The sequence below is a fragment of the Peribacillus faecalis genome (assembly GCF_014712675.1).
Classification (GTDB): domain Bacteria; phylum Bacillota; class Bacilli; order Bacillales; family DSM-1321; genus Bacillus_AD; species Bacillus_AD faecalis.
The window spans coordinates 1-57,671 of sequence record NZ_JACXSI010000014.1; the positions used below are offsets into that span (position 1 = coordinate 1).

At 39.8% G+C, this 57,671-nt stretch carries 52 protein-coding genes and 1 riboswitch; of the genes, 21 read left to right on the plus strand and 31 right to left on the minus strand.

From position 1 onward, the window contains the following. Positions 1–137 precede the first annotated feature (137 nt). Positions 138–716, minus strand: a complete 579-nt coding sequence (gene thiT / locus IEO70_RS07145; RefSeq protein WP_190997687.1) for an energy-coupled thiamine transporter ThiT — start codon at positions 714–716, stop codon at positions 138–140. A gap of 116 nt (positions 717–832) precedes the next feature. After that, a riboswitch (TPP riboswitch) is annotated at positions 833–932 on the minus strand. 214 nt (positions 933–1,146) lie between these two features. Here thiT and IEO70_RS07150 point away from each other — a divergent pair. Together IEO70_RS07150 and IEO70_RS07155 are read left to right on the plus strand one after the other, a co-directional pair. Then, positions 1,147–2,046 (plus strand): cation diffusion facilitator family transporter, encoded by a 900-nt coding sequence (locus tag IEO70_RS07150; protein WP_235973525.1) that lies wholly within the window; start codon positions 1,147–1,149, stop codon positions 2,044–2,046. Between the two features lie 532 nt (positions 2,047–2,578). Next, positions 2,579–3,682, plus strand: a complete 1,104-nt coding sequence (locus tag IEO70_RS07155; RefSeq protein WP_190997688.1) for an ATP-binding protein — start codon at positions 2,579–2,581, stop codon at positions 3,680–3,682. Positions 3,683–3,697: 15 nt separating this feature from the next. Here IEO70_RS07155 and IEO70_RS07160 read toward each other — a convergent pair whose 3' ends face one another. Beyond that, complete coding sequence (locus IEO70_RS07160; protein WP_407948810.1) at positions 3,698–4,567, minus strand: YitT family protein; 870 nt, start codon at positions 4,565–4,567, stop codon at positions 3,698–3,700. A 382-nt stretch (positions 4,568–4,949) separates the two neighbouring features. On the opposite strand from IEO70_RS07160, the gene IEO70_RS07165 reads away from it, so the two are divergent. Further along, on the plus strand, positions 4,950–6,332 hold the full coding sequence (locus IEO70_RS07165) for a hemolysin family protein (protein WP_190997689.1): 1,383 nt from the start codon (positions 4,950–4,952) through the stop codon (positions 6,330–6,332). Positions 6,333–7,066: 734 nt separating this feature from the next. Here IEO70_RS07165 and IEO70_RS07170 read toward each other — a convergent pair. Continuing rightward, positions 7,067–7,849, minus strand: a complete 783-nt coding sequence (locus IEO70_RS07170) for an undecaprenyl-diphosphate phosphatase (protein ID WP_407948783.1) — start codon at positions 7,847–7,849, stop codon at positions 7,067–7,069. Positions 7,850–7,926: 77 nt separating this feature from the next. Next, positions 7,927–9,333, minus strand: coding sequence for an NAD-dependent succinate-semialdehyde dehydrogenase (locus IEO70_RS07175; protein WP_328820889.1), 1,407 nt, complete (start codon positions 9,331–9,333; stop codon positions 7,927–7,929). Between the two features lie 187 nt (positions 9,334–9,520). Here IEO70_RS07175 and IEO70_RS07180 point away from each other — a divergent pair, with 187 nt between their 5' ends. Further along, entirely contained in the window at positions 9,521–10,837 is a 1,317-nt protein-coding gene (locus IEO70_RS07180) for a hemolysin family protein (RefSeq protein WP_235973527.1), read from the plus strand. 187 nt (positions 10,838–11,024) lie between these two features. Here IEO70_RS07180 and feoB read toward each other — a convergent pair whose 3' ends face one another. Continuing rightward, positions 11,025–13,007 (minus strand): ferrous iron transport protein B, encoded by a 1,983-nt coding sequence (gene feoB / locus IEO70_RS07190; protein WP_190997692.1) that lies wholly within the window; start codon positions 13,005–13,007, stop codon positions 11,025–11,027. Continuing rightward, positions 13,004–13,231 (minus strand): FeoA family protein, encoded by a 228-nt coding sequence (locus tag IEO70_RS07195; RefSeq protein WP_190997693.1) that lies wholly within the window; start codon positions 13,229–13,231, stop codon positions 13,004–13,006. The genes feoB and IEO70_RS07195 overlap by 4 nt, the downstream gene beginning before the upstream one ends. Positions 13,232–13,436: 205 nt before the next feature. On the opposite strand from IEO70_RS07195, the gene IEO70_RS07200 reads away from it, so the two are divergent. After that, entirely contained in the window at positions 13,437–13,757 is a 321-nt protein-coding gene (locus IEO70_RS07200; RefSeq protein WP_206711523.1) for an ArsR/SmtB family transcription factor, read from the plus strand. 376 nt (positions 13,758–14,133) lie between these two features. Here the strand turns inward: IEO70_RS07200 and IEO70_RS07205 are convergent, their stop codons facing one another. Next, positions 14,134–15,786: a glycerol-3-phosphate dehydrogenase/oxidase gene (locus IEO70_RS07205; protein WP_190997694.1), complete on the minus strand. Its 1,653-nt coding sequence runs from the start codon at positions 15,784–15,786 to the stop codon at positions 14,134–14,136. Positions 15,787–15,834: 48 nt separating this feature from the next. Further along, positions 15,835–17,328, minus strand: a complete 1,494-nt coding sequence (gene glpK / locus IEO70_RS07210; protein WP_190997695.1) for a glycerol kinase GlpK — start codon at positions 17,326–17,328, stop codon at positions 15,835–15,837. Positions 17,329–17,572: 244 nt separating this feature from the next. Here glpK and IEO70_RS07215 point away from each other — a divergent pair, with 244 nt between their 5' ends. The 3 genes from IEO70_RS07215 to IEO70_RS07225 all read left to right on the plus strand — a co-directional run bounded on the left by IEO70_RS07215 (position 17,573) and on the right by IEO70_RS07225 (position 19,453). After that, positions 17,573–17,944, plus strand: coding sequence for a hypothetical protein (locus IEO70_RS07215; protein ID WP_190997696.1), 372 nt, complete (start codon positions 17,573–17,575; stop codon positions 17,942–17,944). Further along, entirely contained in the window at positions 17,887–18,717 is an 831-nt protein-coding gene (yidC, locus tag IEO70_RS07220) for a membrane protein insertase YidC (protein ID WP_190997697.1), read from the plus strand. The genes IEO70_RS07215 and yidC overlap by 58 nt, the downstream gene beginning before the upstream one ends. Positions 18,718–18,838: 121 nt before the next feature. Further along, on the plus strand, positions 18,839–19,453 hold the full coding sequence (locus IEO70_RS07225; protein ID WP_235973528.1) for a restriction endonuclease: 615 nt from the start codon (positions 18,839–18,841) through the stop codon (positions 19,451–19,453). Positions 19,454–19,666: 213 nt separating this feature from the next. Here the strand turns inward: IEO70_RS07225 and IEO70_RS07230 are convergent, their stop codons facing one another. Next, positions 19,667–21,196 carry a flotillin family protein gene (locus IEO70_RS07230; RefSeq protein WP_190997698.1) on the minus strand — a complete coding sequence of 510 codons (1,530 nt, stop codon included), beginning with the start codon at positions 21,194–21,196 and terminating at the stop codon, positions 19,667–19,669. After that, positions 21,197–21,745, minus strand: a complete 549-nt coding sequence (locus tag IEO70_RS07235) for an NfeD family protein (protein WP_190997699.1) — start codon at positions 21,743–21,745, stop codon at positions 21,197–21,199. It abuts the gene before it with no gap. 175 nt (positions 21,746–21,920) lie between these two features. On the opposite strand from IEO70_RS07235, the gene IEO70_RS07240 reads away from it, so the two are divergent. Next, entirely contained in the window at positions 21,921–22,886 is a 966-nt protein-coding gene (locus IEO70_RS07240) for a DUF4003 family protein (protein ID WP_268938724.1), read from the plus strand. A 67-nt stretch (positions 22,887–22,953) separates the two neighbouring features. Here the strand turns inward: IEO70_RS07240 and IEO70_RS07245 are convergent, their stop codons facing one another. Beyond that, complete coding sequence (locus IEO70_RS07245; RefSeq protein ID WP_190997701.1) at positions 22,954–23,670, minus strand: TVP38/TMEM64 family protein; 717 nt, start codon at positions 23,668–23,670, stop codon at positions 22,954–22,956. A 206-nt stretch (positions 23,671–23,876) separates the two neighbouring features. Here IEO70_RS07245 and IEO70_RS07250 point away from each other — a divergent pair, with 206 nt between their 5' ends. The 3 genes from IEO70_RS07250 to IEO70_RS07260 all read left to right on the plus strand — a co-directional run bounded on the left by IEO70_RS07250 (position 23,877) and on the right by IEO70_RS07260 (position 27,179). Further along, the gene (locus IEO70_RS07250) at positions 23,877–24,821 is read left to right on the plus strand and encodes an L-lactate dehydrogenase (protein ID WP_190997702.1); all 945 of its coding nucleotides are present in this window, start codon (positions 23,877–23,879) and stop codon (positions 24,819–24,821) included. Between the two features lie 118 nt (positions 24,822–24,939). After that, positions 24,940–25,113, plus strand: coding sequence for a hypothetical protein (locus IEO70_RS07255; RefSeq protein WP_190997703.1), 174 nt, complete (start codon positions 24,940–24,942; stop codon positions 25,111–25,113). Positions 25,114–25,283: 170 nt separating this feature from the next. Continuing rightward, positions 25,284–27,179: an FUSC family protein gene (locus tag IEO70_RS07260; RefSeq protein ID WP_190997704.1), complete on the plus strand. Its 1,896-nt coding sequence runs from the start codon at positions 25,284–25,286 to the stop codon at positions 27,177–27,179. Between the two features lie 19 nt (positions 27,180–27,198). On the opposite strand, the gene IEO70_RS07265 is transcribed toward IEO70_RS07260, so the two are convergent. From IEO70_RS07265 to IEO70_RS07330, 14 genes are all read right to left on the minus strand, one after another. Next, positions 27,199–27,987 (minus strand): HAD family hydrolase, encoded by a 789-nt coding sequence (locus IEO70_RS07265; RefSeq protein ID WP_190997705.1) that lies wholly within the window; start codon positions 27,985–27,987, stop codon positions 27,199–27,201. A 106-nt stretch (positions 27,988–28,093) separates the two neighbouring features. Further along, positions 28,094–29,479: an L-cystine transporter gene (locus IEO70_RS07270; protein ID WP_235973530.1), complete on the minus strand. Its 1,386-nt coding sequence runs from the start codon at positions 29,477–29,479 to the stop codon at positions 28,094–28,096. Positions 29,480–29,663: 184 nt separating this feature from the next. Beyond that, positions 29,664–30,083, minus strand: a complete 420-nt coding sequence (locus IEO70_RS19970; RefSeq protein ID WP_235973531.1) for a CotD family spore coat protein — start codon at positions 30,081–30,083, stop codon at positions 29,664–29,666. Between the two features lie 120 nt (positions 30,084–30,203). Beyond that, the gene (locus IEO70_RS07280) at positions 30,204–31,130 is read right to left on the minus strand and encodes an aldo/keto reductase (RefSeq protein WP_190997706.1); all 927 of its coding nucleotides are present in this window, start codon (positions 31,128–31,130) and stop codon (positions 30,204–30,206) included. Between the two features lie 194 nt (positions 31,131–31,324). Then, positions 31,325–31,759: a dUTP diphosphatase gene (locus tag IEO70_RS07285; protein WP_190997707.1), complete on the minus strand. Its 435-nt coding sequence runs from the start codon at positions 31,757–31,759 to the stop codon at positions 31,325–31,327. A gap of 17 nt (positions 31,760–31,776) precedes the next feature. Beyond that, a complete protein-coding gene (nrdF, locus tag IEO70_RS07290; RefSeq protein ID WP_190997708.1) occupies positions 31,777–32,748 on the minus strand; it encodes a class 1b ribonucleoside-diphosphate reductase subunit beta in 972 nt (323 codons plus the stop codon). A gap of 19 nt (positions 32,749–32,767) precedes the next feature. Then, on the minus strand, positions 32,768–34,867 hold the full coding sequence (nrdE, locus tag IEO70_RS07295; RefSeq protein WP_190997709.1) for a class 1b ribonucleoside-diphosphate reductase subunit alpha: 2,100 nt from the start codon (positions 34,865–34,867) through the stop codon (positions 32,768–32,770). After that, on the minus strand, positions 34,833–35,216 hold the full coding sequence (gene nrdI, locus IEO70_RS07300) for a class Ib ribonucleoside-diphosphate reductase assembly flavoprotein NrdI (RefSeq protein ID WP_190997710.1): 384 nt from the start codon (positions 35,214–35,216) through the stop codon (positions 34,833–34,835). Before nrdI ends, nrdE begins: the two co-directional genes overlap by 35 nt. A 559-nt stretch (positions 35,217–35,775) precedes the next feature. Then, entirely contained in the window at positions 35,776–36,396 is a 621-nt protein-coding gene (locus IEO70_RS07305) for a CPBP family intramembrane glutamic endopeptidase (RefSeq protein ID WP_190997711.1), read from the minus strand. Positions 36,397–36,523: 127 nt separating this feature from the next. Beyond that, positions 36,524–38,476, minus strand: coding sequence for an IS1 family transposase (locus IEO70_RS07310; RefSeq protein WP_190997754.1), 1,953 nt, complete (start codon positions 38,474–38,476; stop codon positions 36,524–36,526). Between the two features lies 1 nt (position 38,477). Further along, a complete protein-coding gene (locus IEO70_RS07315; protein WP_190997712.1) occupies positions 38,478–38,717 on the minus strand; it encodes a hypothetical protein in 240 nt (79 codons plus the stop codon). A gap of 292 nt (positions 38,718–39,009) precedes the next feature. After that, entirely contained in the window at positions 39,010–39,447 is a 438-nt protein-coding gene (locus IEO70_RS07320; RefSeq protein WP_190997713.1) for a ferritin-like domain-containing protein, read from the minus strand. 68 nt (positions 39,448–39,515) lie between these two features. Continuing rightward, positions 39,516–39,887, minus strand: coding sequence for a PepSY domain-containing protein (locus IEO70_RS07325; RefSeq protein ID WP_206711528.1), 372 nt, complete (start codon positions 39,885–39,887; stop codon positions 39,516–39,518). Between the two features lie 67 nt (positions 39,888–39,954). After that, positions 39,955–40,440 (minus strand): putative periplasmic lipoprotein, encoded by a 486-nt coding sequence (locus IEO70_RS07330; protein ID WP_190997714.1) that lies wholly within the window; start codon positions 40,438–40,440, stop codon positions 39,955–39,957. Between the two features lie 411 nt (positions 40,441–40,851). On the opposite strand from IEO70_RS07330, the gene IEO70_RS07335 reads away from it, so the two are divergent. From IEO70_RS07335 to IEO70_RS07355, 5 genes are all read left to right on the plus strand, one after another. Beyond that, positions 40,852–41,526, plus strand: coding sequence for a response regulator transcription factor (locus tag IEO70_RS07335; protein WP_190997715.1), 675 nt, complete (start codon positions 40,852–40,854; stop codon positions 41,524–41,526). Continuing rightward, positions 41,523–42,887 (plus strand): sensor histidine kinase, encoded by a 1,365-nt coding sequence (locus tag IEO70_RS07340; RefSeq protein WP_190997716.1) that lies wholly within the window; start codon positions 41,523–41,525, stop codon positions 42,885–42,887. Before IEO70_RS07335 ends, IEO70_RS07340 begins: the two co-directional genes overlap by 4 nt. 114 nt (positions 42,888–43,001) lie before the next feature. Then, positions 43,002–43,316 (plus strand): metal-sulfur cluster assembly factor, encoded by a 315-nt coding sequence (locus IEO70_RS07345; protein WP_190997717.1) that lies wholly within the window; start codon positions 43,002–43,004, stop codon positions 43,314–43,316. A 22-nt stretch (positions 43,317–43,338) separates the two neighbouring features. Beyond that, positions 43,339–44,052: a class I SAM-dependent methyltransferase gene (locus IEO70_RS07350; protein ID WP_206711524.1), complete on the plus strand. Its 714-nt coding sequence runs from the start codon at positions 43,339–43,341 to the stop codon at positions 44,050–44,052. A gap of 129 nt (positions 44,053–44,181) precedes the next feature. Next, positions 44,182–44,421 carry a hypothetical protein gene (locus IEO70_RS07355; protein WP_190997718.1) on the plus strand — a complete coding sequence of 80 codons (240 nt, stop codon included), beginning with the start codon at positions 44,182–44,184 and terminating at the stop codon, positions 44,419–44,421. A 26-nt stretch (positions 44,422–44,447) separates the two neighbouring features. On the opposite strand, the gene IEO70_RS07360 is transcribed toward IEO70_RS07355, so the two are convergent. Further along, positions 44,448–45,125 (minus strand): Crp/Fnr family transcriptional regulator, encoded by a 678-nt coding sequence (locus IEO70_RS07360; protein ID WP_190997719.1) that lies wholly within the window; start codon positions 45,123–45,125, stop codon positions 44,448–44,450. A gap of 118 nt (positions 45,126–45,243) precedes the next feature. On the opposite strand from IEO70_RS07360, the gene IEO70_RS07365 reads away from it, so the two are divergent. Beyond that, complete coding sequence (locus tag IEO70_RS07365; protein ID WP_190997720.1) at positions 45,244–46,422, plus strand: chromate transporter; 1,179 nt, start codon at positions 45,244–45,246, stop codon at positions 46,420–46,422. 366 nt (positions 46,423–46,788) lie between these two features. After that, positions 46,789–47,628: an aldose epimerase family protein gene (locus IEO70_RS07370; protein WP_190997721.1), complete on the plus strand. Its 840-nt coding sequence runs from the start codon at positions 46,789–46,791 to the stop codon at positions 47,626–47,628. 37 nt (positions 47,629–47,665) lie between these two features. Here the strand turns inward: IEO70_RS07370 and IEO70_RS07375 are convergent, their stop codons facing one another. Next, entirely contained in the window at positions 47,666–48,574 is a 909-nt protein-coding gene (locus IEO70_RS07375) for a TetR/AcrR family transcriptional regulator (protein WP_190997722.1), read from the minus strand. A 156-nt stretch (positions 48,575–48,730) separates the two neighbouring features. Here IEO70_RS07375 and IEO70_RS07380 point away from each other — a divergent pair, with 156 nt between their 5' ends. Further along, the gene (locus tag IEO70_RS07380) at positions 48,731–50,242 is read left to right on the plus strand and encodes a DHA2 family efflux MFS transporter permease subunit (protein WP_190997723.1); all 1,512 of its coding nucleotides are present in this window, start codon (positions 48,731–48,733) and stop codon (positions 50,240–50,242) included. Positions 50,243–50,627: 385 nt separating this feature from the next. On the opposite strand, the gene IEO70_RS07385 is transcribed toward IEO70_RS07380, so the two are convergent. From IEO70_RS07385 to IEO70_RS07400, 4 genes are all read right to left on the minus strand, one after another. Continuing rightward, positions 50,628–52,013 (minus strand): sensor histidine kinase, encoded by a 1,386-nt coding sequence (locus tag IEO70_RS07385; RefSeq protein ID WP_190997724.1) that lies wholly within the window; start codon positions 52,011–52,013, stop codon positions 50,628–50,630. Further along, positions 52,010–52,684, minus strand: a complete 675-nt coding sequence (locus IEO70_RS07390) for a response regulator transcription factor (protein ID WP_190997725.1) — start codon at positions 52,682–52,684, stop codon at positions 52,010–52,012. Before IEO70_RS07390 ends, IEO70_RS07385 begins: the two co-directional genes overlap by 4 nt. 68 nt (positions 52,685–52,752) lie before the next feature. Further along, positions 52,753–54,855: an MMPL family transporter gene (locus tag IEO70_RS07395; protein WP_190997726.1), complete on the minus strand. Its 2,103-nt coding sequence runs from the start codon at positions 54,853–54,855 to the stop codon at positions 52,753–52,755. Between the two features lie 270 nt (positions 54,856–55,125). Continuing rightward, positions 55,126–56,577, minus strand: coding sequence for a glycoside hydrolase family 1 protein (locus IEO70_RS07400; protein ID WP_190997727.1), 1,452 nt, complete (start codon positions 56,575–56,577; stop codon positions 55,126–55,128). Positions 56,578–56,787: 210 nt separating this feature from the next. On the opposite strand from IEO70_RS07400, the gene IEO70_RS07405 reads away from it, so the two are divergent. Then, complete coding sequence (locus IEO70_RS07405) at positions 56,788–57,513, plus strand: MurR/RpiR family transcriptional regulator (RefSeq protein ID WP_190997728.1); 726 nt, start codon at positions 56,788–56,790, stop codon at positions 57,511–57,513. Positions 57,514–57,671: the final 158 nt, after the last annotated feature.

The following is a 57,671-nucleotide window of genomic DNA, read 5'->3' on the forward strand; positions in this document are numbered from 1 at the left end:
ATTATCGGGGTCAATGGAACTTGAAAAAGCTGCCGCCTGCAAAATACAGACAGCAGCTTCAAGAAGTTGCCTAGTTTTTTTCAAAATGTCCTTTACAAAGGGTACACTTTACAAGTATCTGCCAGCTTTCATTTTATTTATGCCGCTTTGCGCAGCAGTACTCTCGAAGCCGCTCCATATAAAGCGACAACTACAACACCGCTAATGATTGCGCTTGGAAGCATGTATGATCCGTTATATAAGAAGGAGTACAAAGCAATTGGCTGATCTTCGGGCGCATACATACCGAAGAAAATAATACCTGTTGCAAAGTGACAGAGGAACCGTAGCATACTGCCCAACAATATTCCCGTTACCATATAAGCATTCGCCACCGTTTTCTCGCCTCCCTCAAAACGTTGCTGCACTTTTTTTGCAAATACACCTGCAAAACCTACAACTGTGAAAGCTACAAAATAATCGATAAATGCTTGTACTGGCGTCGCAATCCATGGTTGCGTCACTACAAGCTGTAATGCCCCCAATAGTAAGCCTGTCGTTAAACCACCTTTTAATCCCCAGCGAAAAGCCATTATAAAAATCGGAACCATCGCAATCGAAACAGAACCACCTTGAGGCCAAATACGCAAAGAAATTATGCTGGACACATAATCAAGCAGCACAGCCAATGCAGCAAAAACAGCTACTTCAACTAAAAACAAAGTCTTTCTTTTCACTAGATACTCCTCCTCCTAAGAAGGAAGCTCACACTTAAAGATACGAACGACTCCCCTTCACCGCTTTTTCAACGCAAAAAAGCAATGAAGGGACGGAATTGGATGCCCAAACATTGCTTTATCCAAAACCACATCCCTGCGCTGGCATTAACCAACAGGTTCAGAGGGTCAGAACTCTTTCGTTCACTCTCAGCAAAAGCTCCCCTTGTGGAAATTATTAATTAATATATATATCTACTTTACTATTAGCCGGTCAGACAATCAACTTTTAAGTAAAACTTTCCTATACACAACTTATTTTATGCCCCGCAATAGAAGTGAAACCGTACAATTGTTATGTAGGGATAACACAATTTTTCTCTAGACACACACGATTTTCATCTGATATCTTTATTTATCATTACTTTCATAACCTTCTGGAGGTGTCGTTTTGAGCCACGATAAAACCCTTGAAAACCTTGCCCAAAAAGGAGCCTGGGTTAGTATTTTCGCATACCTTTTTATGTCAACTATTAAACTATCATTCGGCTATTTCGGTCATTCCGAAGCTTTAGTTGCGGATGGATTAAATAATACAACCGATATTATTGCCTCTGTTGCGGTATTAATTGGCTTGAAAATATCCGTCAAACCGCCTGATCAAGATCATCTGTATGGACATACGAGAGCAGAAACAGTCGCATCCTTAATCGCTGCCTTTATTATGATCAGCGTCGGTCTGACCGTAATTCTTCAGGCAATTGAATCTTTAATTACACCAAAGGTTGAAAGCCCTACCACTTTTACGGCAATAGCCGCCATTTTTTCAGCTCTATTCATGTTCGGCATTTATAACTATAATCGTTTGTTAAGCAAAAAAACGAATAATGCCTCGCTTGCTGCTGTCGCAAAGGACAATTTATCGGATGCTCTTGTCAGTATCGGTGCATTCATTGGAATTGTCGGCACTTGGATCGGATTGCCTTGGCTTGACCCATTGGCCGCTTTTGCTGTCGGCTTTGTTATTTGCAAAACAGCTTGGGATATTTTTAAAGAAGCCTCACACAGTTTGACTGACGGTTTCGATGAAGAGCTATTAGAAGATATAAGCGAGACAATCTCATCTACACCCGGCGTTTTAAATATTGAAGACGTGAAGGGGCGTATGCATGGTAATGATGTTTTAGTTGAAGCCACTATACAAGTAGAAGGTTCGCTGAATGTCATCGAAAGCCACCACATATCGGATGAAGTGGAACATAATCTCCATGACCAGCTCGGAATCCGTTACGTGACTATCCATGTGGAGCCTTATCTTCCGCACACCAAAAACGGTGCCAAAAAAGATTAATTGATTCACTTATCTTTTTAGCACTTTTTTTATTTTCACAAAATCATTGATTTTCTTTTTGCACATAAAGGTGTAAAATTATTAATATCCATAATATGTAATTTTTTTAAAAAACCGTTACCGGTCCTTTTACTCCTTGATACCTCATCAATGAAAAAGGAGCCATGCGGGAACCGAAATGCGGAAGAGGCCCGTTCAGCCCCGACCAGCATAAGACGAATCATGCAGGAAATTGTAAAGTTTCCGGAGTGATTGGGCTTATGACCTCGAGGGCTGGCCGCTGCAGCTAGACAAGAACTGAAAAGGAACAGCGACTAAGAGCGCTACGTCCGCATGTCTTCGTCGCTGTGACTCTCATCGTGAGAGCCCCGCACGAGAAACCCGGTTTTGGTTTCTTGAGTGTGGTGGCTTAGGACCTAGCATGGCAGGTATAAGGTTAGACAGCAATCTAAATTTGAAAGTTTACTTTCTTATATTTTTCAAAAACCGTTAATGTTTTTGAAAGTCTATTCCTAACTGGAGGAAATGTTTTATGCAAAATAAGATTGTCGAGCTATTATTGCTGCAAAAAGATGAGATTCTCGACTTCTTGAGAAAGCAAATGAATATATCAGCCAACGATAAATGTAAAGATAAAAAGATTGAGAATATCGCTCTAATCCTTAATATATATATTGATTCGCTAACAAAAAACGAATGTGATTTTAAAACTTCCATGAAAGCAATTTCCTCTAAGATTGCCAAAGAAAAAATTACAACTGATTTGCATCTGAATGAATTCATTAAAAAGATGAACCTGCTGAGAGATGCAATTTTATTTTTGATTGAACATAATTTAGGTTGTTCATCTGAAATTGAACAATCCGTTAAATCTATTTTGAAAGCTCATGATACCTTATTAGACCAAACGGTATCAGAATATATTCAAATTAAAGTGCAATTAGAAATACAAGAAAAAGAGCAGATTTCAGAGGCACATCAAGAACGTCTTATTATGCTCGGGCAAATGACCTCCACTTTTGTACATGAAATCCGCAATCCGCTTACATCCATTAAAGGTTTTGTCCAATTGCTGAAAGCTGAATATCCTAATCTAAAGTATTTAGACATCATTTCAGATGAAATTAAGCAGTTGAATGACCGCCTAACATTATTTCTTGCTTTTTCTAAAAAAGAACAAGAGAACATCGAGCCTACTAAATATGCTTTAAAAGATTTGATCCATGAAATTGAAACATTTCTTTATCCAAGCTTTGTATTTAAAAATATTAAGGTTATTACAGACATCGACGAGACTATTTGCATAACGGTTCATCGCGAAGAATTCAGACAAGTGCTGTTGAATATCCTGTTAAATGCACTAGATGCTTTAGAGCATTCAGCTAATCCTCATATCATGATTGAAAGCAAAATAAGTTATGATGAGGCAATTGAAATTAAGATTGCCAATAACGGTCCCAAAATCAGTGACGAACTGATTTCAGAGATTTTCAGACCGTTCACGACCACTAAAAAAGCCGGCACCGGCATCGGTCTTTTTGTATGCAATCAAATAGTCGAAAAGAACCGTGGCACTCTTTCATGCTCTTCGACGGATGATTGGACTACATTCGTTATTACGCTACCTAAGACTTAACGAAAGTTTTTTCATTCAATGAATAGCTTTCTTTTTAAATCTTCCGCCCCTGACTTCGGCAATTGATCCGACTGCCAGAAAAGCATCCGGATCAATTTCTTCTATGATGGATTTTAGTTTTGCTTCTTCCAGACGGGTAATCACGCAAAAAATGACATTTTTATATTCACCGGTGTAAGCACCCTCGCCTGACAAGTAAGTGACACCGCGTCCAAGTCTTGCTAAAATTGCTTCACCAATTGCTTTATAGTGTTCACTTATGATCCATGCCGATTTCGATTCATCCAAGCCTAATATGACGATATCAATTGTTTTAAAGGCAACAAAGTATGCAAGCAATGAATACATTGCACGATCCCAGCTATAAATAAAACCGGCTGCACCCAATATAAAAACATTGATAAACATAATTATTTCTCCTACCGAGAACGGAAGTCTTTTGTTGAATAATATCGCCAGGATCTCTGTGCCATCTAGCGAGCCACCAAAACGAATCACCAGCCCGACTCCTATTCCTAACACGATGCCGCCAAAGACGCTAGCAAGTAAAACATCATCTGTCACATTCGGCGCATTATGCAAAAGAAAAATAAAAATCGACAGAGAGGTGATTCCAAACAAAGTGGAGATTGAAAATGTCTTCCCCATATGCTTATAACCTAAAAAAAAGAACGGAAGGTTCAAAGCAAATATAAACATCCCTAAATCGATACCTGTTTTATACGAAAGCATAATTGAAACACCTGTAATTCCGCCATCGATCACGTGATTCGGCACAAGAAACATTTCCAGACCGATTGCCATCATAAGAGCGCCCAGCAAAATAAAAAATGCTCTTTTCGCGATTTGTCCTTTACTTAGTTGTTTATGCTTAGCTGTCTGCATCATTTTAACTTGCAAGTCTTTTTCTCCGACTCTTTCGAGCATAACTTCACCCTTCCTTCTATAAAAGCAAATGTTATACTAACCATTTTTTACAAAATGTATGCATTTTCAGCGAATTTGTAGATTTTTCCGCAAATTTTTTATATTAATTCCTTAAACAACAAAATGTCCGTTTGACTAGAAGTTCCGGATTTTCTATAATTATCTTAATCTACACTTTTAACGAGGTGATGCAAGTGGGGCATTCGTAGTTTACAACACTCATCCTTGCCTTATCACTACGTATAAAGCAAAGATGAATCCGCACATATAACAAACGTAGATTCACAAATCTTGGGAGGTGACTCCTTACTCGTCCGATAGACGGGATAAGGAAATTTATTTGGACATATTAAGCTTGGTTATTTTGGCACTGTTAATTGCTTTAACAGCATTTTTCGTAGCCACAGAATTTGCCATAGTAAAAGTACGAAGCACAAGAATCGATCAGCTTGCAGAAGAAGGAAAAGCAGGAGCAATTGCTGCAAAAAAAGTTATAACGCATTTAGATGAATATTTATCAGCCTGCCAATTAGGGATTACCGTAACATCTCTTGGACTGGGCTGGATCGGGGAACCGGCTGTGGCCAGCGTCTTAGAACCTCTTTTAATCAAAATGAGCGTTCCGGAATCAGCCACTCATGTAATTTCATTCATTGTTGCGTTCTCACTTGTAACGTATTTACACGTTGTAATCGGAGAATTGGCGCCAAAAACATTTGCCATTCATAAAGCGGAGACTATTTCAATGCTTGTTGCCCGCCCGATTATCCTATTCTACAAGGTTATGTTTCCGTTCATTTGGGCATTGAATGGATCTGCGCGACTTGTGACAAAAATGTTCGGCCTGAAACCAGCTTCAGAAGGCGAATTGGCTCATACTGAGGAAGAACTGCGAATTATTCTGTCTGATAGCTTTAAAAGCGGTGAAATTAACCAATCCGAATTCAAATATGTGAATAAAATTTTTGAATTCGACGATCGTATTGCAAAAGAGATAATGGTGCCGCGTACAGAAGTGGTCACTTTATCTGTGGATGATTCTTTAGAACATGCTTTTACCGTAGTAAGAGAAGAGCGTTTTACACGTTATCCAATTATTGACGGAGATAAAGACCATATTCTCGGCATGATTAATGTGAAAGAACTTTTCACATATATGCTCACAGCAGATGATTATAAAGATTTAACATTAGAACCACTCGTTCGACCAATCATTCGCATTATCGATACAGTTCCGATTCAGGAGTTGCTGATGAAAATGCAAAAGGAACGTATTCATATGGCCATCTTGATGGATGAATACGGCGGTACATCCGGTTTAGTGACAGTTGAAGATATTTTAGAAGAAATCGTCGGCGAGATTCAGGATGAATTCGATTCTGATGAAATTGAAGAAATCCGTAAAATCTCTGAAGATCATTACATTATTGATGCAAAAGTTCTTGTAAGCCAAGTTAACGATTTGCTCGGTCTTCAAATAGATGATGAGGATGTCGATACAATCGGCGGCTGGATTTTCACAGAAGATTATGAAGTCAAGCAAGGCGATTGCATCACGCACGAAAACTATCACTTTACTATTCTGGAAATGGAAGAACATCATATAAAATATATTGAAGTAACAAAAATTGCGGACGAAGAAGCTCCGGCTGAACCGGCTCAACAAAAAGTTTCTGAAAAAGATGATTCTGTCAAAACAGTTCACGAAACTGCTCATGCTTAAAGAAAAACCGTCACCGATCCTTTTTCATCATGTATATGCTACTGAGATTCACTTCGATGAAAAAGGAGACATGCGGGAGGACTAAGATGAATCGCACGAGAAACCCGGTTTTGGTTTCTTGGGGGAGGCAGCTTAGGCCCGAGCATGGCAGGTGTAAGGTTAGACAGCTATTCAAGTCTCTTAAAAAGGGAACAAAAGCTTAAGCCCCCCGCTAGAGCTGGATGTCGCTACTCTTCTATAAACTTATATGCAATTTAGATTTTCATAATTTCTACAGAACAAAAAACCGCCATTCCGGCGGTTTTTTTATTTATACCTGCATGTTATCGCCAATCGAAGACCATACTACTTTATAACCCTTATATCAGCCAAAGGAGAAAGCCCAGATGAAGTACATTGAAATCTGCCAGCAATGCCGCGGAAAAGGGAAAATTCCTTTTCTCCAATTCTTTTCAAGAAATTGCTCTTCTTGCAAAGGAAAAGGAAGAACCGTCACGATTCTCCCTTCCAAACATCTCCCTTAAAGGTGCCGGACATCTGCACCTTTTTTTATTTGAACCTGATTGGCAGCTTCCGCTTTTTTCTCCGTCCAGCTCCAGCGCCCAGCACCTATTGCCCTTCAGCAACCTCCCTTCGATAAGTCAACATCGAATCACTTTCGTTCTTCGTGTTTCCTATATCTTGGTCGGCGGCCTCCAGTTCATACGGTGCTAACCGGGCGCTTCCGCTTTTGTTTATAGCTTCCCAGTAAATTGCAGAACCAATATAAGACCGCCAAGCAGCCAAACATACACAGCAAAAACCTTTAAAGAATGTTTCTTTAAATATTGAATCATCCACTTCACGGCAATATAACCGAAGATTGCCGATGATAGAATTCCTACAGCAAGAGATGAGAGCGCGATTTGTTCCCCTTGCCCATCAAGTAAATCCCCTAATTGCAGCACTATTGCTCCTACAATTGCCGGAGTTGACAAAAGGAATGAGAAATAAGCTGCCGTCTCACGGTCTAGCTTTCTGATAAGCGCTGCCGCAATCGTAAATCCCGATCTCGATAACGCCGGGAAAATGGCTGCCGCTTGAAAGCTGCCAATAAAGAGAGCATCACCGTAACCAATGTCCTCCATCTTTCTCCTGCCTTGCTGAATCGTTTCCGCATACCAAAGCAAACACCCCGTCAGCAAAAACTCCCAACCGATTGTCGCACCTGTCTTAGATATGCCGTCAAAATAATCTTTAAAAGCAAGCCCTACTATAACCGCCGGAATCGTTCCGATGACAAGTAACCATGTCAGCTTGCCGAAAGGATTCTTTAAGATTTTAATAAATTCATCCTTATAAAACACAAAAACCGCTAACAATGTCCCGATATGAAGCATAGTATCAAGCAACAATCCGGCTTCATTAAGATTAAACAGATTCCTCCCCAAATATAGATGACCTGTGCTGCTAATCGGCAAAAACTCTGTCAATCCTTGAATCAAGCCTAATATAAACGCTTCGATTTTACCCAGCATATGCCCCGTCCTTTGCACGCTATTTTTGGAAACGGGCTAGTTTTTAACTGTAGGGTGCGATGATAGTTGAGCCCTCATTACCGCCATTTTAAAGAAACATATTTCACTTCTAAGTACTCTTCAATGCCATACTTGCCGCCTTCTCTGCCAATACCGCTTTCCTTCATGCCGCCAAATGGCGCTTGAGCGACAGACGGCAGTCCATCATTTAAGCCGACAATTCCATATTGCAGCTCTTCTGCGATTGCCACTGCATCAGTAATATTTTGCGTGTATACATAGGCAGCCAATCCATACGGTGTATTATTGGCTCTTGCTATTGCTTCTTCTTTCGTCTTGAAAGTGGCAATTGGCGCAAGCGGCCCGAATGTTTCCTCTGTCATACAGAGCATCTCATCATGAGCATTTCCGATGATGATTGGCTTTACAAATAAGCCATCTTGCATAATTGCTGAATCTGTCAGCAGCATACCACCGTTCTTAACCGCATCTTCAACATGTTCCCTCACTTTTCGCACAGCTTGTTCATCAATTAAAGGACCGACTGTTACACCGTCCTCCAATCCATTCCCGACCTTCAATTGCGATACTGCTTCAACCATTTTTTCTGAGAATGCCTCATAAACAGTTTCTTGGACAAAAATACGATTCGTGCAAATGCATGTTTGTCCTGCATTTCTAAATTTAGACTGCACGACCGCCTCCACTGCTTCTTCTATATTGGCATCTTCCATTACAATGAACGGAGCATGCCCGCCAAGCTCAAGCGAAATTTTCTTCATTGTATCGGCGCTTTCCTTCATCAGTTGCTTACCAATTTCCGTTGAGCCAGTGAAAGATACTTTACGAACGCGCTCGTCTTTCATCCAAGCCCGTGATATCTCCGCGGCATCGCCTGTAACAATGTTGATGGCACCGCGATCAATTCCCGCTTCATAAGCTAATTCTACTAACTTGATAGCAGTCAGCGGCGTTTGCTTTGCCGGCTTGATTAAAGTTGTACATCCTGCTGCCAATGCAGGAGCAATCTTTCTGGTGATCATTGCTGCCGGGAAATTCCATGGTGTAATAGCAGCAATTACCCCTACCGGCTGTTTCAGCACGATAATTCGCTTGTTCGGATCACTTGCAGGAATGGTATCGCCATAGATCCGCTTGCCTTCTTCTGCGTACCATTCCACAAAGCTGTTGGCATATGCAATTTCGCCCAATGCCTCTTTATACGGCTTTCCTTGTTCCAGCGTCATCGTTTTAGCCAGTTCCTCTTTATGCTCATTGATTAACTCAAACCACTTTCTTAACAAGACTGCTCTTTCTCCGGCTGTCTTTTTGGACCATAACGGCAGTGCTGCAAAGGCCGCATCGGCGGCTGCTTTTGCTTCCTTATCGCCGCCGTTCGGAACAGTCGCTATCGCTTCGTTTGTTGCCGGATTGGTGACAACGATTTGTTCCTCGCAAGTTATTTTCTCTCCGTTGATATATATGTATCCCATCATCATGTTGTACCTCCTGTTTTAACAAAATATTTCACTATTTTGATTATATCAATTTTTATATACTTGTCCTTTTACAATGTATGCAAGAAAACAGCAGACATGACATTTCCATTCTTTAGATGGAATCGTTGTTTGGAAGATGGGCAAAATTTTCATAAGTAAGATGTGAAAGGAGATGAGCGATTCCTTATTCAATATGGTTAATTTATTTATCATTTTCCTTTTGATTGCCTTTACCGCTTTCTTTGTCGCTTCTGAATTCGCCATTGTAAAAGTGCGCGGCACAAGAATCGACCAGCTTATCGCGGAAGGGAATGCACGAGCAATATCTGCTAAAACAGTGACTACAGCCCTTGATGAATACTTATCCGCTTGCCAGCTCGGAATTACCTTAACCTCCCTAGGACTTGGCTGGCTTGGAGAGCCGACCGTCGAACACTTATTGGCGCCTATTATGAAGAGAATCTCCGACAATGAAGCATTGACGTCGATTATCTCATTCGTCATCGCTTTTTTAGTCATTACATTTCTTCATGTAGTTGTCGGTGAACTTGCTCCGAAAACTTTTGCGATACAAAAAGCAGAAGCTGTAACCCTTGCATGTGCTAAGCCGCTCATTTGGTTTTACCGTATTCTTTATCCGTTCATTTGGATTTTAAATCATTCAGCGACTTTTTTTGTCGGCATATTCGGCTTACAATCGGCTTCCGAACATGAAATGGCCCATTCTGAAGAAGAACTGCGCATTATTCTTTCAGAAAGCTTAAAAAGCGGCGAAATCAACCAGTCTGAATATAAATATGTCAATAAAATCTTTGAATTCGATGAACGGATTGCCAAGGAAATCATGGTACCTCGCACAGAAATCATGACTGTAAATAAAGGGGATACAATTACCGACATCATGAAGGTCGTCGAAAAGGAACGTTATACCCGTTATCCGGTAGTTGAAGGCGATAAAGATAATATCGTCGGAATCATTAACATTAAAGAAATATTGACAGATTGCATGAATAATTTTGAACAGGTGCATGAACCAATCGATTCATATATTCATTCTGTCATTACCGTTATTGAAACTTTGCCGATTCATGATTTGCTTGTTAATTTGCAAAAAAATCGTTCCCATATGGCAATTTTATTTGATGAATATGGAGGAACAGCCGGCTTAGTGACAGTCGAGGACATTTTAGAGGAGATTGTCGGCGATATTCGTGATGAATTTGATGAAGATGAATTGCCGGATATTCGCAAAATAGCTGAAGATCATTATATTTTCGATGCTAAAGTTTTAATTGCAGATGTAAATGATTTGCTCGGTATCGACCTTCTTGAGGATGAAGTTGATACAATCGGTGGTTATATACTGACACAAAAATACGATGTGCAGCAAGGTGATGAATTCATTGAGGATGGTTATTCGTTTACTGTAAAAGAAATAGATGGCCAGCACATTGTTTTTGTTGAAGCGAAAAAAATAAGCCAAGACTAGCCGACAAAAGTCATTTAGTCTTGGCGTCTTGTTTTTCTATGCATAATTGTGCGGATGAGCATACCTTTTTCACATCGCAAGAAACACATTTTCCGTTTGCTTGTTTTTTCGGTACTTTCCATAATATATAGACAGCGTACCCAAATATAACAGCACCAATGAGTATACTAATCATTGTCGCTTCACCTCACATAAACATTGAACCAATTTGATAGACGAAAAATGCAAGAACGTAAGCAATCAAGAATGGATAAATAACCGCAAATGATGTCAACTTGGCTGATTGCAGCTCTTTCTTAATTGTCCCGACAGTAGCTAGACATGGTATATACAGAAGGATAAACAGCATAAACGTATAAGCACTTAATGCTGTGAAATGTTCTGACATTGCCACCGGAAGGCTATTCTCATTAACACCGTAAATAATGGCCATTGTTGAAACGACGACTTCTTTTGCCATGAATCCTGATATAAGCGAAGATCCGGCTTGCCAAGTTCCGAAGCCAAGCGGCGCAAACAACGTGCCAAACCATCCTCCAATCATCGCCAAGAAGCTGTGATCCATCTCAACGTTAATTCCTTGCGGTCCAACGTAGGCTAACAGCCAGACAATTACCGAACCAGCAAAAATAATCGTTCCTGCTTTTTGCAAAAAACCTTTTCCTTTTTCCCAGGTAGATCGCCATAGCGATTTCATAAGCGGCAGATGATATTCAGGCAAATCAACAAAGAAAACCGAATTCTCCTTTTTCAAAAGCGTTACCGACAATATTTTCGTGACGATTAAAGCCATCACTAGCCCAATAACATATAGCGAAAGCACAATCAAGGATTGATGTTGTGTAAAAAATGCACCGGCAAATAACGCATATACCGGAAGCCTTGCCGAACAGCTCATAAACGGAGCAACTAATATCGTCAACATTCTTTCTTTCGGCTGTTCAATGGTTCTTGCTGCCATAATTCCCGGCACGTTACACCCGAAGCTAATAATCATCGGAATAAACGCTTTTCCGTTCAATCCGAAAAACTCCATAATCCGGTCCATAATGACAGCTATTCGGGCCATGTAGCCTGAATCCTCCAATAAAGAAATGCAAAAGAATAAAGCGAATATTTGCGGAAAAAAAACCAGAATCCCTCCGACGCCTCCGATAATTCCATCACAAATGAGATCAGAAATAAAGCCAGAAGCGCCAATTGCTGCTAAAAATGAGGCTGTATACTCAATTAATACGCCTCCGATGAAGCCATCCAAAAGGTCAGACAACGGTGCTCCAACCCATGTAAAGGTAATTTCAAATACGATATACATAAGCAGCAAAAAGATTGGAATACCGAGTACAGGATGAGTCAGTATTCGATCAATTTTATCTGTTTTATTTTCCGATTCCCCACTTTTGGATACTACTTGCTTCGATATCTCTTCAATGTAAAACTGACGTTCATTATAAAAGACTTCCTGTGCAGACAGCTTTCGTGCATTTTCTAAATTTGCGCGGACTTGCAACATTTCATTAAAATGACAATCACTCCGTAAAAAATCCTCTACTGCCGAGTTACCGCTTAGTAATTGGATGGCAGCCCATCTTCGTTTCTCATCTTCAATGTGTCCCATTAGCGCTTCCATTTGTTGAATGCTATCTTCAACATCTGCGCTATAGTTAATTCGAAAATATTCATTTTTTTCAGATAAAGATTCATTCAATGCATTACATAAAACTTCTTTATCTTTGCCTACTCTTGCAATTGTCGGAATTACTTTCACACCTAAAATATCGGATAATTTTTTTGTATCAATGGCTAATCCGGCCTTCTTCGCCACATCTATCATATTTAAACAAATAACAGTCGGCTGTTTTAGCTCCAATATTTGCAGTGTGAGTTGCATATTACTTGTAAACTGCGCGGCATCTATTATATTGATAATGCCTTTAGTCTTTTCTTCAAGCAGAAACTTACTCACTACACTTTCATCTTTAGAGATTGGGTTAAAATCATATATACCCGGAAGATCAATCAAATTCAATTGCATCTTCTTAATATGTCCAACCTTCTTTTCAACAGTTACACCACTCCAATTCCCGACATATTCATATGAATCGGTCAACAAGTTGAATAAGGATGTTTTGCCTGTATTTGGCCGACCGATGATGGCTAATCCACTCATAGACTTTCCACCTCGATTTTCATTAAATCTCGTTTTCGCAAACCGATTCTGCGGCCTCCACATTCGAGTATGCACGCCCCATTAAACAAACTTTTTTGTTTAATACAGACAACACTATTTTCTTTGATTCCGAATGAGATTAAACGTTTTCTCAATGTTGGATTGATAGCAGTCACATTTACAATCCTGACTGGATTTCCTATTTGAACGGAAGGAAGCATCATTTCTTTCTCCCCCTTAACCATTGATAATTATTATCATTTACTTAATGTTAACAATTTCACAAATGTGAATCAACGCAGCGTAAGAAACTTTAAGAAAATGGTTTAACACTCCTCACACTCTCTTCATAAACCTATACGAAAACTGCCTGAAAATCTTTTTGTTTTCGGGGAATTAAACTATACTATTGAGGAGGAGTTGATTTGCTTGAATAACGATTATCAGCATATTTTTCAAAATGATTTAGATGAAGAAACCCTTTTTCTTATCACTCAAACATTTAAAGCATTATCCGACCCTACACGCGTGCGGATTTTATACTTATTATTCCAAGGAGAACATTCCGTTAACGAGATAGCGGAAAAACTGTCGCTTGTGCAATCAACAGTTTCCCATCAATTACGTTTTTTAAAAAATTTGCGTTTAGTTAAATTCCGCCGTGAAGGCACTACCCTTTATTACTCATATGATGACGAACATGTGATGAGCATTATCGCACAAACAATCGACCATACACATCACCACTAGAAAAACCGTCACCGGTCTTTTTTATTATGAATACACTACTTAGATGCACCTCGATAAAAAAGAGACATGCGGCAGGACTAAGATGAATCGCCCAAGAAACCCGATCTTGGTTTCTTGGGGGGAGACAGCTTAGGACCGAGCATGGCAGGTGTAAGGTTAGACAGTTATCTAAGTTCAAAAATAAATACTTATATTGTTAGAAAAACCGTCACCGGTCCTTTTTCATTTTTGATTCTCCCCTTGCTGCCACTTCTATGAAAATGGGAACATGCCAGGGATAAGGTTAGACAGTTATCTAAAATATACTCTTAAATAAACAAAAGGCTAAAGATAGGGCTCACAATTAATCCCTGTCTTTAGCCTTTTGTTCATAATTTTAAGCCGGGCTCGATGCAATCGCAATCGCACTTTCCAGTTCATCATGCATCGCTTTCTCCTGCTCCACACTCCATCTGAATGCGGCAGACATATACTTCACAACCCGTTCCTTCCATTCTTGCACCCAACCTATATCGAAAAGCAACGCTCCCGTTCTTCTGAAAAAGAAATCGACAGGGGCGGCAATCATCTCATACTCAATCGCATACTTCAATTTGCCATATACCTCGTTAGAGAAGCCATAACAAGCGATTTCATCGGAGTGATCTTTTATTAGCTTGAAGACTTTCATACAATTTGAGCCGTATAGCCTGCATACTGCTATCGCTTCTTCATGCGATAGCCCTGCCTCTATACCAAAAGCAGAAGCTTCTTTCAAAAATGATCGCCAAAGCTCAGGACCGCCGACATCTCCGCCCGAGATTGGCATCGTTCTCGTACAGCAATTATCAAATAGCTTATAGCGTTCTTTTTTGAACTGAGCAGCAAGCAAATCAACAACTTTCTCCGCCATTTTCCTATATCCCGTCAGTTTGCCGCCCGCAATTGTAATCAAGCCGGATTGCGATAGCCAAATCTCGTCCTTTCGCGATATTTCTGAAGGGTCTTTCCCTTCCTCCAAAATAAGCGGGCGAACGCCAGCCCAACTTGATTCAATATCGCGCTCCCCTATATCGGTTAACGGAAACATGAAATGAATCGCATTCAATAAATAAGCTCTGTCCTCAGCAGTTGCGGTTGGCATAGCAGGGTTACCTTCATAAAACGTATCCGTTGTGCCGACATATGTTTTTCCGTCTCTCGGAATCGCGAAAATCATCCGTCCATCATCGGTGTCAAAATAGACAGCTTGCTGCAACGGAAACCGGCTTTGATCAATGACAATATGTACACCCTTCGTTAATTGCATCGTTTTATTACTTTTGGATTGATCCAATTCTCTCAGTTCATCCACCCAAGGACCGGCCGCATTAATAAACTTCCTTGCGTGTATGATTGATTCCTCCCCGGTTAGCCGGTCTTCAATAACTGCGGCGGCCAATATGCCGCCGTCATATAAAAACTGTGTCACCTTGACATAATTGAGCACATCTGCACCAAACTCTGCAGCTTTCTTGATTACCTCGATTGTTAAACGTGCATCATCCGTTCGGTATTCCACATAATAGCCGCCGCCCTTTAAACCGTCTCTTTTCAATAGCGGCTCCTTTTCCAGCACTTCATGAGCAGACAGCATATGGCGCCGCTCATTTTTCTCAACGGCCGCCAGCATATCATATATCTTTAAACCGAGAGAGGCCGTGCGCGGACCAAACGTTCCATCCTCATAAAAGGGGAGCAGCATCCATTCAGGCGTTGTAACATGGGGACCATTGTTGAACACAATCGCCCTCTCTTTCCCGACATCCGCCACCATTTTCACTTCCAGTTGCTTCAAATAACGCAAGCCGCCGTGAATAAGCTTCGTTGAACGGCTCGATGTCCCTGCTGCAAAATCCTGCATCTCCACCAGCGCCACTTTTATCCCGCGGGTAGCTGCATCAAGGGCAATACCCGCACCAGTAATTCCGCCACCAATGATTACTGCATCATATTCCGTTTCACGAATCCTTTGTAAAGCCTTTGCCCTGTTCAAGTTGGTCAGTTTCATCTTTTCACCTTCCGTCTATTGAATGCAACGTGAAGCTTTTTATTCTTGTTATATCTTAAATGTCATCGCTGCTTGGACAGCTGTTTTCCAGCCTGCATATAATTGCTCGCGTTCTGTCTCCGGCATCTGTGGCGTAAATTCTTGATCAACTTGCCATTTTTTCGTGATATTATCTTGCCCTTCCCAAAGGCCAACAGCCATTCCGGCTAAATATGCCGCTCCAAGCACGGTCGTCTCATTAATGACAGGTCTTTCAACAGGGACGCCTAACATATCACTCTGAAATTGCATTAGAAAATCATTTTTGACTACTCCACCATCGACCCGCAGTTTTTTTAAGAAGATACCGGAATCAGCCTCCATTGCGTTCAGCACATCTCTCGTCTGATATGCCAGCGCTTCCAAAGTAGCTCGGATAAAATGCTCCTTCTTCGTTCCGCGCGTCAACCCGAATACAGCACCGCGCACTTCGCTGTCCCAATACGGCGTACCAAGACCGACGAAGGCCGGCACTACATATACTCCTTCTGTAGAAGTCACGCGACTCGCATATTCTGCACTATCCTTTGCGTCTTTAATCATACGCAAGCCATCACGCAGCCATTGAATAGCTGATCCGGCGACAAATATGCTGCCCTCAAGCGCGTACTCCACCTTTCCGTTTAATCCCCAAGCGATTGTCGTCAACAGTCCATGATTTGATTTCACAGCCTTTTCGCCTGTATTCATCAGCATGAAGCAACCCGTGCCATATGTATTTTTCGCCATTCCACTCTCAAAACACGCCTGACCGAACAGCGCCGCCTGTTGATCGCCAGCCGCTCCAGCAATCGGAATGTGCTGGCCAAAAAAGCTGGAACTGTCCGTGTGAGCGTAAACCTCAGAAGAAGACCGTACTTGTGGCAGCATTGATTTCGGAACTGTGAACAATTCCAACAATTCTTCATCCCACTTCAATTCAAATATATTGTACATAAGTGTCCGAGAAGCATTCGAATAATCGGTAACGTGTGCCGCACCGCCTGATAATTTCCAGATTAGCCATGTATCGATTGTTCCGAAAAGCAACTCGCCTTTTTCAGCGCGCTCCCTTGTTCCGGCCACGTTATCTAAAATCCACTTGACTTTCGTTCCGGAAAAATAAGCATCAATTAACAACCCGGTTTTATCTCGCACAAGTTCCTCATAACCTTGTTCCTTTAATTCCTCGCAAATATTTTGTGTTTGGCGGGATTGCCAAACAATCGCGTTATACACAGGATTCCCTGTCTCTTTATCCCAAACGACCGTCGTTTCCCGCTGATTTGTTATTCCAATCCCGGCTATTTGTGCCGGCTGAATACCCGACTCAGTCAATACACTGGCAATAACCGCTAAAATGCTCCCCCATATTTCATTCGCATCATGCTCTACCCATCCCGGTTGTGGAAAAATTTGTGTAAACTCTCTTTGAGCAACATGAACAATGTCTCCCGCTTTATTAAAAATCATCGCTCTTGAACTCGTTGTGCCTTGATCAAGCGCCAAAATATATTTTTCCATTATGTACATTCAGCTTCCTTTCCATAACATTCATACAACAAGTATACTATTATTCATTCTAAGCCCGAAAGCTAACATTTACCGATTCAACACTAGGTTATTCGCCTTCTCATTAAGTATATTTTACCAGTCGGCAATTTTACTTGTTTCCAAATAAAATAAGAGATACACTTCATTAAGAAACTTTTAAAACATATGTACGTATTACAAGATATAAACTAATTCCATGAAAGGGGGGATACACTTGCTTGAGATGATTTTAGACGCACAGGATTTAATCTTTTACTTATCCTTTGCCAGTTTGCTTGTAAAAATGACAGCTGTGATGGGATTATATTTTTACCTGAAATTGTGTGTGAACAATCCGACACAGCAGCAATCGAGATTCGCAGCCAATTATAATGCACCTTTTAAAAAGGCTCAAAAACAATACAACGAAAATAACTCGTTTGCTCATTGGCTAGCGCGTCGTGTCAGACGAATCGAATCCTCGGATGAGAGTCCAGCTTCCATCCTTCTTGAAACTAAAATTGATATTAAATTTCAAGGAGGACCATTATGTCACAAAAAACAAAAAGAGTTGTATCCCCCGTTTTTATCGGGTTATCTATTATAATTGCTGTTTTCGCAGCTAGTCTGTTTGCAGGAGGAGAGCATGCCTTTGCTGCTGCAACTGAAACTGCAGAAAAAGCAGGATTTTTCCAAACGTATTTTGTTCATCCTATGACCATTATTTTGAACACAGTTGCCGGTTGGTTCGGCGGTGTATTCGGATATTCAGTCATTGTCGTGACGCTTGCGATCCGATTAGTGCTTATGCCATTAATGCTTAAATCGCAAAAAAGCATGATGCAAATGCGTGAAAAAATGACTGTTGCACAGCCTGAAATCAAAAAAATTCAAGACCGTATGAAGACTGCTACAACGACTGAACAAAAAGCAAAGATTCAGCAAGAAACGATGGAAGTATATAAAAAGTATGATATTAACCCAGTAGCATCGTTCGGCGGATGCTTGCCGGTATTAATTCAAATGCCGATCTTAATGGGCTTTTATTATGCAATCCGTAACTCTCCGGAAATCGCGGATCAAAGCTTCCTATGGTTTAACTTAGGAACGCCTGACTATATCCTTGCACTTCTGGCTGCCGGTGTCTACTTCCTGCAGGCTAAACTGTCATTTATCGGTATGACAGAAGAACAGAAGAAACAAATGGCAATGATGGCCTACATCTCGCCAATCATGATGGGGATGATCTCATTCACTGCTCCTGCTGCACTACCGTTATACTGGACAGTCGGCGGAACGTTCCTTATCATTCAAACTTATATCAGCAAGAAACTGTATAGCCCACAACCAGCTGTACTTCAAAAAATTGCTGAGAAATAAAGAAAAACCGTCACCGGTCCTTTTTCAATTAATCTACGCTGTCCGCAAAGTATATTGCGGGCAGCTTTTTTAGTTTACCTTTCATTAATTTTGGTAAAAATAGGTAAAGAGGTGAAACATAATGATTTATATAATTGCATTGCTCATATTTGCAAATGCAGCTCTTTTAATCTATATGAAAAGAAAGAACGATGAAGAAGAAGCTCAACTACTTGAAAAAATTGAAACTGGTACAGAATTGAAGAAAACGATGGCAATGGGCTTGTACTACCGTTTTAATTTCCCGCGAACGAAGGATTCGGATGGCAATCAAATATTTGAAAAGAGTACAGAGTTGTTTATTAAACAACTGCCGCTCGAATTTGAAGACTTTGTTGCGAATGTGCTTCAGAAAAAGTTCGGAGGAGATTCTTTATTAGCGAGTCGCTCTAGCCAATTTGGCATTGATTTTGAGCACCACACTGATGAAGGACTATTTCTCGGACAAGCAAAGGTATTAAGTCATGACCTTCCTTTTGAAACGATTGCCATCCTCCATTCCAATATTGTGAAAAGGAATGCCGAGGGAGGATATTTGGTTACGACCGGCGGTTTCACAAGAGCAGCGAAAGAATATGCAGAAGGCTTAAATATACAATTGATTGATGGCGTCAAATTAGTCGAATATTGGCTTGAATCAATGAATCATCAAATCTATGTGAAAGAGCAGAAAATTGTCTCAGGTGAATATGTCTAAGAAAAACCGTAACCGGTCCTTTTTTATCATGATACGCTACTCAGATTCACTTCGATAAAAAAGGAGACATGCGGGAGGACTAAGATGAATCACACGAGGAACCCGATTTTGGTTCCTTGAGGGAGGCAGCTTAGGACCGAGCATGGCAGGTGTAAGGTTAGACAATGAGAAAAGCAGGAGAATCAGCATTCATCTCCTGCTTTTCTATGTGCATTATTTTGTTGCTTCCGTTTTTTCTTCTAACGAAACCGCAATTTGATTAAGCTCGCCTTTCAAATTGTGCTTGCCGGAATAGTTGTTGATGACATCAACCAAATCCAGTCCGGTCGTTTCTTTTAATGATGCCTGCAATGAAGTCATCGTTCCTAATACGGAGCTGGTCAAGTTTTGCACTCCGCCTCCGCTGCCATTTCCGGTATCAATAATTTTGATGCTTTCCACATTCGCAAGCGGTGCAGCTACCTTCTCTGCATATTGAGGCAAGATACTTAAGATCATTTCCAGCTTAGCTGCTTCTCCGTATTTCTCGAATGCTTTCGCTTTTTCTTCTTGGGCATTCGCTTCGGCTAAACCAATTTCACGGATAATCTGTGCTTCGGCACGACCTTTTGCTTCAACAGCAGATGCTTCTGCAATACCATCAAGCTTCACTTTCTCTGCATGAGCTTTCGCTTGGGTCGTTACTTCATATTGACGCGCTTCCGCTTCAAGCTCAGCTTTACGCTTCAATGCTTCTGCTTGCTTCTCTAATGCATATGCATCTGAATCGGCTTTCAAGTTAATATCCGCTTGATATTGACGTTGACGTCTTTCAGATTCCTTCTCTTGCAGTTCAATTTGCTTCTGACGCTCCACGATTTCAATTTGCATCTCCTGCTCTTTTACTTGTTGAGCAATTCTAGCTTTCTGCAAGTCATAAGCCATATCGGCTTCTGCCTTCGCGCTGTCCTGTTCCTTCTTGAACTCAGACATTTTCAATTGATTGTATTTGCTCGCTTCTGCGACTTGCGTATCTCTTTCTAATTCCGCACGCTTCGCTTCCTGCTCATTTTTCGCTGTTTCGATACGGCTTTCCCTTTGAGCAATTGATTCAGCGATTTCCGCTTCCTTTTGTACCTCGGCAATACGATGGCGCGATTGATACTCTAAGTATTTATCCACATCAATATAATCTTTTACATTAAAAGAGCGAATCTCGAAACCAAGCTTATTTAAATCCGGCTCCGCTACATTTTTTACTTGTCTTGAAAAAGCTTCACGATCGCTGTATGCATCCTCGACCGTCATCGATCCTAAAATCGCGCGCAAATGACCATCCAAAATTGATGTGATTTCTTCTGCAACATCGTCCTGGCTTTTGCCCATAAAGTTCTCAGAAGCAGTCGCAATCATGCTCAAATCGCTGCCGACCTTCACAACCGCATTACTGATGGCACCTAACCGCACCTTTTGCTTCGTATAAACTTCGTTGGCTTTCACCGTTAAAGCATACGTCGTCAAAGTCATGCGCTGCGATTGCTGGATGAACGGAAGTACTAACGTTCCGCCCCCGCTGACAACCTTTATCTTCCGTCCGCCTCCAAGGTCACAAACACTTACTCCTGACCCGAGCATGCTTCCTGTCACAATAAGTGCTTCCTCCGAGCCGACTGTCACATACCTACTAATAATAAATGATACAAGTCCGATTAATAATACAGCCAAACCGATAATCAGCCATAATGTTGTTGATAATCCCTCCATTTAAAAACCTCCCGACTTCTTAATTTTTGTAGAATCAAAGTTTTCATCGTACTTTACTACATAAAAAATATGTTCCTTCACTTCAATAATCAGTGCCTGCTCCCCCAGTTCAATATGCGAACCGTCATAACTTCTTGCCGTTCTCGTAACGGTGCCAAGACCCGTCGGAACCGTCAACTCCCCAACCGAATCCGGAAGTATCGCCAAAGTGACTTCTCCCACCTCTCCTTGAAGATCCTCAAGTCTAAAAGCAGTCGAACTCTCCATTTTCGATAAAGGTATAAAAACAAAAATATTTAATATTACAGTTAAAGCTAATGAAATAAGTGCAGCTAAAGTGAGGATCAAAGCGGTTGAAAAAGATGTGTAGTTCACTAAAATATAGCCAATGAAAGAAGCCACTCCCATAAAACAAAGCGTTGTCGTCAAATTAAATATTTCGCTGTCTAAACCAAGCGCAAGGTCAAAAACACCGCCTAATAAAAGATTGGCAAATAAAATGACGAGCGTGACAATGAAAATTGTAATGAAAATCGAACTAAGTGTCATATTCCCCCCTCCTCCCATTTGTCTTCCATACCTTATTTACGGAAATAAAGTGAAAAAGTTTCAAAATTTTCCGTACATTTATACAAAATACACACTATTCGAAACATTTCAAGTACCATTTCGTATAAACTTATTACAATAGACGATTGAGGAGTTGATTAAGATTAGTAACTTATTGACACTTTTTCTCGAGAATGACCGCGAATTAAAGAATGGATTCATGTGGGAGCAAAGCATTGTGAAGAAAAATGCCGCACTGCAGCTTGCAATCAAAAACCAGCGTGTAAATTTAACCGAAATAAAAGATATGGTCGATTATATGAAAAAGAGCACTTCTGCTTTTTCTTATTTTCGTCACTCCTTGTTTCCAATAGCAGCTCTTTTAACAACCTATAATGATAGCAGACAGCTATTTGATCAGACCGTACACTATTATGACCGCCTAAAAGAGCATTTTAGACGTTCTTCTTATTTGCCTTACGTTGCTTTATTTTTAGCAGCTGAGTCTAAGCCTGAAAAAGCTGATCATACAATTGAAACCGCAGCACATTTTTATAAGCTGATGAAAGAAAGACATTTTTGGCTTACGTCTGACGATGACTATATGTTCGCTGTACTTTTGGCAAACAATAATTTAGAGCCAACCCATGCAGTGGACGAAATGACAGAATGCTACCGCTATTTGAATGAGCGGGGAATCCGAAAAGGAAATGCCTTGCAGGCGATGAGTCATATCCTCGTTTTAAGCGATGAGCCTGTTTATAAAAAGTGCGACCGTCTCCTGGAATATGAGCAACTTCTAAAGGCAGAGAAAATTAAACTCGACATGTACTCCCGCTCCCTGCTTGCTGTTTTGACGATTGTTGAGCAAAATGTACATGCAACAGTGAGTAAAATTGTCGAAACTGACAGTACGCTTGCCTCCCAGAAAGGCTTCGGCAATTGGTCATTCGGACGCTCTGCACGAAACATGTTCAGTATTGCTGTTACGGTATCTGAGGATTTGCAAAATACTCAAGCTGAAACAATCCAAGCTACAATCCAGAATAACATTCAAAGCCTTTTACTTGCTCAGCAAGCCGCCATGACAGCCGGTGTCGCCGCAGCAGCATCAAGTTCGAACTCTTCATCGAATTCATGAATGAGATTCGGAGGTGTTTTTTTCAATACAGACTGAAAATAAATTAACAAAAAGAGACAGCCTCCCATCAGAAGCTGTCTCGTATTTTTTTTATTCTTACCAGTATTTGATTTTTATGACCTAAGTAAATTCGCTTTATGACATAATAAAGACCAAAGATAAATATGACTATGATTGCTAGCGCATATAAATTAATATCAGCGGACAATAACCCAGCCGGAATTAACGCTAAAACAAAAAAATAAACAAAATTGCCAATTGCTGTCGCAAGGACAAACGATTTATACTGAATCGAGCTTAAGCCGGCCAATATGTTAATCAGGCTCGTCGGTACAAATGGAAAAACGCGTGCTTGGAAGACATATTTAAAACCGTTTTGCTCCATTTTTTCTATATGTTCAGGGTTGAAACGCTTAATGACCCGGTTTTTAAAGACCGAACGAACAGAAAGGCAAATAATATAGGCGGCAACGACACTTGTAAACCAGCTCCATAAAAAACCTTGCCAAAAACCGAACAAAGCCAAATTAATTGTAATGACCAATATTAACGGGATGACCGTAAAAGAATTTTGGATAATCATAATCAGCAGCAAAAACAAATAAGCATATAACATATTCCCGTCCAACAATGCTCTCACCTTATGTACATTTCCATCTAATATCGCATGAAAAAGCGGACTATCCCGCAAAAAGCAAAGAACACCAAGAATAACAACGAGAATGCTCGCTACAATGAACGCTTGCCTCAATCTGTTTTTATCCTTTTTATTATTGTCTATCATATTATTCACCTGCCTGAAAATTTGGAGGAAGGCTCATTGAGTTCACAAAAAACACAACCTTATATAACATTATATCCTTAACCTCGCATTTATGACTCCGCAGCCATTTTGAAAAATAATGCCCATCAAAGAATGAAAACTCACTAAACGAAGATACTACCAATGTAAGTACGACCATTTATGTCTCATATTAAGGAGTGGAAACGATGACTGATACTAAAAAAGTGATTATCGTCGGTACCGGATTTGTCGGTACAGCAATCGCTTATTCAATCGTCAATCAAGGGATTGCAGAAGAGCTGGTATTAATTGATTTAGATACTGCCAAAGCAGAGGGTGAGGCAGCCGATCTTCGACATGGTGTCCCATTTGGTCCGTCACGTATTAAAGTGCGTGCAGGAGGCTATGAAGAATGCAGCAATGCAGATGTCATTATTATAACAGCCGGTGTCAATCAGAAACCTGGTGAAACGAGATTAGCGTTAGTTGAAAGAAACGCAGCAATTATGAAAGGTATCATCAAAAATGTTATGGATTCTGGTTTTAATGGTATTTTCATTATAGCATCAAATCCAGTGGATATTATGACTTATATCGCTTGGAAAGAATCAGGATTGCCGCACGAAAGAGTTATCGGCTCCGGTACGACTCTCGATACAGCACGTCTGCGCTCCGGTCTTTCTGAATACTTTAATGTCGACCCACGTAATATCCATACATATATTATGGGTGAACACGGCGATACAGAATTTGCTACTTGGAGCCATGCGACTATTGCTTCTCAGCCAATTACTGAATATATCAAGAAACATGGCAACAAATACAAAATGGAAGATCTGGAACAAATATTTATTGACACCCGAGATGCTGCCTACTACATTATTGAACGTAAAAAAGCGACCTATTTCGGCATCGGTATGTGTGTTGCCCGCATTGCTAAGGCTGTCTTAAATAATGAACGAGCTATCTTGCCGGTAGGTGTCTATCTTGATGGTATATACGGACAGACAGATGTTTTCTCCAGTGCTCCATCAGTTGTTTCACGGAAAGGCATCGAGGAAATTATCGAGCTCGAGCTAACTGAAGAAGAGCTGAAAAAACTGGACCATTCAATCAATGTACTAAAAGAAACAATGAAGCCTGTTTTATAAATATTCCTTTTTCCCCTGCGTTTTCAGGGGATTTTTCTATTTCACACTGTAATGCATGGCAAATGATATTCCCCCTGCGATTATGTTACGATTGATAATAAGAAGGGGGCATACATAAATGGACATTCAACCGCTTATCATCGCCATTCTGGCAGGAATTGTATACGGGGCAGTACGATCTTATTTCCAAGATAAAAAAGAAGATCAACAAAAAAAACGATCTAATCCTTATTTAGAAAGTATTGTAGTCTCGTTAGCAGTCTACTTACTCGTCAGTACTTTATTTTCCTAAAAAATTTAGCTGCGGATAAAAAGGACCTATCGACGATGGGTCCTTAATACATTCACCTCTATAAACGTCTCTCTCCATTATCTCCCACTAACCACATACTTCATATCTTAAATAATACGAGCTATACTTGTACATTATATTAAAATAACACCTTGAAGGAAGGATGTATATTGAAGAAATTAATTATATCCAAAACACTCATGTTTATCGTCATCGTCGCATTTGTTGCGGGATTTGAGAGTATTTTCGGAAAGGTCAATTCTCTTGTTGGAGTTACAATCGTTATTGCAACTCTTATGTATCTGGAAGATGACTTAACAGCTCAACCATGGAAAAATTTCTTCTGGATACTAGCCATAAATTTGTTGCAAGGTCTCTTCTCATACATATCAGCAATTAATATGTGGGCAGGTATTCCTTTAAACTTTATCTCCATGTTTATTGTCGGTTTTTTCTTTTCACATAATCTAAAAAAACCATTATATGTCGCATTCGGTTTGCAATACATATTTATGTTAACTGCCCCTGTTACAGCAAGCGAACTGCCGCTGCGTCTGTTGGGGCTAGCTTCTGGTGCCGTTATCGTCATGCTTTCGCAATTATTACTCAATAAAAATAAAATTGCCAAAGAAGGAAAGAAGCATTTCATCCTTGTATGCCAAAAGCTAACGGATAAATTAGAAAGAATAAAAGAAAATGATGACAGCTCTGACCTAAACGAATCCATTGAAGCTTCAATAAAAAAAATACGTAAAATCATCTATGATAAACGAATTAAAGGGTTCTATCTCTCAAATGAGAGCAGAATGCAATTAAAAATATCTGTTTGCCTTGAAAAGATATTATTACTTATTGAACAGCTCCCTGAAAAAAGCTACAAATCCGAATTAATTCCTCAAATCATTGATGAATTAAAGGAACTAAATAATTCCGTAACTACAGGGAATTTACAGGTGAGCGAGTTTCATTCACTCTATGCCTTACAAAAAAAATACGATAGCACACTTATATATAAATTAATTAAAAATTTCGAGTTACTTTATCTACTATTACACAATTTGAACACACTGAATCGGGAAGAATTAAATAAAGTAGAGACCATTGTCGAGATTCCATACACATATAAAAGTTCCTATCAAAATTTAATTAACATCGACAAAAATTCTGTTCGCTTTACCTATGCTATCCGCTTAGGAATCGTAATTGTGATTGCAGCATTTATTGCAAACTATTTCGCATTAGAACAAGGCAAGTGGCTCGTATATACCATTTTCTCCGTCACTCAACCTTATTCTGAAACGACTGAATTTCGTGTTCGCGAAAGAATCATTGGGACACTAATCGGAGCGGCAATATTCCTGCTTCTATTCTCGATTATCACCAATGAGACAGGCCGTTTAATATTAGTTGTGTTATTAGGATATATACAAAACTATGCTACATCATATCGAACGACAGTCATTACAGTCACTCTATGCGCATTAAGTACCGCTGCTCTAACCGGTGACCCTACGGTTCTAACATTAGAACGAATTTTAAATGTATTAATAGGCGTCGTAATCGGAATGATTGCAAATCAAATAATTATGCCCTACAGCGTTGAAAAAAATACTAAATCCTTGGTCGAAATGTACAAAGACACAACAATACATATGCTGAAGGAAGTGTTCGAATATGCTAATGACCCAAAAAAACATACTCATTCCATCAATAATTTATTTGCAGTCTCGTCATTAATTGAGGAGCGAATTTTATTAAACAATGAGACACTATCGTTAAAAGGTACAGATTCATTTTTACAAAAACAAAAACGACTCAATCACCGGGTATACGAACTTTTTCTTCATATTCAGAACAGCCAGTTCGAGTATAACGTTGTCAAAAGAATAGGCAAGGAGCTAAAAACACTCACGTCTTTATCACAAACGGAATACATGGCAGCTAAAAATAGACTGAAAGAAAAAAGCATGGATTCGTATGAAGAGAAAATTATTACCAATATCCTCATAAACATTGTTGAAGATTGCAGAGAGAACTTATTAAACAAACAAAAAGGGGTTGTCTGATTGCAGACACCCCTTCTTTTTACAATTCACTTAAGTACTTTTTAATAACTGCCGTTACGCCGGCTTCATTATTAGTCTTTGCTTTAAAACGGGCAACTTTCTTGATTTGTTCATGTGCATTAGCCATTGCATAGCTATGATAGGCTTGCTGCATCATTTCTAAATCATTCAGGTAGTCACCAAACACCATTGTTTGCTTCTTGTGTACACCGAAATACTCTTGTACCTTTTGCATCGCGATTCCTTTATTAGTACCGGCATTCATTATATCAAGCCATACATAGCCGCCAATTGTCACTTGAAGCTTTTCCATGTAGTCTTTGAAATATGTGTAACTGTTACTTTCTGCTCCTTTAAAGTCTAAGATTGAAATTTTAAGAATATCATCTTCTACTTGAAGCAAATCTTCAACTACTTGCTGTCTTGCATAATATTTATTTATTTCTGCCATGGCCTTATCGTCCATCGGTTCAATGTATGCCGATTTCTTGCCGCATAAAACAATGTAGACTCCATCAATTTCACGGGCAATCTTTAGCAATTCTTTCACATCGCTCTTTTTTAGCGTGTTCGAGAATATTTCCTCACCCTTATACACAACGTAAGAACCGTTTTCAGCAATGAACAACATCTCATCTTGCACATCATGGAATCTTTCCGCTAAATTGTAATACTGGCGTCCACTTGCTGCTCCAAAAACGATGCCTCGCTGCTTCATTTCTTCAAACACAGAATAGAAATCTTCCGGGAACTGGTTTTGATCGTTCAAGAATGTTCCATCCATATCAGTTGCGATTAATTTAACCATCTCTTATCTCCCTCTTAATACACTTCTCTATTTAAAACCGATTCCAACACTATATTAGTATAATATTAAGAAAGGGTTTTCACAACCGTCATATGGCTTCAAGCGACTATTTCTGCTCGACATCAATTGTTAATGATTCGTCCCTATATTGATCCCTGTTCAGCTCACCGGTTAACTTGCTTGTTAATACACCGGCCGTCATACTGCCGCTTACATTTAGTGCTGTTCGGCCCATATCAATTAGTGGTTCAATCGAGATTAACAAACCGGCCAGCGCAATCGGTAAGTTCATGCTTGAAAGTACCAGCAGCGCAGCAAATGTCGCTCCTCCTCCGACCCCTGCAACGCCGAATGAGCTGATTGCTACCACTAAAATTAACGTAACAATAAAGCTGGGTGAAAGCGGATCGATGCCGACAGTCGGAGCAATCATCGTCGCAAGCATTGCCGGGTAAATACCTGCACAGCCGTTTTGCCCGATTGAAATGCCGAATGAACCGGCAAAATTCGCGATTCCTTCCGGTACTCCCAAGCTTTTTTGCGTTTCTATGTTTAGCGGAAGCGATCCTGCACTTGTTCTAGAAGTGAAAGCAAATGTCAGTACCGGAAATGATTTTTTAACATACTTTAATGGGTTCAACCCTGATAATGATAGCAGTAATAAATGTATTAAGAACACTGTGATTAACGCCACATATGAAGCCAGTACAAATTTTCCGAGCTTAATGATAGAGTCGATATCGCTGGTCGCGACTGTTTTTGTCATAATCGCCAAAACGCCATAAGGAGTTAAACGCAATATGAGCGTCACCACCCTCATGACAATTGCGTATATTGAATCAATCATCTTCACAAAAAATTCGGCATGTTCAGCCTGCTTTCTCTGAATACCCAAATAGGCGACACCTAAAAAGGCTGAAAAAATAACAACGGAAATCGTCGATGTCGGGCGTGCCCCAGTTAAATCAAGAAACGGATTTGTCGGAATCAACTCCAAAACTTGTTCCGGAATGCCGGTTGCTTCAAGGTCGCTATATTTACTCACAAGCTCGTCACCCCGCACAGTTTCCGCCGTACCTTGGTCAATTTGAATCGCTTCTAAGTTAAAAATAGACGCACTCGTTATTCCGACTCCAGCTGAAATAGCCGTTGTACCGATTAAAATCCCTAAAATTAGCACACTGATTTTCCCGATATTGCTTGTTAGTTTTAACTTTGTAAATGCTGATAATATCGAAATCGATACGAGCGGCATTACAATCATCTGCAGAAGTTTTACGTAACCTGATCCAATTAGATTAAACCAGGATGCCGTTTCAGTAATTATATATGAATCTGAATCATAGAAAAGCTGCAGCATCAATCCGAATACGATTCCAAGCCCTAAAGCTGTAAATACCCTTTTAGTGAATGATACAAATTTCTTTTGCATAAAAAAAAGAACTGCCAATAATATGAGCATAATGGCAATATTCAATATGACATATAGCATTACAATTTTCCTCCTGATTTTAAATCCGATAAAACAAATGAGAATAATATATATTAGATAGTAGCATACAGAAAGAAAAATGGAAAGCCTCCCTGCAATGTTATTCTTGACCACCGAAATGCCATTTAGCCGAATTATCTTATGTACATAGGGAACTCGGCTTGAGCTCCCTATTCATTTCATTTTAGCAGCAGCCGGGTGCCGGCGGCATCGGAGAACCGCATTGTTGTTGTTGGTTCGATACAGTAGACGCAGATTGGTATGTGTGCGGGAAGTGATGTTGGTGTTTAAACACATGATTATTGATTTCTGTTGTTTGTACAGGATGAACGTGAGGCACAATGTGCGTGATCGTATTTTGCTTTACAAATTGAATCGGCTGATGAACGACAGGAGGGCATACATTCATTTTGTTACATCCTGGTACTTGTGATGCCATTTGTCCATGGTGGTATCCATGATGATGTCCATGCGCTCCACCACAACCACAACTACTTCCACTTCCAAAACCTTTTTTACCATACATATTAGCATTGCTCCCTTCAATTTCTTTACTTGCTATACCAACAGTGTATGTACAAGACCATGAGACGTGTCGAGACATAAACCTATTTTCACCAACAAAAGCGGAAGCACCCGGTTAGCGCCTATGAAACAAAAGAAAAAAGCCTCCGCAAAATCATCAAGTGATTTTGAAGAGGCTTAGCCTGTTTATTGTTAATAATTACGGCACCATATTGCCGGCTGCTTTATAAATTTGATACCATTCTTCCCTGGTTAAACGCATTTCCGATGCTTTACACGCCTCTTTCAATCGGTCGGCATTTGTTGTCCCGACAACTACTTGAATATTCGCAGGATGTCTTGTAATCCAGGCTGTTGCAATGGTCGTGTTTGAAACGCCATATTTTAGAGCAAGGCTGTCAATTACTTCATTCAGTTCAGCAAATCGTTTTCGGTCACCTAAAAATGCCCCTTCAAAAAATCCATGCTGAAACGGAGACCATGCTTGAACCGTTATATCCTTCAATCGGCAATAATCAAGAATGCTGCTGTCTCGGTTGACTGACTGATCAATATTCATATTTAGCGCGATGCCTGAATCAATCATTTGCGTATGGGCAATACTAAACTGCAACTGATTTACTATCAGTTTTTGTGAAAGATATTTCTCAAGCAAAGCGATTTGCATTGGGTTATGATTAGAAACACCGAAATAGCGAACCTTCCCTTGCTCCTGTAGTTTATCGAAAGCTTCTGCCACCTCCTCAGGCTCCATTAACGGATCCGGGCGGTGAAGCAGCAATATGTCAAGATAATCCGTATTTAATCGTTTCAAAATGCCATCGACCGAGCTGACAATATGCTCCTTTGAAAAATCATAATAACCTCCCTCAGGACGGATAGCACATTTACTTTGAATGATTAGTTTTTCCCGTATACCGGCATTCATCTGAACAGCTTCAGCAAAAAGTTCCTCACTTCTCCCACCCGCATATATGTCGGCATGATCAAAGAAATTAATTCCTTCTTCCATCGCTGTTTTAATTAGTTTTTCTGCTTCGGCTAACGAAAGCTCCGTCAGCCTCATATTTCCCACTACTATATTTGAAGCCTTAAGATCGCTAGTTCCAATCGGAATATATTTCATCAGTTAATTGCCCCTTCACAGATAAAATAAAACGCTTACATTTATTATTATAATATAATAGTTTCCTAGATTTATTTTTATTTTTTTCCAATCAAAAAAACGGCAACGCTCCTTTTGAAAGGCACTTACTCAATCATATTTAATCAAAAAAACGGCAGCGAATAAGATTTTAACTCATTCACTGCCGTTATCATTTATTTTTTACCCGTTGAGCCGAGGCCGCCACGGCTTACTTCATCCAACTCTTCAACTTCGATAATTTCTACCTGCTCCATTTTCTTATTAATACGGAACTGGCAAATACGATCACCTTTTTGGATAACTGTATCTCTCATCGCAAGAGCCGGGAAAAACCATTGATCTTCATTGCCGCAATAAGATTCGTCAATGACTGCAAAGGAATTCGTTTGCAGAATGCCGAAGTTTTTGAATGTGCTTGAGCGCGGCACAACATTCGCCTCATAGCCTGCCGGCAGCTTCATGCCGATGCCAAGCGGAATTAGCTTGTACTCAAATTGGCTAAGCTCAATCGTTACCGCTGCACGCAAATCGATCCAATCGCCAATCGCTATTTTCTCAATCTTTTCGATTTCTTGATCAAAGTATTTAACTTTTATTTGTTTCGCCACTTGTTGACTGCCCCTTTTTAATCGTTAAAATAGAAATCTTCATCCTTAATATGCTCAACTAACGCCTTTTTGTAGCCGTTTCCTTTCATAGAGAAGAAATCATGCGACTTCGTTTTCGTATCAAGACCGTTCAATACGATCGGGTTCACTTCTTCTTCTTCGAAATACGGTTCAAACGCCAAATTTTGCAGCGCTTTGTTTGCATTGTATCGAATGAATTTTTTAACGTCAGATGTTAAATTCACTTGGTCATAGACATCAGCTGTATATAATAGCTCATTTTCATATAGCTCCGTCAGTAGATTATAAGCGAAATCTTTCAGTTCCGCTTTCATCGCATCATCTTGCTTATTGTAAATTTCTTGTGCTAATAGACCGATGTATACGCCGTGGATTGCTTCATCCCTTATAATCAAGTTAATAATTTCGCCAGCCTGCATTAGCTTACCTTGTCCGTAGAAGTATAACGGATAATAGAAGCCGCTGTAGAACAGGAAGCTTTCTAAGTAGACTGATGCGACCATCGCTTTATACAGGTTGATTTCATCGTCATCGATTTTATCGTAGACACCAACGATGATTTCCGCCTTTTTCTGTAAATATTTGTTTTCCTTCACCCATTCGAATACTTCATTAATTTCTTCTGTAGAAGCTAATGTCAAAAAGATGTTGGAATATGATTTGGCATGAACGGCATTTTCCATCATCGCCATGAAGTTCAGGACCGCTTTACGCTGATGCCCTTGAACACGCTCCGCAATACGAGGCATTCCCGTATTGCCTTGCTCTGTATCCAGAAGCGTCAAGCCCGCCAATACTTTCTTGTAAGCGTCCTTTTCTTGGACATTTAAAAACTTCCAAGTTAGTAAATCACCGTTTAAGCTGATTTCTTCCGGCAGCCAAAACTGCTTTGTATTTTGATTGTAGAACATTTGCGTGAAATGGTCGTCTTGTTTCGACCAATCTGCTGCATCGAATACTTTGCTCATAGTTTGTTATGCCCCTTCCTTACACCGTACAAGATAGGCAGCCTTCTTGGCTAGTATCCTTCGTGCGTGCATAATATAATGTTTTAACCCCTTTATGATGGGCATATAAATCGATTCTATTTAAATCTCTCGTTGTCATTGTGTCTTTCAGGAACAGCGTGAAAGAGATGCCTTGGTCAACATGTCTCTGAATTGTCGCTACCATATCCACTACACGGAACATATCCATATCATATGCTTCTTTATAGAAGAACCAGTTGTCGCTGCTCAAGTAAGGCATTGGATAATACGTCTTGGAATTACCGTATGTCCGTTCTTCAATGCGCTCCATAATTGGCATTACAGAAGCAGTAGCTGATTGCACGTATGAAATACTGCCATTCGGCGCAATAGCTAATCTATAGCTATTCGTCAGACCGTACTTCATTACATCTTCCTTCAATTGCTTCCAATCCTCAATTGTCGGGATGTGCATGCCTTCAAATAGTTGAGCAATTTTTTTGTTTTTTGGAGAGAAGTCTTCTTCCAGGTATTGATTGAAGTACTCTCCTGTCGCATAAGATGACTCTTCAAAGCGGTAATATTTAATGCCTGTTTCCTTGGCAATCTCCATTGAACGTTCGATTGAATAGAAGTTCATCATCATGAAGAATGTATTAGCAAAGTCGCGGGCCGCTTCGCTTTCATAGCTGATTTTATTTTTCGCTAAAAAGCCGTGCAAGTTCATCGCACCTAAACCAACGCTTCTCATCAGCTTATTGCCGCGCTGAACAGCTGGCGCATTTTTGATGCTTGTTTTCTCGGACACAGTCGTCAACGCATCAATTGAAAGTTTTACACTCTCTTTAATGCTCTTGTTTTCCATCAGATTCACAATGTTTAAAGATGCTAGGTTACATGAAATATCCATGCCGATTTCATCTTCTACACCATAATCGTTATAAGTGGAAACAGTCGATGCCTGCAAAATTTCCGAGCAAAGATTGCTGAATTTCACTTTAGAAATATGGTTATTGGCATGAACATTGTTGACGTTATCCTGGAACATCACATATGGATAGCCTGATTCAAATCGCAGCGCTGCAATTTTCTCCAATAGACGACGCGGATTGACTTTGTCTTTGCGAATATTCGGATTATCCGCAAGTTGGTCATACATTTCATCCATATCCATCTCATCAAGATGCTGGCCGTATTCTTTATACACAGAGTATGGGTAGAATACATACATATCTTTGTCTTCTCTTGCCAACTCAATGAATTTATCCGGAATGACAACACCGATCGATAACGTTTTTACACGTACATCTTCATCAGCAGAAATCTTTTTCGTTTCCAAGAAATCATCAATATCTTTATGGAAAATGTTCAAGTATACGGCACCGGACCCTTGACGTTGCCCCATTTGATCCGCATATCGGAATGCATGATCAAGCAACTTCATTACGCCAACTACACCTTTAGTCGCGTTTTCGATATTTTTGATAGCCTCGCCTTTAGCACGGATTTTCGAAAGATTGATCGCTACACCGCCGCCGACTTTAGACAGCTGCATCGAAATATTTTCAACCATTGCTATATCATTTAAAGAATCATTCATCTCAAGCAAGAAACAGCTCACCAATTCTCCGCGGCGTTTTCTTCCTGCATTCAGGAACGTCGGCGTTGCCGGCTGGAACTCCTGATTAATCAGCATAGACGTCAGTTTCTTCGCTTTCTCAAAATCACCGTCCGCTAAGTATAGCGCAACAATCGCAATGCGATCTTCGTATCTTTCAAGGATCTTTGCTCGGTCATTCGTTTTCAATGCGTAATCATTGTAAAATTTAAATGCTGACATATATGAAGGAAAACGGAATTTCTTATCGTATGCGATATCATACACTTCTTTCAATTGATCATAAGTATACTGCTTAAGAAACTCCTCTTCGTAATAATCATTTTCAATTAAGTAATCTAGTTTTTCACGTAAATCATGGAAAAAGACTGTATTTTGATTAATGTAGTCTACAAAATAACTATGTGCGGCTTCACGGTCTTTTTCAAATTGATAGCCGCCATCCTTTTGGATCATGATTTCATTATTAAGCTTCAACCATTTCGCAATTTGTTCGTTCATTGATTTTAGCTACCTCCTGTTCAAAAATCTCCACGTCACGTTTCGTGCCGCTAAGCTCAAACTTCAATAACAACGGCACCATAAATTGTTTGGAGATTAGCTCTCCCGCTTTGCCAAAGTTGGCTCCCCAATTTCGATTTCCGCTTGATGCTACTCCTTCCATATACGAATAATTCCTCTTTAAAAAATTTGCCGTACTCTCAGGAACCTCGCCGAAACCAATTGTATATGTAACTAAAATATATGGTTCTTTCACGGTCATCCCGTCAGTTAGTCTCACACTGCGAGTGCCAATTTTGTCCATAAAGCGTTGAACATTTCCTGTTAAACTATCATATATAACCAGCATGTTATTCAATAGCACCTCAATTTTCGGCAATTTTTTTCTTAGTCATTAATCGTAAGCAAGAAGAATTGTCACATTAATTTTCTCGACATTTTTTAAAATCTATGACATCATAAATATATATTAATAATATAAGCCCAAAGACAATCATACAACATACAGTATCCTTAATCAACAGATACTACTACATGTTGTATTTTCTTTGTGTTTATATTTATAAACCATCTGTGTCGTATATTGTCTGAAATCCCTGCCTTTATTAGCTCAAAACCATTACAATGCAAAATTGCTCCCTTTTATTTTTTTCAAAATCAGGCATAAATTCCTACTAAAAAAAAGTCATCGGTCCTTTTTATTTTTATAAAAAAAGAGACTCGCCTATTTTTGTAACGGGTTCAGTTTTGGGAGAGAATATTAAAAATAACACGTTAAATAACAAATTGGTTAGCACAGAAATTGTTATCAGATTAGCAATATAAATAGACTACAAAAAAACACTCAGATTTAATCTGAGTGTTTTAAATTCAACAAATAAATAACTTTCAACCTTCCATACAACGGATTATTTACTTTTATCCCATTTACCAGAAACAGCCGAGAGCATCAACCATGGTTCAATGGCGACATTTATAAGTACATGAGCAATAATAGGAGCAAATGTACTTCTACCTGACACAATATAAAGAATAGCTAATAATCCCCCTAGTACCGTCGTCGATAAAATCACAGGAAGCGCAATTTTTAATTCGCCTCTTAATAAAACCCAAGTGCCATGTGCAAGACCAAAAGCAACAGCAGAACCTATTATTTGCCATACTACGGTCAACTCTAAAGACATCATCCAATCCATAAGCATCTGCCTGAAAACGATTTCTTCCATTATACCAGTTGTAATAGCTACCCAGATTCCTAATACTTTTAACCATGAAAAGCGAAAAAGATTTTCTTTTACAAAAGGAACAGCATACGCAGTATACGCAACATATCCCACTATAATAAAGAAAGTAAAAAGCCAAACCATCATATTCGAAAATACATCTGGGGTGTAACCAATTCTCTTCTCTACAAAAGAATCAGGATTACCGAAATACCAAAATAGTATGCTTGCGGTTAACGTGATTGAAATGCTTGCTAAAATCCATCCTGTTTTTACTTGTTCTTTAGCATTTGAAATTTGACTCATCTCATTTCCCTCCCGACTGCATTATACCAAATATATCCAATAATACCTACCATCTTCAGATGTCTTATAATAATTCTGTATATCCTTTCCAATCCCTCCCAAAAATAAGTTCGCTATCACTAGCGAACTATCTTAGATAAATTATATCTTTCAAATTAAAAACTTTGTCAGTTATTCCTAAACGTTGTGCTGGCGTTTTTACAATTTTCTTTGCCCCTTCTTTGGTTGTAAATGGAATACAAAAATTGTAATAGGTTCGAAGTATCGTGAGAGCCATTTGAGCATACTTAGGGTTGAAATTTGAATAAATATAACTTTTACCATCTCCACGAGCAGTCATTAAAGGTCTTTCTAAAATAGATAATCTTCTCCGAATGTTTTGGATAAAAGCATTCGCTGCATTGTCATTTACATTAAGCATTAAATGAGCAATTTCACTCGGCTCTAAAGAGGATAAATCCGTTGTACAATCAACCTCTCTAAAACCTCTATCTGGAGTCGCTAAAGGATGTTCAATTGGATTATTTGCGTATTGTTTGTAGGAGTAGCTAGCAGTATGGATTTCTTCGTGAAACTGATGTCGCTGAAATGCATCTTCAAGATAAAGAAACGCCAGCTTCTTCAAAGAACGTGTACTATGTCCATTGCGAATTCCCCAATCATAGAGGTCTTGTTGAGCTAATTTAAACTCCTCGTAAGCTTGCTTGCGTGTCTTCGTTTTATCGATTTGGCTAACAAAATGATGCGCATCAGACAATTGGAACTCTCTAGAGAATATTCGATAACAAGCTGTCATTAACGAACTGTCCCTATCTGTCACAAAACGCCATTCAGATGAGTTTAGAAGCTGTTTGATTAGCCAATAGTGTGCCATAGTTGTATATGTCGAATTGACGTGCAATCCTTCAATATACTTGTCTCTCCGTTCCACTTTTAATAGTTCGCTACGATACTCTTCTTCGGTTTGGGTGTCATTGTCAGAAGGTGGCTGTGGAAAATGGGAAAATCGTAACCTAGCGTGTCGTTTAGCAAATTCATTCAAGTGGTCTTCCTTTAACAAAAACGTATCCAAAGCGATTTCTTCTATCGAAGCATCCCAATCATAGGCTATATCTGACCGTAATACGTATCTTGAAAAAACTTCAGCAGTGATTACTACATTGGTAGGAAATTGAGTGTCTTCAACGCTATCATACTTTTTACCGCCCATTCCTTTTCTCCGAATATTATTCAATAAGTAAGTCATTTTATCAGTGTTAAGCCATACTTCTTTAAAAGACAGCTGACTTAATGGTTTAGTTTCATACCGTTCTAAAAACTCCAAGCAGCGGCGATAAAGCCATTCTAATTTCTGATAATATGTTCCTCTACCAATTCCTAAGACCTCGCAAGTACGACTAACTGGTGTCTTGTTCAAGAGTAACTTTGCAAAGGTAGGAACAATATCATTTCTTTGTTGATTATAAACGATAGATTGTTTCGTATTCGGCATTATATTCGTTTTTTTCTTACAAGACTTACATTGCCATCTTTGTGCTCCAACTTTACTTTTTCCTTGTTTATAAAAGGAGTTTGGTTCATTAAATGGAGTAAAGTCTTCGAATGCACAGCCTTCTTTGTGGAAGATATATTGTGGTTCTATTTCTTTAATAGTTTCCAAATGAACTAATCTTGAAATTTCTTCTGCTAATGACCAATTGGAAAAAGCTCTTGTATAACAACCTAAAGACATACCTCTTGTTGGAAGAACAAGGTTAGGATTACATTTAATTGTCTTACTTTCGCCCGTTCCGTTTAATTTATAACGACTCGGTTTCCCCTTAACTGGAAATTTTTCTTGTTTCATCCCAAACGATGCACAATATGGATTAGTGCAGTGATTGATTTGAATTTCTTTGCTTATACTATTCCACTGAAACTCCACAGGTTTAAATAACAACTCATTAAACTTAGTAGCGAACCTTTTAGGGGCTAATAGAGAATATTGTTTATTTCGTTCTTTGATTTCTTCATTTGTAATCGGAGTAGTGACTGCAACAATTTCATCTTTTTTTGTCACTAACCTTTTTTGCTTAGCCAGTTTATTCCGCCACCTTCTCTTCAATTTCAAGCTGTTTGATAATCCGCTTATTATTTCGTTTACTTTTTACCCATTCAATGAAATTTTCATCTTCTAGAATGTTAAGCAAAATGGTTTCGACTACTTCTTGTTCAGTATATTCTGTGTATTCGGCATAGTATTTAACAATAGCTCTCGTTTGTTCTGATAATTTCCAATCTACTTTTTCAACGTTCTTGTTTTTAGGTTTTATAAACTTCATTTTCTATCACCTTCCCACTATTAGTATCGCCATAAATAACAAGAAAATAACAATCAATTTAGCAATGATTTTAGCATATAAATAGCAAGAGTACATAAATTTATGTACTCCTGCTATTTAGTGTGTTATTTTTTAAGTGATTTCATAGAATAAATCAGATAAACCCTTTTATAGCAATAAAAATAGGGATACGAAATCTATTGCGATTTATATCCCTATTTTATGTGTTATTTTATTTTTTCTCCCCAAGAACTGAACCCGTTACTATTTTTGGCAAAGTCCCCCAATCCATTCATTTAGTTGTCGTCATTAAATAGTGGAACCATACAGCATGATTTTGTTCATCGGCTGCCGCTCTTCGAAACGCGTCTTTCACATACCAGTTAGTAGCCTCATCAGCTGCAGTTAAGTAAGTATCGACTGCTTGCTGCTCGTCTTTAAAAGCAAAGTCCAAGCCCTTCTTATAGTTATCCGGGCATTCCTCCGTAATTTTCGGTTTCGGCTGGTTTCCTGTTAAGCTCGTGTACAGCTGACTGAATACTTTCAGATGTCTTTTCTCATCATTTCTTATTTCTCGTATTCTTTCTTTCGCCATATCTGACGGAGCCATCTCAGCTAATTTCGCATAGCATTGAATGGCGCTATATTCTCCATTAATAGCTTGCTCCAAATTACTGACCATTTTAGTTTGCTGTCTCACCATGTATTCATTCGTTTCATAATAGAACATGTTTTGACCTCCCAATTTTCAACTCTTTTACATAGTATGGGAGGCCTGAATGTCACGTGCTTGTCAGTCTAATCATGGTCGCGCATATGATCGTGGTCGCCATAGCCATAATCATCATCATAATCTACTGTGCCTGTTCTTGAACTTACTTTTACATAACGCAATTGATTGTCGGCTGTTTTAATTTCTACTTCATATTCAAATTCAGAGCGCGACAATTGATCATCTTCTAATTCAAAATCTTTTTGCACACTAATAATTTCACCGTCAAATTGAGCTAATGCAATGTTTCTTGCTTCCTGCTCACTATAGTTTTCATTGTTTTTCGCATAGTTGTAGCCTAAGCCGATAAATCCGCCGCCAATTGCCAATCCCGCAACAGCTACCACAACAACCGTAATAATAATTTTCTTTTTATAAGCAGCCACTTTTTTCATCATCCCTTTCAATTTCTCTTTATTTACAAAGTTGTTTACTTTCTCTGTCATCATCGCTCTCTCCTTTTATTTAATCGTCTAGTCCAGATTTTAATTGCAGCGCCTCTTCAGCTACATCCAATCGATGTTCAAACTGATCAAGCTGATATTTTTTTTCTTGATATTCAGCCTGCGTCATCGTACCCGCATAATAATCAGCTTCTATTCCATCATCATATTGATCAATTTGATCCTCTATCAGTTCAATTTCTTGATCAACTGCCATATAAGCAGCTCTATTCTCTTCAGCAGTTCCGTTAACTGTGTAATTTTCTACTTTTCCCTCGATTGCGGCTATCTCCTGTCTAAGAGCCTTCACGTTCTCTTCTTGCAGAGCAATGGATTTAGTGCTCTTTCCTTCTGTTACTGCAACTGTATCATCGCTTGCAGTTATCTCCTGTTTTGCGACAGTACTTGTATCTATATTTGAACTATTGATTTTGTCGGTACTTTGAGATGAACATGCCATCAGCAATAAACTTGCCATTGCACCTACTATCATTACTTTTTTAATCATCGTAATCTCCTCCTCACACACATAATAAGACGAAAACATTAAAGGAAGATTAATATAGAAAAACCGTTACCGGTCCTTTTTCATCAGGAATATGCTACCTAGATTAACCTCGATGAAATAGGAGACATGCGGGAGGACTAAGATGAACCGCACGAGAAATCCGGTTTTGGTTTCTCGGGTGGGGCAGGAAAAAGGAACATCGGCTAAAACCGCCACGTCCGCATGTCTTCGCCGATATGACCTACATCCTGTAGGCCTCCGAACATGGCAGGTATAAGGTTAGACAGCATTCTAAGTTCAAAAGTATATTTATTACCTTTTTAAAACCGTTACCGGTCCTTTTTCATTTTAATTTAATATTTCGGTGCTAATGTTGGATATATAATAATAGAAGGGAAAGGAGCATTAACAATGCGAATATTGATAGTAGAAGATGAACTTGATTTGCAAAATGTTTTAGTAAAACGGCTTCGCGCAGAATATTATAGTGTCGATGCTTGCGATAACGGCAATGATGCCCTTGATTATATAGAAGTAACACCTTATGACTTGATTATTCTCGATATAATGATTCCGGGAATTGACGGCCTGCAAGTTTTGCAAAAGATGCGAGCCGCTGACAATAACACACCGGTACTTCTTTTAACGGCCAAAGATTCTATCGAGGATCGCGTCAAAGGGCTCGATTACGGAGCTGATGATTATTTAGTCAAACCGTTTGCCTTTGATGAACTGCTGGCCCGACTGCGTGTGCTGACAAGAAGACAAACTGGCAGTACGTCCAACGTTTTTCAAATAGATGATTTAACCGTTGATTGCAACAAGCACGAGGTTAAGCGTGGTAACCGGATAATCGAGCTTTCCAGCAAAGAGTTTGCGATTTTGGAGTATATGATTCGCAATAAAGATGTCGTACTTACCCGTGATAAAATTGAGCAGCACGTTTGGAATTATGATTATGAAGGCGGCTCGAACATTGTCGATGTGTATATACGTTATCTCCGCAAAAAAATAGACAGCCAATCCGAAACAAAACTGATTCATACTGTTCGTGGAGCCGGCTACGTATTGAGAGTGAAACAATGAAAAAATTATCGATAAAAATGAAGGTAACCATCTGGTATACCGGATTGGTACTGATCATTCTTAGTTTAGTGTTTGCCTTCATATGGCTGTCTTCTGATAATATCCTTCTTTCTAATATGGAGAAACAAATGAAAATGAAGGTTGAAGAAAGCACAGAAGACATTGAATTCCACCACGGTACCATTAGATTGGATGATGACTTTGAGCATCAGGATGACGGTGTAACACTGCTAGTCTATGATGAGCAAGGAAAGCAATTAGCGGGGTATAGTCCATATAGTTTCGATACAAGTCTGCCGTTTTCATCAGGAGAAGTTCGAACCGTTCAAAACAACGGCAAAGAATGGCTTGTATATGATTTAAACTACGGCACCAAAAATCAGCAAAATATTTGGGTTCGGGGAATTATGCCGGTTGACCGGATGTCGGATGCAATGAATGCTATTTTGCTTGTGACGCTGATTTCATTCCCATTTCTTATTTTGCTGGCGGGCTTTGGCGGTTATTTTATTACAAAAAGAGCCTTTCGTCCGCTCCAGCAAATGATTGATTCTGTCAGTGCTATTCGTGAAGGAAAAGATTTGACGAAACGCATTCACTTAAAAGGGCCGAAAGATGAGGTTCATGCTTTGGCTGATACATTCGACAGCATGTTTGACCGCCTGCAGTCATCTTTTGAAAGCGAAAAACAGTTCACATCGGATGCCTCGCACGAATTGCGGACACCAACTTCCGTTATCATTTCCCAAGCCGAATATGCGCTATCTCAGAAGGAAAATCCTGAAGAAACAACGGAAGCTTTGGACGTTATTTTAAAGCAATCGAAAAAAATGACAGCATTGATTTCGCAATTATTGCTTCTCGCCCGAACGGATCAAAAGAACAATCACCTGGTTTTTGAACAGATTGATATAAGCGAACTCGCTGAGATTGTCGCTGATGAGCTGACATTAATGGCACAGCAGGCTGATATTGAAATCAAAACTGATATACAACCGAATCTCGTCGCTGAAGCTGACCAAACGTTGATGATGAGACTGCTTATGAACTTAATCTCTAATGCGATTACTTACGGAAAAGCTGGCGGATTCGTCAGTCTGCGATTGCATAGTGATGGCGATAATATCATCGGAGTTGTATCCGATAATGGAATTGGGATACAAAAACAGCATTTGCCGAAAATTTGGGATCGCTTTTATCGCGTCGATCCATCCCGCACTGCGACAGCTAGCGGCAATACCGGATTAGGACTTGCGATAGTGAAATGGATTGTCGAAACACATCGCGGAACAATCAGTGTCGAAAGCGAATACGGCAAGGGCAGCACTTTCACCTTCCATATACCGAAAAAAAGATCGTAAGCATGTATGCACTTTTTTGTGCAGCATGCTTTTTTTGTGACCTAGGACACATTTTTTTATCTGTCTTTCTTTTATATTTACAGTACATCAATGAACAGAGAGGAAGGCATCAGCATGAGTTTAACGAAAGAACAAATTCTCGAGGAGCTTGAAAGTGTTTTGGACCCCGAGCTTGGGGTCGATATTGTTAACTTAGGTCTTGTTTATAATATCGAGCTAATAGAGGCTAAACAAGTGAAGGTCACAATGACGATGACTTCTATGGGCTGCCCGATGGCCGGACATATAATTGCGGACGTAAAGGAGACATTATTATTAAGCTTTGCAGAACAATTAGAAGATGTGGATGTAGAAATTGTCTGGACGCCTGTTTGGTCAAAGGATCGTATGTCCCGACTAGCAAAAATCGCACTCGGAATTCCAGGATAATAATAGGAAGGAGCGAAGAATAATGCCGTTTTACAAAACATTAACACCTTTTTATGATGAAATCTTCCCAGCAAATGAAAAAGCTGTTCACTTTTTATCAGAGCGCTTCAAAAAGTGCGGACGTATTATAGATGTCGGTGCCGGTACTGGAAATATGGCCGTTGCACTCGCAAAACAAGGATTTGAACTGACAGCTGCAGAACCGGAAAAAGGTATGGCAGAAAGCATTCAGCAAAAAGCCCAATCCAATCAACTGCCTATTGCCGTATCTACTAAAACAATGCAGCAAGTAAACCAATTCGATGGAAATTTTGATGGCATTTACTGCATCGGCAACACGCTTGTCCATCTAGATAATGCGGAAGAGATCCGATTATTTTTCAAACACGTTTATGAAAAACTGAATGCTGGCGGTATGTTCATTTTCCAAATTGTCAACTTTGATAAAGTGTTGCTGAAAAAGGATTTCCGCTTCCCGCTTATTGAAAAAGAAAACTTTACATTCGCGCGTCAATATGACCTTGCTGATAGCGGGCACATTTTATTCACGACAACCGTTACAGCAAATGGTGAAGCAAAAACAAATACGATTCCATTGTACCCGGCTCAGTCTTCACAACTATTGGAGATGTTAGAGCAATGTGGGTTCAAGGAAATCACAGCATACGGAAACTTTGAGGACAAAGCTTATTCGATTGAAACACCGGCGCTGATTGTTACAGCTAAAAAAGAGTAATTTCACAAAAAAACACCCCGGATTTGGGGTGTTTTTTGATAATTGCACTGAAAATTAACAGGTGTTGCGCGATTTCGAGTGATATTTTGACGTTTGAGAGGCAGTCTTTGCGAATTTAAGAGCCTTCGCTTGGATTTTGAGAGCGGTCACGGCAATTTTGAGAGTCGTCGCCTGCTTTTGGAGAGCGCTCACGGGAATTTTGAGAGTCGTCACCTAACTTTTGAGAGCGCTCACGGCAATCTTGAGAGTCGTCATCTAATTTTTGAGAGCGCTCGCGGCAATTTTGAGAGTCTTCACCTAATTTTTGAGAGTGCTCACGGCAATCTTGAGAGTCGAGTCAATACTTTGAGCGCAGTCGCGACACTATAAGTCCCTACGCAAACCAAGTTGCAGCTTCACAGCATTTCTTCTAGCGCAGCACGGTTACATATTTTCACTTTGCGACCTGACATTTGAATATAGCCTTGCTTCTGAAAGAGGGAAAGCTTACGGCTTAATGTCTCTCTCGATGTCCCTAAAAGAGATGCCGCATCTGTCTTGTTCACAGGAAGCACAAAAGCATTGTTGTCATGATCTGCCGCCTGTTCCAAAATAAAAGCAGCCAACCGTTGACCGACATCTTGCGTGCTTAGCTGGCTTAGCTGAAACTCAGCTCTTTCCAGCCTTTCACTCATTTGTGCCAGTATATTGAGCAGCAAGTCCGGCGTTTTCCGCAATATATTCTTAAAAGCTTCACCTTCAAGCATACAAATTTCAATTAGCTCAAGTGCCTCGGCATTAGTCGTTAAAGGGGTATTATTAAAAAGTGATAAATCACCGAAGAAATCGCCGGTCCGCATAATCCTAATCACTTGTTCCCTGCCATCTTCAGAAATATGGGTAATCTTTACTTTTCCTTTGTGTACAACAAAAAGCGACTTCTTCATATCTCCAGCCAAAAAGATTGGCTCGCCTTTTTTAAAAGTTTGTCGAGTAATTATTTGCGATATTTCCTTCATTTCATCTCCATTAAGAACTTGAAAAATCGGTACAAAGGACATGCAATAGCTTTTATTGCAATGTAAGCAGTTCAATCTTTCTGTCACTCCTCTTTAAGTAAAAGTTATGTAAAAATTCCATCAAATTAAATAATCATCTTCATGCAAGTGGTATACTTTCAATCAATAATTACATAAATTCAGGAGGAGTTCAATGCGACCCAAAACAAGCTTCAAATCACTATTTGAAATTTTGCTCGTTTCAATGAAACTTGGGTTAACTTCTTTCGGAGGACCGATTGCCCATCTTGGTTATTTCCATAACGAATATGTCCGCAAGCGGAAATGGCTGGACGAAAAAAGCTATGCAGATTTGGTCGCACTTTGCCAATTCCTGCCCGGCCCTGCCAGCAGTCAGGTTGGAATCGGAATTGGTGTGATACGCGCAGGCTTAATAGGCGGCATTTTATCATTTATTGGCTTTACACTTCCATCAGTGGCTGCGTTAATGCTATTCGCCTCTCTTCTTCAAGAACTTCCGTTAGCAGATGCTGGATGGAATCATGCGTTGAAACTTGTCGCTGTCGCAATTGTAGCGCATGCTATTTTTGGAATGGGCCAAACCTTGACGCCTGATTTAACGCGAAAAGCAATCGCTCTCTGTGCCTTAGTGACTGCTCTATTATGGCAGTCTGTTTTCACACAAGTGGTGATTATCATCGTTTCAGCAATGCTTGGCTATTTCCTATTCCGACAAACATCAGAAAAAAGCGAAACTCAAAAAAAGATAGCCATATCTTATCGTTTTGCCATCATTTGCTTATGTTTATTTTTTGGATTACTGATCGTTTTGCCTGTTTTAAAAGGAGCAACAACTTCTCAATGGATAGCGATGATTGATAGTTTTTACCGTTCCGGCTCGCTTGTTTTCGGTGGCGGGCATGTCGTATTACCTTTATTGGAAAATGAGTTTGTTCGAACTGGCTTGATGAACGAAGAGACATTTCTGACTGGTTACGGTGCCACACAGGCTGTTCCAGGTCCGCTATTTACCTTCGCAGCCTATTTGGGCACGGCGCTTTATGGATGGCAAGGCGGATTAATGGCGACAATCTTCATCTTTTTACCGGCTTTCCTACTCATTATAGGTGTTTGGCCTTTTTGGACTTCTTTGCGAAACAGTACGAAAAGGCGAGGTGTGGTAATGGGTGTAAATGCCGCTGTTGTAGGGATCCTAGTTTCCGCCTTCTATCAGCCGGTATGGACGAACACAATAAAAGGACCGGGTGATTTTGCCTTTGCCGCCATTCTCTTTTTTATGCTTGCCTATTGGAAGCTAGCACCTTGGATCATTGTCCTTTCAAGTGTCATTATTGGGCAGTTGTTATTCTAAGAAAAACCGTCATCTGTCCTTTTTCATCATGAGTATACTACTCAGATTCACTGCGATGAAAAAAGAGACATGCGGGAATCGAAAAGCGGAAGCGGCCTGCAAGTAAGGAACAGCGACTAAGGACGCTACGTCCGCATATTTTCGTCGCTGTGACTCTCATCGTGAGAGCCCCACACGAGAAACCCAGTTTTGGTTTCTTGGGGGAGGCAGCTAAGGACCGAGCATGGCAAGTGTAAGGTTAGACAGTTATCCAAGTTTAAAAAGTTTATCCGTTCTTAACAAGCAGGAAAACGCATTCATATTACATAAGAATTGTGATATAATTCACAATTATAAGCTTTGCAAAAAAGTTGAAGGATGATGAAGATGAAGCAAACCATTTCAGGATTTGAATGTATTGTATTATCAGAAGAAGCTACTCAATCAAAAGCAACTCTTTGTCCGGAGCGAGGCGGCATTTTAATTCAGCTGACGCTGCACGGAGAAGAGATTTTATTTTTAAATGAAGAAACTTTTGCTGATGCTACCAAAAATATTCGCGGCGGCAATCCGGTACTTTTCCCGATTTGCGGTCCGCTTCCGAATAATGAATATACTATGAACGGTAAAACATATACAATGAAGCAACATGGATTTGCCAGAAATAAAGCGTGGGAAGTTGTCGAATGTTCCGCTTCTAAAGCCACTCTTCAATTAAAGGATGATGAAGAAACACGAGCGCAATATCCATTCTCTTTTTGTCTGCAATTCACTTATGAATTAAAGGACGGCAAATTGCACATTCACCAAACATATGAAAACCTATCTGCGGAAGAAATGCCGTTCTATGCTGGATTTCATCCGTATTTCATCGGCAATCATCCTAAGAGTACATACGAAATTAAAGCCCCTCGATATTGGGACTATAGCGATGACAAAACAAAACCATACACTTGCAAGCTAAATGAGCTGCAAATCCTTGATTCAAAATTATTCTCTGGTGTTACCGGATCTGAAGCAAGCTTCAAAGATTCCCGCTACGAGCTGCAAGTTCAGTACAGCAATCATTTCAAATGGATAGTTGTCTGGTCTGAGCAATCTGAAGAATACATTTGCTTAGAACCTTGGATGGCAGGTCCTTTAGGTTTCGACAATAATCCGGATGTCGTCTGTTTGCCTGCAGGAGAAAAACTACAGGCTGAATGCTCTTTTGCGATTGTAAAATAAAAGCTAGGACCCTCTGACAGTCAGAGGGTCCTATTGCTTATGCACTTCTATTCTTGCGCTCTTCGATGTATTCCCAAACCATTTCGGTTAGCTCATTTGCAACTTTCTCATGAATGGTCTGATGAAAGACTTTAGAAAAAAGAATGACAATAGCTTCAATAATATATATCTTCGGCTGATCCGATTGAAATTCGCTCAACAGCAGCTCCGTATATTCATAGCCTTCCTGAAACTCTTCTTCGTCTATTTTTTCCACAAGTGCTTCGAACTGTGCGGCAATTTCATCTTCCGTCTCTTTTTTCAACTCCGGCTCTTTAGCAAAAAATTTTGCGGCATATTCACCTATGAAAATATCATCCTGTTCAATAAGCTGCTTAACGATAATATCCATACGCTTTAAGACATAGCGCAATATTTCTGTCATATCGAAAGGCTCTTTTCTAATCATGCGCCAAGCTGCCATCATCTGCTTTTGAATCCCGTGTATCATGATTGAACAATCATAGCTATAGGGACTGGCATCTTTCCCATAAATATCAACAATACGGGTTGCAAGCCAATCCATTTCCTTTAAGTAATTACTTGTAACAATCTGCTTCAGTTCCTCGTCGCCTGATTGAAAAATAGCTTCATAGATTGGTGCCAAATTTTCATCTCGATTTACCTGCCAAGGAATTGCTATTTGCTCTACTAGAAATTCCGGGCTATTTATGTCTCTTCCAAGAGAATTAGATAATAGCTTCCTTCTCCTAGCTTTCACTTCTTCCACTCCATGATCAATCATGGCAATCAAACATTCCTGTTTCGAATTGAAATAATTATAAAAAGTGCCCTTTGAGATTTTTGCTTCATTTAAAATATCTTGAATAGATGTACTCTGGAATCCTTTTTCAATAAACAGTCTTTGAGCAGCACTCAGGACATTTCTTTTCCGTTCATTCATCATGGTTTATCACCTTATTAATGTTGATAACTGAATTTTATACATAAATGCCAAAATCCGCAAATAAATTGGACTTATAGTTCAAATAATTTGATTATTTTGTACAATTGGTATAAAATTCTTTAATAATGAAATTTTAATAGAATCAAGGGGATACTTATGCAAAATTTAGCTTCACAAAAGAAACCTCCGTATTTCATGATTGCCATCTTATTTATTGGGGCATTTATTGCCTTTTTGAGCAACACACTACTAAATGTAGCGTTGCCGACAATCATGCTTGAATTTGATGTCAAGCCCTCAGAAGTACAATGGTTAACGACAGGTTTTATGCTGGTGAGTGGGGTACTTGTACCGGCCAGTGCCTTCTTTATAACAAGATTTACAAATCGCGCTTTATTCTTGACGTCAATGTCACTATTCACATTAGGAACATTGCTGGCAACGATTGCTCCTGAGTTTTGGGTATTGATTGCCGCTCGTATGATTCAGGCAGCCGGCGCTTCCGCTTTGGGTCCTTTATTAATGAATGTCATGCTGATTTCCTTCCCGATTGAAAAACGCGGAGCAGCGATGGGGATATTCGGATTAGTTATGATTACAGCGCCAGCAATTGGGCCGACATTGTCCGGCTGGATTATTGAGCATTACACGTGGCGTGTCCTTTTTGGAATGATTTTACCACTGGCGATTATGTCACTTGTTCTTGCTTTGTTTAAACTAAAAAATGTTACGCCTAATAAAAACGCAACATTGGATGTCTTTTCTCTAATCCTTTCATCAATCGGGTTTGGAGGCATTCTGTACGGATTTAGCTCTGCCGGTGATAAAGGCTGGAGCGATCCGCTTGTTTACGGAACGATTACAATTGGTGCCATCAGCTTAACTTGGTTTATTATTCGCCAGTTCCGTCTGAAAACTCCATTGCTTGATTTCCGCACCTATAAACAGCCGATGTTTGCTTTGTCGTCTGTCATTTCGAGTGTGTTGGCAATGGCAATGTTCTCAGGTATGATTTTGACACCACTCTATACGCAAACTATTCGCGGTATTTCACCGCTTGATTCCGGTTTACTGATGTTGCCGGGAGCGATTGTGATGGGGTTAATGTCTCCGATTACCGGTAGATTGTTTGACAAGTATGGAGCCAGAGCTTTAGCGATTATCGGCTTGTCAATTATGATTGTTTCTACTTATTTATTGACAGATCTGACATTTGAAACTGGTTACGCCTATTTAGTAGCTGTTTACACAGTCCGTATGTTAGGCATGTCCTTGGTAATGATGCCGATCTCAACAAACGGCTTAAATCAGTTGCCACCGGGACTATATCCGCACGGTACAGCAATTAACAACACATTGCAGCAGGTGTCCGGAGCGATTGGTACTGCCCTGCTTCTGACCATTATGAACATGCGCACAACATCAACGATGGAAACATTAACTGCTGAAGCAATGAGCAAGGCTACTACACCGCCTACTGAGGAAGCAATGGCCTTGCTTGGTCAAAAAGCATTACTAGATGGCATCAACTATTCTTTCTTCATTTCGATGCTGATTGCGATCATTCCGTTAATACTTTCCTTCTTCGTAGTCCGAGCAAAAGCTCCGAAAAGCGAAGTGCCGAAAGACGTAAAAGCAGAAGAGACAGGCAAAGTCGTTTCTCATTAATTAATGATACAGCCCAGGAGAACCTTTTTCGGTTTGCCTGGGCTGTTGTTTTGAGGTGCGAGAGCGCTATAACCTTGGCCACCGCGCTTTCTAATATGCGAGGGCGCAATCAATTTTTTCGACCGCGCTATCTTTGCCAGTGACGACGCTATAATTCCAAATACCGCGCTATCTTTTGCCGTGACGGCGCAATCATTCCTCGCGACGACGCTATCTTCTTCATTAGCGCACTATTCCTCTTCCCAACTTATCTCTTTTTCTTAAAAACTGGCAGTTAATTAACTAAAAGCCATTTTTAAGCTCAACTTTCTTCTAAATAAGGTAGTTATTTTGCAAAAATCTAGCTGTCTTTAACAAAGTTTATATGTTTTTTATTATTCTTGCTCTACATATTTCGTTCATTTTTGGGCAATTCGACTGTGAACGTTGTCCCAACACCAAACTCACTCGAAACGCTAATCTCTCCACCGTGTAGCTCAATAATTTCCTTCACGATCGCCAAACCAAGACCGGTTCCTTCTTTCGTACGTGAAGAATCCGCCCGATAAAAGCGGTCAAATAAATGAGCAATTTCATTTTCACGCAAACCGATACCGCTGTCTTGGAATTCCACTGTAATGTGATGCTCTTGTTCCTTCAGCGTAATTTGAATGGAGCCGTTCTGTTTATTGTATTTCAATGCATTCGTAAACAAGTTGTCCCAAGCCGTTTCCAACAGATCTTCATCGCCGTAAAACATGATCGGCGACATCTTATAATACAATTCCAAGCCCTCCTCTTCAATGAGCCATAAATATTTATGCGACAAGCTTTTAATTTGTTGATCGAGCGAAAAGGAATTACATTTTAATCTTCTTGTCGATTGGTCGAGTGATGTCAAAATCAATAATTGCTTCGTTAAATTAGATAAGCGTTTTGTCTCCGTTTCAATGATTGATGTAAACGAGAGTCGTTCCTCTTCCGTCAATTGAGGCGACTTCAGCAGCTCCGCGTAGCCTTGTATATTCAAAAGCGGCGACTGAAAATCATGAGAGACATTGCTGATGAATTCTTTGCGCGACTGGTCATTTTCCCTTAGCTGCTTCGTCATCTCATTAAAACTTTCAGCAAGCTGCCCAATTTCATCATAGCGATTAATTTTCAGCAAATGATCAAACTTGCCGCGCGATATTTGCTTCGTTGCCGCCGTTAGCTGTGTAATCGGGTTAATCAGTTGCTTAGCAACAAACAACATAGCAATTAAACTGATTACTGCCATTGAAAAGAACAGTGTCATAATAATCGTATGAACTTCAGAAAATAGCAGATCAATGTCCGGACGCAAAAACAACGCATACTTTTCTCCCTCATACGTAAACGGCACGCCCACTGAATTTTTCAGCTCATTCGCAAAAAAGCTAGTCATGAATGAAGAATCCGGAAAATCTCTCATTCCATGAAATACTTCACCATTCATAACATCGCTCACTATCTTTTCAGAGAGCTCTTTATTATGAAATTCTCCGCCGAAAAATTGTGCATCGCCTGATTCGGCTGCGATATAAAGCTTATAGCCCATATCCCCGAGCGTAGAAAAATACCGCTGCAAATCCAAGTTGTCCGTGTTCTCGATAAACTGAGTGATGTCTTCCGCGATACTTATATTTTTCGCATCATTTTGCTCTTTCGTCACGAGATTATAATAGGTGTTCGTCATCATATAGCCCGCAAGCGAACTGAACGCCATGATTAATATCGTCGTGACGATAAACTGGCGGTATAGCGTCTTCATGTTACTTTAACCTCCAGCTTATAGCCAACACCGCGAATGGTGCTGATTTCAACATCTGCTCCGAGCCGCTCCAAACGCTCGCGTAGCCGCTTCATATGAGTGTTCAGCGTATGGTCATCACCCTCATAATCATGCCCCCAAATTTGCTCCATAATGATCCCGCGTTCAATGACATGGCCTGAACGTGTCGCCAACAACGCTAACAGCTCAAATTCCTTCAATGGCATGACAGCTGTTTGCTCGCCACAAGTCACCTCGAAGCTTTTGCGATTAATGACAACATTGCCAATTTGAATAACAGATTGAAAATCTTTGGCGACCCTTCGTAAAATTACTGAAATGCGAAACAGCAGCTCTTTCGGTTCAAACGGCTTAACAACATAATCTTCCGAGCCTGCCAAATAGCCTTTCGTCTTATCATCCAAGCTTCCCTTTGCTGTTAGCAGCACGACCGGAATGCCATAATCACCACTTAAAATCTTCGTCAATTCGATGCCATCCATCCCTGGCATCATCACATCAACAACTGCCAAATCCGGCACTTCACTTTCGAGAGCAGCTAATGCTTCGTTAGCATTATTCATCTGCATGACACGATAGCCCTCGCGCATCAGATGAATGCTGACTAACTGCAAAATATTTTTATCATCATCAACGACCATAATTTTCACTAGTACTATCCCTCCACGAATAGTGAAAACGCAGAGACATTTACTTAGTCCCTGCGTCTTTTTGTAACTTATTTTTTATCTTTCTCAAAAAACATAATCAATGATGGAAGCAGCATACCACGAACAAGGAATGTATCCATCAAAATACCTACAGCTACGATGAAACCGAATATGAATAAGTCGGCAATCGGCATTGTCATAAGTGCTGCGAATGTTGCTGCCAAGATTAGACCAGCTGAGGAAATGACGCCGCCTGTGTTGCGGATTGCAATTTCCAACGCGTCCTTCACTTTATGTTTCTTACGTTCTTCTAGGAATCTTGAAACTAGAATAATATTGTAGTCGATTCCGAGAGCAACCAGGAAGATGAAGGCATAAACCGGTACACGTGTGCTTACTGCATCGAAGCCGAAGAACACATCGATAAGGAAAATACCTAACCCTAGTGCTGATAAGTAAGAAACAAGAATTGTAGCCATCATGTAGAATGGCATTTTGAAAGATTTCGTCAATACAAACAATAATACTAGAATTAAAATTGTTTCCATAATCACAATTTTGTATATATCACTGTTATTGACAGCGCGCTCATCGACAAGTTTCGGCGTTACACCGCTGTAGTAAAGATCACCGGAAACATCGGCATTTTTAAGCATCTCATCGCTGTTGTCGCGAATTTCTTCCATTTGGTCAATCGCTTCAACCGAATATGGATTCAAATCAAAAGCAAGACTGTATTTTACTGCCTTAGCATCTTCTGAAGTATTTGTTAAACGGACAGATGCAACGTCAGGCTGATCAGCAAGCTCTGCTCTTACTGCTTCGATATCCGCTTCAGTTAACGCTTTATCGCTTTCTAATAAAATCGATGTCGGTGCTAATTCGCCTTTATCATACTCTGCTTCAACAATTTCATATCCTACACGAGAAGGCAAGTCTTCAGGGAAGGATTTCACACTATCAAATTCAAAATCTAAATTAAACACATTAAACGCTGTAACTGCCATTAGAATAGCGACAATACCGCCTGCTAGTCCCGGTTTATTGACAACAAACTTGGCAACCGGTCCCCAGAAGCCATGCTTCACTTCTTTTGTTTCACCGTATTTCGGAACTTTCGGCCAGAACGATTTACGTCCGAATAATGTGAATAATGCCGGTACTAATGTGACAGAAGCCAGCATGATGATAACCATCGCTGTACCGAACACAGGCGCGAAGTTTTGATAATCACGGAAGTCTGCAAAGAACAGAACAAGCATCGCTGCTAATACTGTGCCGCCGGCCAAGAATACCGGTTCTCCGGAAGCGTGCATCGCATACTTCATCGCATCAAACTTGCTTTCATAATGGTTCAGCTCCTCACGGAAACGCGAGAAAATGAACAATGAATAGTCGATTACTGCTGCAAACAGCAAGATACTCATAATCGAAGTTGTTGAGTTATTGATTTCCAAACCGCCAGCACCTAATAATGCTACCGTCTGGTTCGTTACTTGGTATACAATCACCGTCGCCAATAGCGGAATTAACGCTAATAGTGGAGAACGGTAGATGACAATCAGAAGTACGAGAATAATTCCAACAGTCGCTGCAAGCAATACAAAGTCTGCTTCTTCAAACAGCTTTAATGTATCGCCGGCAATTCCGGCAGGTCCTGTAACATAAAAGCTTGTATCTGCCATTTTTTCTGCTTTATCATTTCCGATTTCAGCAATTTTATCTACTGTATCACCAATGCCACGGTTGTCCAAAGATGGATCAAGCGTTACCGGCACGATGATTGTAGACTGCTCTTCAGATGTAAATGCTTGAAGAGCTTGAGGCGGCAATTGCGTGAGATCGATTACTTCATCGACACCTTTAATATCAGCATCGACAATCGCTTTCATAATTTCCGTTGCTTCCTCTATATTTACTTCGCCTTTCTCATTATGGAATACGAGAATACCCGGCGTTCCCTGATCATTCGGGAAATACTCTTCCAGTTTTTCACTAGCAATAATCGATTGTGCATCATCCGGCAACGACTGGAAATTCGTCACCTTATAATCTCCCAATTTCGGGCCGGCACTTAGACCGATCATCAGCACTAGCCATGCGACAATCGTAATCCACATACCGCGTTTTGTTGTTACCCAATCGGTAATAGGTCTTAAAAATGACTTCATAATAGCCTCCTTCATTCTTAGAACGGTACAAAAATCCCATTCCTCTACTAGTCTAGTATGACATATCAAACTAAACTGAAAATAAACTTTATGTTACAGTCTAGTGGAAATGAAATTCTACTATTTTACATTTCCCTCTAGTTCTTACTTTAAACTACAGTATCCTTTTTAGACAATTTTTAAAGCATAAAAAACTAGCTAAGGAACTTCCCTAGCTAGTTTTATTCTGTAATATTTATATAGAAGCTGTTAAGCAGTTCCCCAAAGGAATTAAACATAAGCCAGCTCTTTGTTTTCTAGCTGTTCGCCGTTTGTAGCAATGACATCTTTATACCAGTAGAAAGATTTTTTCTTTCTGCGTTCCATAGTACCGCTGCCGTCATCATGTTTGTCGACATAGATGAAGCCATAGCGTTTTGAATATTCACCAGTTGAAGCACTTACTAAGTCGATGCAACCCCATGGAGTATAACCCATCAGTTCAACACCATCTTCGATTGCTTCACCCATTTGCTCGATGTGAGATTTTAGGTAATCAATGCGGTAGTCGTCATTGATGCTTTCGTCCGTTTCGACTTTATCATAAGCACCTAAGCCGTTTTCAACGATAAATAAAGGCACACGATAGCGATCGTATAATTCATTTAATGCAATACGCAGACCGATAGGGTCGATTTCCCAGCCCCAATCGCTTGCTTTAAGGAATGGGTTTTTTACACCGGCTAAAATGTTTCCTTGCGCTTGTTCTTCTTCAGATTTCACTTTTTTCTCTGTACGTGACATGTAATAGCTGAAGCCGACATAATCAACAGGGTATGTTTTCAGTAATTCTAAGTCGCCTTCATGAATATCCAATTCAATATTGTGCTCTCTGAAGTAGCGTTTAATGTATGAAGGATATTCACCTCGAACTTGCACATCACCGCAGAAGAAGTTGAATAGTTGACTCTCTTGCATTGCATACATAATGTTTTCAGGGTTGCAGTCAAATGCATATACCGGAGCGTAAATTAACATACAGCCGATTTTTGCATCCGGAATAATTTCATGGCAAGCTTTTACTGCTAAGCTGCTCGCAACGAATTGATGGTGGAATGCTTGGAAAGTCGGTGTGTATTTGTCTTCTTCATTTTGAATAGAGAAGCCCATGCTCAAAATTGGCATATGAGTGGCACCGTTGATTTCATTGAAAGTCATCCAGTACTTCACTTTATCTTTATATCGGTCAAAAATGACGCGTGCATATCTTTCATAGAATCCGATCAGCTTACGGTTTCTCCAGCCGCCGTATTCTTTTACTAGATGAAGCGGCATTTCATAGTGAGAGATTGTAACAACCGGTTCAATACCGTATTTTAATAATTCATCAAATACGCGATCGTAGAATGCAAGACCTTCTTCGTTCGGCACTAACTCATCGCCATTTGGGAAAATACGTGTCCATGCAATCGACATACGGAAGCACTTGAAGCCCATTTCAGAAAATAATTTGATATCTTCCTTATAACGGTTATAAAAATCAATTCCTACATGATTCGGATATGTATATTTTTCATTGTCAATTTCAAAATCAAAACCAGGGTTTTTTAACACCTCAAGACGAACTTTACCGCCAGGCAGTACATCTGAAACGTTTAATCCTTTATTGCCTTCATTAAATCCGCCTTCGAATTGGTTAGCAGCAGTTGCTCCGCCCCATAAAAAGTTTTCAGGAAATTTCATTGGTTGTTACCTCCATCAGCTATAAAAAGTAGAGTCATTAATAAGCTTATGGACTAATTGTAGCTTGAACCTATCGAAAAAAATATAGCTCTCGACGATCTAGTCTGTTTTCACGCGAGTAGTTATTTGTTACATAAAAGTAACGCTATGTTTCTTACTATTATTGCTGTTATACTAAAGAAAGAAGGTTTTTCCGGAAGGAGAATATTATTGTTTACTAACGAATCTATTGCTTCATTTAACGAACTCGAAACATCTTTATATAAATACATATGTGAGAATATGAACAAAGTTGTGTATATGCGAATTCGTGAATTGGCCGATGAAACGCATGTATCAACAGCTACCATATTGCGTTTTTGCCGTAAACTCGGCTGTGACGGATTTCCTGAATTCAAAGCGAGACTGAAATTATCGCTTCAGAAAGAAATCAAAACTGATTTAAAAAATCCTGAATACATGTTGATGGAATTTGTCGGCCGCACTTTGAAAGGCAATTTACAGGAGCAGATTAAGAAAGCGGCTGAAACGATTACAAAGACTGATCGCGTTACTTTTATCGGGAACGGAAGCTCCGGAATCTTAGCCGAGTATGGAGCCCGCTATTTCTCCAGCATCGGCAAGTTATCTTTATTTATAAAAGACCCGCTCTTCCCGATTCATGATAATTGTTTTCCGAACAGCACCGTCATTGCCTTGTCAGTTACCGGGGAAAACCCCTTTACAATCAGTCATCTGAATCAACTGAAGAAAATAGGCAGCAAAATCGTCAGCATCACAAATAATGAGCATTCGACAATTGCCAAAATGGCTGATGTGAACATCTCATACTACGTAGCTGAACAAAAAATTGAAAACGCTAATATTACAACCCAAGTGCCGGTCGTTTATATACTTGAAGCATTGGCAAGGGAAGTACATCAACTGAAAAAATAAGAAGGTGGCTGACGGATGTTCCTTCAGCCACCTTCTTATTTTATGTACTTTATTACTATTTCCTGAATAAATAAGCAAAGTTCCCCTCCCACTAAGCGTATTGCGATGGCAGACCATAAGCCGGAAATCGCCTGGCACCTCCGTTACAATCCCAATCA

Excerpts from the sequence above, each read along its gene's own strand:
- IEO70_RS07330 (WP_190997714.1), bottom strand. The coding sequence starts at position 40,440 with ATGATTAAAAAAGTAATGATAGTAGGTGCAATGGCAAGTTTATTGCTG.
- nrdE (WP_190997709.1), bottom strand. The coding sequence starts at position 34,867 with ATGAACGAACAAATTGCGAAATGGTTGAAGCTTAATAATGAAATCATG.
- IEO70_RS07340 (WP_190997716.1), top strand. The coding sequence starts at position 41,523 with ATGAAAAAATTATCGATAAAAATGAAGGTAACCATCTGGTATACCGGA.
- IEO70_RS07250 (WP_190997702.1), top strand. The coding sequence starts at position 23,877 with ATGACTGATACTAAAAAAGTGATTATCGTCGGTACCGGATTTGTCGGT.
- IEO70_RS07280 (WP_190997706.1), bottom strand. The coding sequence starts at position 31,130 with ATGAAATATATTCCGATTGGAACTAGCGATCTTAAGGCTTCAAATATA.
- IEO70_RS07325 (WP_206711528.1), bottom strand. The coding sequence starts at position 39,887 with ATGATGAAAAAAGTGGCTGCTTATAAAAAGAAAATTATTATTACGGTT.
- IEO70_RS07170 (WP_407948783.1), bottom strand. The coding sequence starts at position 7,849 with ATGCTGGGTAAAATCGAAGCGTTTATATTAGGCTTGATTCAAGGATTG.
- IEO70_RS07205 (WP_190997694.1), bottom strand. The coding sequence starts at position 15,786 with ATGAAACTGACCAACTTGAACAGGGCAAAGGCTTTACAAAGGATTCGT.
- IEO70_RS07270 (WP_235973530.1), bottom strand. The coding sequence starts at position 29,479 with ATGCTATATGTCATATTGAATATTGCCATTATGCTCATATTATTGGCA.
- IEO70_RS07400 (WP_190997727.1), bottom strand. The coding sequence starts at position 56,577 with ATGAAATTTCCTGAAAACTTTTTATGGGGCGGAGCAACTGCTGCTAAC.
- IEO70_RS07255 (WP_190997703.1), top strand. The coding sequence starts at position 24,940 with ATGGACATTCAACCGCTTATCATCGCCATTCTGGCAGGAATTGTATAC.
- IEO70_RS07350 (WP_206711524.1), top strand. The coding sequence starts at position 43,339 with ATGCCGTTTTACAAAACATTAACACCTTTTTATGATGAAATCTTCCCA.
- IEO70_RS07365 (WP_190997720.1), top strand. The coding sequence starts at position 45,244 with ATGCGACCCAAAACAAGCTTCAAATCACTATTTGAAATTTTGCTCGTT.
- IEO70_RS07335 (WP_190997715.1), top strand. The coding sequence starts at position 40,852 with ATGCGAATATTGATAGTAGAAGATGAACTTGATTTGCAAAATGTTTTA.
- IEO70_RS07230 (WP_190997698.1), bottom strand. The coding sequence starts at position 21,196 with ATGGAGGGATTATCAACAACATTATGGCTGATTATCGGTTTGGCTGTA.
- IEO70_RS07375 (WP_190997722.1), bottom strand. The coding sequence starts at position 48,574 with ATGATGAATGAACGGAAAAGAAATGTCCTGAGTGCTGCTCAAAGACTG.
- IEO70_RS07160 (WP_407948810.1), bottom strand. The coding sequence starts at position 4,567 with ATGCAGACAGCTAAGCATAAACAACTAAGTAAAGGACAAATCGCGAAA.
- IEO70_RS07305 (WP_190997711.1), bottom strand. The coding sequence starts at position 36,396 with ATGAGTCAAATTTCAAATGCTAAAGAACAAGTAAAAACAGGATGGATT.
- nrdF (WP_190997708.1), bottom strand. The coding sequence starts at position 32,748 with ATGAGCAAAGTATTCGATGCAGCAGATTGGTCGAAACAAGACGACCAT.
- IEO70_RS07395 (WP_190997726.1), bottom strand. The coding sequence starts at position 54,855 with ATGAAGTCATTTTTAAGACCTATTACCGATTGGGTAACAACAAAACGC.
- glpK (WP_190997695.1), bottom strand. The coding sequence starts at position 17,328 with ATGGAAAAATATATTTTGGCGCTTGATCAAGGCACAACGAGTTCAAGA.
- IEO70_RS07345 (WP_190997717.1), top strand. The coding sequence starts at position 43,002 with ATGAGTTTAACGAAAGAACAAATTCTCGAGGAGCTTGAAAGTGTTTTG.
- IEO70_RS07265 (WP_190997705.1), bottom strand. The coding sequence starts at position 27,987 with ATGGTTAAATTAATCGCAACTGATATGGATGGAACATTCTTGAACGAT.
- IEO70_RS07370 (WP_190997721.1), top strand. The coding sequence starts at position 46,789 with ATGAAGCAAACCATTTCAGGATTTGAATGTATTGTATTATCAGAAGAA.
- IEO70_RS07180 (WP_235973527.1), top strand. The coding sequence starts at position 9,521 with ATGAGCGATTCCTTATTCAATATGGTTAATTTATTTATCATTTTCCTT.
- nrdI (WP_190997710.1), bottom strand. The coding sequence starts at position 35,216 with ATGCTGGTTATATATGATAGTTTAACAGGAAATGTTCAACGCTTTATG.
- IEO70_RS07315 (WP_190997712.1), bottom strand. The coding sequence starts at position 38,717 with ATGAAGTTTATAAAACCTAAAAACAAGAACGTTGAAAAAGTAGATTGG.
- IEO70_RS07225 (WP_235973528.1), top strand. The coding sequence starts at position 18,839 with ATGATTTATATAATTGCATTGCTCATATTTGCAAATGCAGCTCTTTTA.
- IEO70_RS19970 (WP_235973531.1), bottom strand. The coding sequence starts at position 30,083 with ATGTCTCGACACGTCTCATGGTCTTGTACATACACTGTTGGTATAGCA.
- IEO70_RS07380 (WP_190997723.1), top strand. The coding sequence starts at position 48,731 with ATGCAAAATTTAGCTTCACAAAAGAAACCTCCGTATTTCATGATTGCC.
- IEO70_RS07155 (WP_190997688.1), top strand. The coding sequence starts at position 2,579 with ATGCAAAATAAGATTGTCGAGCTATTATTGCTGCAAAAAGATGAGATT.
- feoB (WP_190997692.1), bottom strand. The coding sequence starts at position 13,007 with ATGAGTGGATTAGCCATCATCGGTCGGCCAAATACAGGCAAAACATCC.
- yidC (WP_190997697.1), top strand. The coding sequence starts at position 17,887 with ATGTCACAAAAAACAAAAAGAGTTGTATCCCCCGTTTTTATCGGGTTA.
- IEO70_RS07320 (WP_190997713.1), bottom strand. The coding sequence starts at position 39,447 with ATGTTCTATTATGAAACGAATGAATACATGGTGAGACAGCAAACTAAA.
- IEO70_RS07385 (WP_190997724.1), bottom strand. The coding sequence starts at position 52,013 with ATGAAGACGCTATACCGCCAGTTTATCGTCACGACGATATTAATCATG.
- IEO70_RS07235 (WP_190997699.1), bottom strand. The coding sequence starts at position 21,745 with ATGACACTTAGTTCGATTTTCATTACAATTTTCATTGTCACGCTCGTC.
- IEO70_RS07195 (WP_190997693.1), bottom strand. The coding sequence starts at position 13,231 with ATGATGCTTCCTTCCGTTCAAATAGGAAATCCAGTCAGGATTGTAAAT.
- IEO70_RS07245 (WP_190997701.1), bottom strand. The coding sequence starts at position 23,670 with ATGATAGACAATAATAAAAAGGATAAAAACAGATTGAGGCAAGCGTTC.